Here is a 54319-nt window from a genome sequence, read left to right as displayed (position 1 = left end):
CGGTTTCGGTCTTGTAGCGCGCCGCCAGCAGGTAGGCGTTGATCCCCACCGGCATGGCGGCGAACAGGGTCGCGACGCCCGCATAGGCGGCCGGCATCGCGAAGACGTGGAAGGCCAGGATCCAGACCGCCAGCGGGTGCAGGAGGTTCTTCAGGAGGGCGATGACCAGGGCGCCCTTGAGGTCGAACAGCACCCGGTAGCGCTTCAGGCCGGCTCCGAGCGCCACCAGCGCACAGGTGGAGGCGGTGCCCGCGAAGGCGTCGATGAGCGATCGGGCGGTGCCGACAGGCGCGAGACCGAGCCCCTTCATCGCCATGCCGATCAGGAGCGCCACGAAGATCGGGTTGCGCAGCAGCACCAGGGCGAGCCCCCGGATCCGCGCCAGGACCGGCAGGCCGGAATCGGATTCGATCAGGAAGGTGGCGCTGCCCATCATCAGCGGCAGGTGGACGGCGAGCAGCATGAACAGCGGGAAGGCGCCCTCCTCGCCATAGGCCTGGAGGATCATCGGCACGCCGACGAACACCGTGTTCGACTGGCTCGCCGCGAAGCCGTGCAGGATGGCGCCCCGCCGCTCGATCCCGGCGCGCCGCCGGGCGATCAGCGTGCCGACGAACCACGAGATCGCGGCGCCGCCGAAATACGCGACCCAGTAGGACCATGTGACGGTCCCGCTCATGCCGGGCTTGGTCAGCGTGGCGATGATCAGGGCCGGGACGGCGACGGCGAAGACGTATTCCGACAGACCGTCGCTCACCTTGTCGGAGAGAAGGCCCGCGAGGGCTGCCGCCCAGCCGATCAGGACGATCCCGAAGATCGGGGCGATGATGGCGAGGGCGTTCACGGATCCGGGCGGCGTGCGGGAAGGCGGGGATGACCGCCCTTAGCACGCCGCCTCGGTCCTATGCCTCGGCGCCGGGAGAATGGCTCGTCGGCGCCCGCCGCGGCCGGGACGGTCTCCGACGCGCGGGCCTATTTGTTCTCCAGCACCTTCATGGGATCCGTGCGCTGGCTCGCGGGCGGCTCCTTGGTGAGGCTGGCGGCGCCTTCGCGCTGCACCTTCACGTCCCGCGGCGAGCCCGGACCGCCCACCGCGCGGCCGCCCACGTCGCTCTGCGTCGGCACGGTGCCGGAGGCGAGTTCCAGGCAGGTCACCATCTCGACGTAGGACGGATAGCCGCCTGCCTTGAACTGATCCTCGCACTGGCGCTTGGCGGCGGGGGTATAGCTGCTCCAGTGCCGCTCGGCCTCCTTCCGCGCTTCGCGCTCGGAGCGGAGGCAGCCATCGTAATTCGCCTTGTCGCTGATGGACGTGTTGGTGACCTGCGCCGACTGGCAGGTCCGCTCGACATCGAGATTCGGGACGGCGTCGGCGCGCGCCGGGAGCGGGGCGAGCGCCAGGGTGAGCAGCGCGAGGGTGCCGGGGACCATCGCGCGGAAACGGGTCGTCATGTCGTCGGACTCGCGATCTGTGGCGGCGTGCGCCGTCGGAACTGCCGGCACAACGCGCCAGGAACCCGTTCGGCACCAACCACCCTCGACAATCAGCCCTCGTGGGCGCTGCGCAGAGCCTGGTCGAGATCGCCGTACAGGTCCTCCGTGTCCTCGATGCCCGTGGACAGGCGCAGGAGATCCGGCGGGCAGGGGCTGCCCGGGCCCTCCACCGAGGCGCGGTGTTCGATGAGGCTCTCGACGCCGCCGAGGGAGGTCGCCCGCTTCCAGAGCCGCACCCGCGCCGCCGTGGCGATGGCGCCGGCCTCGCCGCCGGCCACCCGGATCGACAGCATGAAGCCGAACCCGTCCCGCATCTGACGACGGGCGATCGCGTGCCCGGGATCGTCCGGCAGTCCCGGATAGAGGACGTGGGTCACGAGTGGGTGCCCGCTCAGGCGCTCGGCGAGCCGCAGGGCACCCGCCGATTGTGCCGCGGCCCGCAGGTGCAGGGTCCGGAGCGAGCGCATCAGCAGGTAGGCCTCGAAGGGCCCGAGGATACCGCCGCTGCCGGCCCGGATCCCTCGGATCCGATCCCAGAACGCGTCGGCCCGCGCGCCCGCCAGCACGCCCGCCACGACGTCCGAATGGCCGTTCAGGATCTTCGTGGCCGAGTGCATCACGATGTCGGCACCGCGTTCCAGGGGACGCGTGTGCACCGGCGAGGCGGCCGTGGAATCGACGGCGAGCCGTGCCCCCGCCGCGTGGGCGATCTCGGCGGCGGCGGCGATGTCGGTGACCGTCCAGAGCGGGTTGCCGGGGGTCTCGATCCAGACGAGCCGGGTCCGGCCGGGCGCGACCGCGGCGCGCAGGGCATCCAGATCGGCCGTGTCCACGAAGGTAAGCGTCAGGCCGCGCCGGGGCGCCTCCTCGCGCAGCCAGCGCTTCAGCGCCCAGTACATGACCGTGCCGGCGACCACGTGGTCGCCGGGCTCCAGGGCGCCGAACACCGCGGTCGCCGCCGCCATTCCGGAGCCGAACAGCAGCGCGCCGGCCTCCGCACCCTCCAGCATCGCCAGGACGGATTCGGCCTCGCGCACCGTGGCGTTGTCGGGCCGCGCGTAGCTGTAGCCGGAGCTGTAGCCGTTGTCGGGATCGCGGATGAAGGTGGTCGAGACGTGCAGCGGCATGACCACCGCCCGCGTCCCGGGCTCGATCCGGCCCATGGCCTGGGCCGCGAGGGTTCGGGGCGTGAATCCCGGCGCAGCGTCGCTGCGGCTATCCGATGGACCCTGCGGCGCGTTAGGCAGTGACATCTGGCGATTCTCGGCGGATGGAGACGGCCGCGTGCCACGGCGCGTGGGCCCCGGCAAGCCACGCCCGCAACCCGCGCCCGCACCCGCGCCTGCAAGCCACGCCCGCAAGCCCTGCCCGGTGGAGACGAACGATCATGACGGCCGCCATACACGTCCCCCAGGGGGCGCCTCTGTCGCGCTGGCCACGGCTCGCCGCCGCGATCCTGCCGGTGGCGGCCACCGCGGTGGTCGGCTCGATAGCGACCCAGGCCGAGATCCCGGGATGGTATGCCGGCCTGAACAAGCCGGTCTTCAACCCGCCGAATTGGGTGTTCCCGGTCGCGTGGACGATCCTCTACACGATGATCGCGATCGCACTCTGGCGGCTGCTCGGCACCATGCCGCGCACCGGACCGAGCCGCACGGGCTGGTGGCTCGCCCTGGCGGCCTTCCTGGTGCAACTGGTGCTCAACGCCGCCTGGACGCCCGTCTTCTTCACCGCCCACGCGATCGGCGCGGGGCTCATTGTCGTCGCGATGCTGCTCGTGATGGTGCTCTGGACCATCCGGCTGTCCTGGCGGTTCGACCGGATCGCCGCGTGGCTCCTCGTGCCCTACGCCGCCTGGGTGGGCTTCGCGACGCTCCTCAACGCGGCGATCCTGCGGATGAACTGAGCGCGCATGCGGCCTTCGCTCCGTCATCGCGGGCGGAGCGAAGCGACCCGGAGCGGGTGAGCCGCGTCAGGATTCGCCGGCGGGCTTCTCCTCGCCGGCCGGCCGCCCGTCGTCGCGGGCGCGGTGGAGCAGGAAGATCGCGAAGACCATCGTGAGGATCAGCCCCGCCAGCACGCCGAGTTCGATCATCGATGCCTGGAACAGCGCCTGCTTCTCGGGCGACCAGTCCTTGGCGTGCATGATCTCGGAGGATTGCAGCGTGATCACCAGGACGCGCCGGATCGAGGCGATCAGCCCGACGATCAGGAACGGCTCGCAGGTCAGGGTGCCCGACCGCATCGAGACCCGCACCGTGTGCAGGATCTCGATCAGCATGAGCAGGAACAGCAGCCGGTCGATCACCTCCAGGATCTGCTGGGCGCCGCCGAGCGCCCGCATGGCCTCCCAGGTGAGCCCCGCGGCATCGACCAGCGCGACAATGGCGGTGAGGGCGAGCAGGAGACCGAGCGCCGCGTAGATCGCGTGCTCGGTGTGCAGGAAGATCGCGCTGGCGAGCCGCGTCAGGCGGCCCTGGTCTTCCGAATGAGCTGACATCATTCCCCCCTGGAATGTGCCGAAACGATCAGCTTCCGGCGCGCGCGTCCAGCCCATGGACGGGCGCGGCCGATCAATCGGACGCGAGGGTGGCGTTACGCCGCTGACTCGCGGGGCGATTCCTCAGTGGAAGAACGGCAGGGCATGCGGCGCGAGATAGCCGAAGCCGAGGAGTGCGGCTCCGGCGAGACCCAGGAAACCGCCGGCGAAGACCAAGAGGGTGATGCCGGTGATGACCTCGGCCGATGCCAGCACGATGCCGATCTGGAAGGCCGCCGAGGCCAATTCGTAATGGTGGTAACGCAGCAGCGCGAGGTCGCGCCGGCCTTCCGAAGCGCGGGCCTTGGCGGTCAGCTCCTTGCGCCCCTCGCCGGTGGCGGGCTCTGATTCCCAGCGCGTCAGGGTCTTGGCCCACTCGGCACGCTTGGCGGCGATCGCGTCCTGGTTCGGTCCCGGCGGAAGCAGGGCCAGGGCCTCGTCGGCGGTCTTCAGCACCGTGGAGCGGATGGTGCGGGCCTGAAAATAGGCCCATTGGTTTGCGGCCTCGACATTGGCCCCGATCGACTCCGTCTGGGACGCCTTGCCCAGGGTCTCGCTGAAGGCGAGAAACAGCGCCAGCACCGAGATCAGCAGCGCCACGCGCTTGTTCGACCCTTCGATCGCCCCGTGACCACCCGACATCGTTTAGCGCGTCTCCATTGATTCGATGGGGGGAGTCACAGCCCATCGCGGCGCGGGACGCAATGCACCGCGCCGCGGGGGGCCTATTCCGCGGCGATCCGCGGCGGCAGCGGATGCCCGTCGTTGGCCGGATGGGCCGGGTCGAAGGTCGTGGCATCCTCCGGGTCGTCGCGCTCGCCCACGAAGCGGCCGAACAGGCGCTTCAGCAGGCGCGACAGGTCGTCCATCAGGACGAAGATCGCCGGCACGAAGACCAGGGACAGCACCGTCGAGACGATCAGGCCGCCGATCACCGCCACCGCCATGGGCGAGCGGAACTCGCCGCCGATCCCGTAGGCCATCGCCGACGGCACCATGCCGGCCGCCATGGCGATGGTGGTCATCACGATCGGTCGGGCGCGTTTGCGGCCCGCATCCACGATGGCGACGTTCCGGTCGACGCCGGCGCGGATCTGCTCCACGGCGAAATCCACCAGCATGATGGCGTTCTTGGTCACGACGCCCATCAGCATCAGGATGCCGATCACCACCGGCATCGAGATCGGCATGTGGCAGATCAGCAGGGCCAGGATCGCGCCGCCGATGGAGAGCGGCAGCGAGAACAGGATGGTCAGCGGCTGCAGGAAGTTGCCGAACAGCAGGATCAGCACGCCGAAGACCATCATCAGGCCGGCGCCCATGGCGAGCGCGAAGCCCTCGAACACCTCGCCCATGACTTCTGCGTCGCCAGTCTGGCTGATCGTCACCCCCGGCGGCAGGTTCTTGGCCGTCGGCAGGTTCATCACCTGGGTGATCAGCTCGGCGAGCGCATCGGTGCCCTGCATGTCGCCCTCGAGGGCGACGCGCACGGCGCGGTCGTAGCGGTCGATGCCGGTCGGGCCCTGGCCGAGGCTGATATCGGCGACGGTGGCGAGCGGCACGGCGGCCCCGCCCTTGACCGGCACCTTCAGGGTCTCGAGATCGGAGAGCCGGCCGCGCAGGCGCTCGGGCAGCTGCACGCGGATCGGCACCTGCCGGTCGGTGGCGTTGAACTTGGCGAGGTTCATGCCGATGTCGCCGATCGTGCCGACCCGCACCGTCTCGGCGATGGTGTCCGTGCTGACGCCGAGGTCGGCCGCCACCGCGGGCTTCGGCCGGATCCGCACCTCGGTCCGGTCGAGCGGCGCCGTCGACATGACGTTGACGAGGTGGGGGACCCGCTGGGCCTCGCGCTGGAGCTTGGCGGCGACCTCCGCCACCACGGCCTTGTCGGGGCCGGCGATGATCAGCGCGAGATCGCGCTGGCCGCCCTCGCGCAGGGCCCAGAACCGCAGGTCGGGCTCCTCCCGCAGGATCGCCGCGACCTCGGCGTCGACCTGCTTCTGGGTCTTGTGGCGGGCGTTCTTCGGGGTGAGGTTGATGGTCAGGCTCGCGAGCCGCACCTCCTTCTTGGCCGGCAGCTGGCGGCCGCCGTCCACGAACACGCTCTTCACCTCGGGCAGCGCGCGGATCTTCTCCTCGATGCGGTCGGTGACTCGGACCGTGTCCGGGAGCCGGGCGCCCGGCGGCAGCTCGACCACGAACAGGGTGCGGGCCTGGTCCTCCGCCGGCAGGAAGCCCGCGGGCAGCAGGCCCGTGGAGGCGATCGAGGCGGCGAAGCACGCGATGCCGAGCACCAGCGTGATGAACTTGTGCCGGACCGACCAGGCGACGAGGCGGGTGTAGCCGCGCATCACGAAGCCGTCCCGCTCGTGGTCCGGCCCGTGGTCGCGCAGGAAGTAGGCGGCGAGCAGCGGCGTGATCAGCCGCGCCACGAGCAGCGACATGAACACCGCCGCCGCGATGGTCAGGCCGAACTGCTTGAAATACTGGCCGGCGATGCCGCCCATGAAGGAAACCGGCGAGAAGATCGCGATGATCGTCGCCGTGATGGCGATGACCGCGAGCCCGATCTCGTCGGCGGCCTCGAGGGACGCGCGGTAGGGCGACTTCCCCATCCGCATGTGCCGGACGATGTTCTCGATCTCCACGATCGCGTCGTCCACCAGGATGCCGGTGACCAGGGTGATCGCCAGCAGGCTCACGGCGTTGAGCGAGAAGCCGAGTGCGCTCATCACCCAGAAGGTCGGCAGCACCGAGAGCGGCAGCGCCACGGCGGCGATCAGCGTCGCCCGCCAGTCCCGCAGGAACAGCAGCACCACCACGACCGCGAGGGCTGCGCCCTCGATCAGGCCCATCATGGCCGAGTGGTAGTTGCCGATCGTGTTGACGACGCTGGTGTCGATCAGGTCGAACCGCACGTTCGGGTTCGCCGCATGGAGCGCCGCGATCTTCTTGGCGACGCCCACCGAGACGTCGGCGTCGCTGGCGCCGCTCGCCCGGGAGATCGCGAAGGCGACCACCGGCTCGCCGTTGAAGCGCGCGAAGGTGCGGGGTTCCTCGGCGGTGTCGGACAGGGTCGCCAGCTCGTCGAGGCGGACCTTGCGGTTGCCCGGCACGACGATGGAGGTCTTGGCCAGCGTCTCGAGGCTCGCCGAGGCGGCGAGCGCCCGGATCGACTGCTCCTGGCCGCCGACCTCGGCCCGGCCGCCGGCCATGTCGGCCGAGGTCAGGCGCAGCTGCCGGTTCACGTCCGCGGCGGTGATGCCCAGCGCCAGCAGCCGGTCGGGCTTGAGGGTGACGCGGATCTCGCGTGCGACGCCGCCGAGCCGCTCGACGCCGCCGACGCCCTTCACGCTCTGCAGGCCGCGGGCGACCACGTCGTCCACGAACCACGACAGGTCCTCGGGGGTCATGGCGGGCGCGGAGGCGCCGTAGACCATGATCGGCAGGCCGGCGATCTCCACGCGGGAGACGATCGGTTCGTCGATGGTGCGCGGCAGGTTCTGCCGGATCTTGGCGATGGCGTCCTTGACGTCGTTGGTCGCCCGATCCTGGTTTACCTCAAGGCGGAACTCGATCGTGGTGGTGGAGGTGCCCTCGGTGATCGTCGAGAGGATGTGCTTGACGCCCTTCACGCCGGCGACCGAATCCTCGACCCACTTGGTCACCTGGGTCTGCAATTCGGACGGGGCCGCCCCCGATTGGGTGATCGTCACCGAGACGATCGGGATGTCGATGTTGGGAAAGCGGGTGATCGGCAGCGAGCGGAAGCTCACCAGCCCGAGGATCATCAGGACCAGGAACAGGACCACCGAGGGCAGGGGCTTGCGGATCGCCCAGGCGGAGACGTTGAGGCGCATGGCCGGATCCTTCGACTCGTCCTACCGCGGGGCCGCGTCGGCGATCGGCGTGCTGCTGGCGGCAGCCGGCACGGGGCGTACCCGGTCGCCGTCGCGCAGGAAGCTGCCGGCGCGGGCCACGACGCTCTCGCCGGCGGCGACGCCCGCGCGGATCTCCGTGAAGCCCTCGGCGGAGAGGCCCGTGGTCACGGGCCGCGCCTCGACGCGCCCGTCCTTCACCACGAGGACGCTGGCGCGGCCGTCGGCGGCGTAGAGCAGGCTGGAGACCGGCACGGCGATGCCCGTACGGCGCGCGATCTCCACGTTGCCGCGGGCGAAGGCGCCGATGCGCAGGGCCGGATCGTCGCCGAGGCGGATGCGCACCTTGCCGAGCCGCGTCGCCCGGTCGACCTCCGGATAGACCCGGCGCACCGTGCCGGCGAGGCGGCGGCCGTCGTCGAGGTCGAGGCTCGCCGGATTGCCGACCTGGAGGCGCGCCAGGGACGTCTCGGGCACCTCGCCCTCCAGCTCGATCTCGCCCCGGGCGATCAGCCGGAACAGCGGCTCGGCCGCCGCGGTGGCGGTGGCCCCGATCCGGGCGGTGCGGCGGTTGATGATCCCGGCCTCGGGGGCGCGGATATCGGTGCGGGCCCGCCGCAGGGCGATCTCGGAGCCCGCGGCGCGGGCGGTGGCGAGGTCGGCCTGGGCGGATTGCAGACCGCCCTTGGCGGCGGCGAGGCGCCCTTCCGCCCCCTGGGCCGCCGAGACGCGCTGCTCCAGCACGGCCGCGGTGGCGTTGCCGGTCTTGGCCAGCGCCTGGGCGCGTTCCAGGGACTGACGCGCCTCGACGTTGGCGGCCTCCGCCTGGACGATCTGGCTCCGGGCCTGGACGATGGCCGCTTCGGCCCGGGCGATCGCCGCGGCGTTGGAGGCCTCCTGCGTGGCGATCATCTCCAGCGACAGCTTGGCGAGAACCTGCCCCTTGGTGACGCGGTCGCCCTCCTCGACGAGCAGGTCGGTGATGCGCAGGCCCTCGACTTCGGGGGATACGAGGATCTCGTCCCGGGGGACCAGCGTGCCGGTGACGACGGCCCGCTCGACGATCTCGCGGCTCTCGGCCGGCACGACGGTCACCGCCGGGGCGATGGCGGCCACGTCGGGAACGGCGGCAGTCTCGACGGCCCGGGCCGGCGCCGCGGCGAGGATCGCGAGCCCGCACAGGAGACTGAGGCGGGACGCGCGCCAACGGACATACTTCACGACGGGGGCCTCACAATCGGCGCTCGATTGATCTTGTCTCTCCCTCGCCGGGCAGGTCGGCGTTTTCATGGCGAGTCATCCTGGATGCGGACGAGAATAGCGCCATTGCGCGATGCCGTCGCCGGGCCTCGCGCCGCAGGGGATTGGCGCCGACGAACCGCGGCTGTTGTGTTCGGTCCCCCTGCAACCGGCGACGAACGGCGACGTTAATACCGTGAAGGTCTTTTCGCGACCGGGGAGGGATCGATGAGCATTTTCCAGATTAGGCAGACAAAGAGCGGCGCCGTGCTCTGGACCGGGGCGGCCGATGACGAGCAGACGGCCCTCGACGCGATGGCGCGCGAGGCGGGATATCGTGACTTCTCTTCGCTGCCGGACGCGATCCGCGCCGACGGGATCGAGGCCGCGAAGCTCGATCTGATCTCCTGAGCCCAACCTGAAACACGTCCGCCGGAGCGAGCTTCGCTTCGGCGGCGTTTAGAGACGGAGTTCGCTCTCCCGCCTCGCTGCGTCCGCAAGGACGCCCGCCCCGGACCGTCGCGGGCCGATCATTCAGAGGTGCCGGACCAACGCCTCGATCGCCGCTGCGCAGCCCCGGACCGCATCCGGATCGTGCAGGGCGCCGATCACCGCCGGGTCGAGGGCGAGGCCGTCCCGGATCAGGCCCGGCCAGGCCGAGGCCGGGGGCCAGCCCGGATGGACGATCGCGGCGCCGAGCCGCGCCAGCGCCTCCGCCTTCTCGGTCTGCTCGCCGTAGGCCCGCTCCTCCGGCAGGCAGAGGAAGCGCTTCGCCTGCGCGGCGGCGAGCGCGACCACACCGTCGCCGCCGCCGCCAACCAGCAGCGCCGCCTGCGCCACCCGCGCCTCGACGTCGGGGACCCAGCCGTGCAGGTGCAGGTTGTCCGGCATCTCGCCGCTGCCCGAGACCGGCCCGAGGACGTGCCAGGGCCGGTCGGGCACCGCCCGCGCCGCCGCGGCGAGATCCGCGAGGCTGCCCCCCGTGCCGCCGCGGCCGAACACCACCACGATGTCCCGGCTCCCCTCGGTGAGCCCTTGGGCCGGAGCGCCGAGGAAGCCCGCATACAGCGTCTTGGCCCGGACCCAGTCCGGGACGGACGACCCGTCGAGCGCGGCGGGGAAGGGCGCCAGCAGTCGCGTGGCGCTGCGGAAGGCTTCGAGGTGCGGCCGGTCGGTCCGCGTTCCGGCAAGCCGCACCACCAGGGTCGGCACCGACAGCAGGCGCGCCAGGAGCGCGACCTCCACCGAGACGTCGACCACGAGCAGGGCCGGGTCCGTTCGCTCCGCCCAGGCGGCGATGCGTGCCGTCCGGGCGCGGATGCCGGGATGGTTCAGAGGGGCGTAGTGGAGCGACTCCGGCCGCTCGGCCTCGCCGTCCCGGCCGTCGAAGGCCGCGGTGCCGAGGGGGCGATCATCGGGCAGGTCGACGACGTCGAGGCCGGCGGTGTCGAAACCGGCGAGCGTACCGAGGATCGTGCAGGGTCGAGGCAGGGCCCCCGCGACGGCCCGGGCGCGCTGGAGATGGCCGGCGCCCTGGTGGTGGACGTACCAGCCGATGCCGCGGGTCACGCGGCGGCCTTCAGGGAAAGGGCGAGGGCGTCGAGATCCGCGACCGCTTGCTCCAGGGCACATTCCCGCGCCGGCGCGCTGCGGGATTCGAGGATGCGGTCGGCCCGCTCCACGAAGGCGATGTCGTTGGGGCAGGCGCCGACGGTGGCGAGATCCTCCGGGGCGAGCCCGAGCCGCCCGCAGGCTGCGGTGCGGGCCTCGGGGTCCAGATGGAAGGCCCGGCGCAGCGCCGCCCGGCGCAGGATCAGCGCCTGCCAATGGGCGGCCTCCGGCAGCAGGTAAGCCTCTCCGTGAAGGACACGGGCGCGGCGCAGCATCTCGGTGGCCATGCCCCCCGAGACCCGCCCCTGATGGCGGGACGAGACCAGCACATGCACCTCCGGGCAGTGGCGCAGGCGCGCCCCGTTGGCGCGCAGGAGCCCGACGAGGGCATTGTCCTCGCCGCAGGGCAGCGCCGGCAGCCCCCCGACCGACCGGTACAGGACGGCCGGAACGGCGAGGCTCGCCCCGGTATGGTCGCCGTGGCGGGGGGCGGGATCGTGCGGCGGCGGGTCCAGGAGATCCTCCAGGCGGCGGACACCGGACCAGTAGCGCTCGATGCGTGCGTGCAGGGCCACGAGGTCGGGATCCGCGGTGCCGTCCTCGTCGATCACGAGCCGGCCGCCGACGACGTCCGCGGCCTCCAGCGCGCGCAGGTTCGCCGTCACCCAGTCGGCGGGCAGGCGGGCATCCGCGTCGGTGGTGAGGAGGATTCCGTCCGGCTGTCCGTCAGCCTCCAGCCAGTCGGCCCCGGCCTCCAGCGCCATGCGCCGGGCCGTGCCGACATGGGCCTCAGCGCCGGCCAGCTCGACGTCGGTCAGGCGGAGGGCGAGGGTTGCGAGAATGCCCGAGGCTTCGACATCCCGCACCGCCTGGACGGTCCCGTCCGTGCAGTTGTTGGTGAGAACCACAACCCTGAGGGGCGCCCGTGCCGAGACGCCCTCCTGCGCGGCCAGGGAGGCGAGCAGGCGGGGCAGGCGCTCGGCCTCGTTCCGGGCGGGAATGCAGACGACGCAGGGCAGGGGGGCCGGATGGTCGGCGTCCGTAGTCATGTCAGGTCTCCCGTGGCACCGTCATGCGCCGCGGAGGTCGGGGGCGGGACGTCGAGCCGCCGGGCTCCGGGCTCGGGTGCGGAAATGCGGCACGGCGCGCGTATCTGCGCCGGTCAGCCGCGTCCTCCGGCGACGCGCAGGGCGGGCCGCGCCCGCTCGGCGCAGCGCGCGATCACCGCATCGTACGCTTCCAGGTAGCGTCCTGTCATGGCGGTGGCGTCGTAGAGCGCCTCGGCCCGGTCGCGGCAGGCCCGGCGCGACAGGCCGGCGGCCTCCCGGATGGCCACTGCGAGATCCTGCGGATCGTCCGGACGGGCGAGGCGGCCGCAGGACGCGTCCAGGATGTCAGGCATGGCACCGCGGCGGAAGGCGGCCACGGGGGTGCCGCAGGCGAGCGCCTCCGCCACGACGAGGCCGAAGGGCTCTTCCCAGCGGGGCGAGACGATCGCGACCCGCGCCCGGCCGAGATGATGGGCCAGATCCCGGTGCGCGAGATGGCCGAGATGCGTCAGGTCCGGCCCCATGCGTGGGGCGATCTCGGCGGCCCAGTAGCCGGGATTGAGCTTCGGGCCGGCGAAGGTCAGCGGCAGCCCGGCGGCGCGGGCGGCGTCGATGGCGAGGTGCAGACCCTTCTCGGGCACGATTCGGCCCGACCAGAAGGCGAAGGCCGGAACGTCGGCTTCTTCCGAGAACACGAAGGTCGACAGATCGACGCCGTTGTCGACCACCTGCGCGTTCGGGACGAGATGCGCCCATTCCTGCGCCAGCGACGGCGAGACCGCGAGGAAGGCCATGTCGGGATCGGCATCGACGATGCCGGCGACCAGGGACTCGAAGGGCGGCGTGTGCAGCACTGTCACCCAAGGGAGGCCGATCCGGGTGCTCTCGCACAGCGGCAGCGCGTGCAGGGAATTGTTGTGGACCAGATCGAAGCCCCCGGCCGCAACCATCTCCATCATGCGCCGGTAGGCCTCGTGCTCCGCCCGGTCGATCGCCTCCTCGCGGTCCGGGTCCAGGAGGGCGTCCCCGGTAGGATCGCAGAGCATCACGGGATCGAGCGCCGGGTCCGAGCCCCGGCTGGCGAACAGCGTGACGTCGTGCCCGTGCCGCTTCAGCGCGACGGTGAGGAGATGCGTGTGCATCTCCAAGCCGCCGGCATAGGGCTGGCCGATCGGGTATTTCAGATGTGCGAGGACAGCGATCTTCACGCGCGCACCGGATCCGGTTGGGTGGGGATTTCTGCCGCCCGCAGCGGCGCGAAAGGACTTCTTTCCGCGGCGAGGGTGGCGGGGATCATGCCGAATGTTTCTTCAACAAGCGTTGCGTTGGAGGGTCTGGAGCGACGACGAACGCGACGCTTGCCGACTTCCTAAGCGCCGCGGCCTGAACCAAAGATGATCGAAATGAATGGGGGCCCGTTCACGCCGGGCCGCGGCGGCCCCGTTTCTCGGCTGTCCGGGACCGCGGTCGCGAGGCGCGCATCGGCCTGCTAGGCTGCGTCTCGCGCGCCGGACGCGCGGCCGGGACGGAGAGGGTGTCGATGGGGCTGCCGTTCGGGCTGAGCGTCTTCGCGGTGGGCGTGGCGGCGCTGGCGGTCATCACCCTGGCCGCGGGCGTGAAGATCGTCCCCCAGGGCTACGTCTACACGGTGGAGCGTTTCGGCCGCTACGCCCGCAGCCTCGATGCCGGCCTCGGACTGATCACCCCCTTCGTCGAGCGGATCGGCCGGCGGGTGAACGTCATGGAGCAGGTGATCGACGTGCCGAGCCAGCAGGCCTTCACCCGCGACAATGCCGGCGTCACCATCGACGCGGTGGTGTTCTACCAAGTGCTCGACGCGGCGCGCGCCTCCTACGAGGTCTCGAACCTCGACCTCGCCGCCACCACCCTGACGATGACCAACATTCGCACCGTGGTCGGCGCGATGGATCTCGACCAGCTCCTCGCTCACCGTGACGAGATCAACGAACGCCTGCTCCGGGTGATGGATGCGGCGGCCTCGCCCTGGGGCGTCAAGATCAACCGGATCGAGATCAAGGATATCGTGCTTCCGGCCGATCTCGCCGGGGCCATGGCCCGCCAGATGAAGGCCGAGCGCGAGAAGCGCGCCTCGATCCTGGAGGCGGAGGGGCAGCGCGCCGCCGAGATCCTCCGGGCCGAGGGACGCAAGCAATCGGCGATCCTGGAGGCGGAGGGCCGGCGCGAGGCCGCCTTCCGCGACGCGGAGGCCCGTGAGCGCTCCGCCGAGGCCGAGGCGGCGGCGACCGGCATGGTCAGCCGGGCGATCGCGGAGGGCGACATCGCGGCGGCGAATTTCCTCGTGGCCGAGAAATACGTCGAGGCCGTACGGGCAATCGCCACCGCGCCGAACCAGCGGGTGGTCGTGGTGCCGATCGAGGCGGCGGCTCTCGCCGGCACCCTAGGCGGGATCGGTGAACTCACCCGCACCGTGTTCGGCGATGGTCCCTCGGCGCCCAGGCGCGCGGGAACGCCGCCCAACGTCGCCCCGCCGCGGACCTGACGCCGGCGATGCCCGCCTCCGTCGCCGACGCCGTCGCGGCTCTCGGGCCCGCCTGGAGCTGGGTGATCGCCGGGCTGGCCCTGGCGGGGGCCGAGATCCTGCTACCCGGCGTCTTCCTGATCTGGCTCGGCCTCGCCGCCGTCGCGACGGGCGTGGCCGCCGCCGCGCTGCCCCTGCCCTGGCAGGGTCAGACCCTGCTGTTCGCGGTGCTGGCCGTCGGCTTGGTCGCCGTCGCGGCGCGCCTGCAGCGGCGGGGTGCCGGACCGCCGGCTCCCGCGCTGAACCGCGCCGACAGGGGCCTCATCGGGCGCGCCGGCGTGCTCGACGAGCCGATCGTGCAGGGGGCTGGCCGCATCCGCTTCGACGATACGCTCTGGCGGGTCGAGGGACCCGATCTACCGGCCGGGGCACGGGTTCGGGTGACAGCCATTCGCGGGACGATCCTGCAGGTGGAGGCCGCGTGAGCGCGTCTCCGCGGATCCCCGCCTCAGGCTGAGGCCCGGGGCCGTTCGAATCGCCGGGCGAGGTGCTGCAGCCGGGGCCTGACCCTCAGGAACACGCCGTAGAGCCGCTCAAGGACCTGCAGGACGCGGCCCGACCGCGCGAGGAGCCCGAGCGGGCGCAGAACCGGGATCGCGCGCCACATCGCCGCGAAGGCCGCGGCGCCGGTGAGGACGGACTCGCCCTCGCGGGCATGGAAGCGCGCCAGCATGTCCGCCCGCGAGGCCGGGCAGGTGTCCGCATCCTCTGTCACGTCGACGAAGGTGATCGCGCCGCGCCGGTCCAGCCGGCGCATCAGCGCGATCTCGCGCCGGCAGAGGGGGCAGCCTCCATCGAACCAGACGACGACCTGTTCCATGGTCGACGATATAGGCCGGCGCCGAGGTCGGGCCAGATTGCGCGTCCGGCCTCGGCCTGCGGGACGGCGTCGCGGTCATCCGAACGCGCCGACCTCGTGCTGGATCATCCCGGAGATCTCGCGGACCTGGTCGAACATCCGGCGGATCGGCTGGAACAGGTTGGCGTGCTCCGCCTCGTAGGTGCCGACGTCCCGCGGGCCGGCCGGCTCGCCGAAGTTCAGGCCGAGCGTCGGATCCGGCGTGATCGGGAAGATCGCGTCGAGGAGCTTCAGGCAGCCGTCGATGTCCAGCCGCAGGAAGCGCTCCAGCAGCTGCTCGCGTGAGATGCCCGCCTGGGGCCGGAAACCCGGGATGTGCACCGCCAGGAACCAGATCCGGTGGATCAGCGCGAGCCGCAGGGCGTGGAGCAGGGTCAGCCGCGCCGACATGGCGGGAAGGTCCGGGGCGGCCGCGCGCAGGGCGAGCCAGTCGCGGGTCAGGCGTCCGAACAGGTTCCGGAGCGCGGGGGCGAGATCGAGGCGCTCCAGGGCCCCGGAGATCACGACCAGCTCGTCCCTGCGGAAATCCTTCTGCGTGCGCCGCGCCCGCTCCAGCCACACGGCCGGATCGAGGGTGTCGATATAGGCGCGCAGCACGTCGAGGTCGCCCACCGAGGCGGCGTGCTGCACCAGCCGGAAGGCCCGGGAGAAGCGCACCGAATCGCGGCGCATGTCGCGGAACAGGTCCGGGCCGCGCTGGGCGGCCCGGCCGATCCCGTGCAGGGAATTCGCCAGGAAGCCGAGCTGGTGCAGGATCGCGTTGTTGGGGATCGCCCGCATCTGGCGCGGATGGGTGATCCGCGCCGGGCCGCCATTGTCGGTCTGGCGTGCTACCGGACGTGAGCCGGTCCGGTCGATCAGGCTCGGGCCGAAGGTGCCGAGCAGGGCGGCGTAGCCCGGATCGTCGACCAGCGCCTCCATGTCCTGGCGGGCCGCGGTGAAGAATTCGAGGGCGAAATCCGGCTCGGCGTAGATCGGATCGACCTTGGCGTCGGCCGCCTTGGGATGGTCGTTCAGGGCGTAGTCCGAGAACGAATCCTCCTCCGTCACGTCGAGCGCGTAGACGTGCTCGGCGATGCGGGCGACGCTGGCGCGGGCCAGCGCCTCGGTGCCGTACAGCAGGTAGCCGTCGGTGCCCTGGAAGCTCGATTCGAGCCGGACCCGGATGCCGGCCTTGCGGGCCCGGTCCCGCGCATCCTCGGGGGCGAGGTAGGCGAGGCGGTCGCGCAGGGAGGTCGGATGGGCGCCGCGCCCGATCGATTCGCCGTGCGTGTCGAAGATCGCGAGCTCGACGTCGGACAGGCCGTTCTGGACCAGCATCTCGGTGATGCGCAGCCGCAGTCGCTCGATCCAGAAGGTCGCCGCAAGCTGGCCGACATAGCGGCCCGAATCGGAATAGCCGAACTGCACGGTCAGCCGGCCGATGCGCTTCAGATACTGGCGCCAGTGGGGGTTGCGCAGGGCGTCGTCGAGCACCCGAATGCCCTGTTCGAGGGCGCTTGCCGTCTCGAACAGCGGCGTGATCTCCAGCTTGTCGGCGATGCCGTAGTGCCGCGCCAGCCAGAGGGCGGCCAGCAGGGTGTAGCCGGTCTCGGTCTCGGCGATGAGGAAGCGCACCGGATGGGTGCCGTCGACGTGCTTGAGGATCTGGGCGATCGTCATCATCAGCCGGGCGGCCGAGGCCCGCTCGGCCGCGAGCGCCCCGAAATCGACGGCGACCGGCCGGACATCGTTCAGCAGGGTGTGGATCGTCGCGAGGTGCGACCGGCGCCGGGCCGCGTCGGTGGGCTCGCCTTCGAGGTCGATCACCCGGCGTACCGCATTGTGGATCTGGCTGGCGTTCAGCCGGAAATGCGGCAGGGCGTTCGACAGGCCGTGCGTCGCGACGCCCGCGCGCAGGACCGCGATCCGCCGTCTGTCGGCCCCGTCGTCGGCAGCCTCGAGGGCCTTGGTCAGCGCGGCGACGAGGGCGCCCGCGTCGGTCTGGGCGCGCTCGCGCTCGATGATGAGGGCCAGGGCGAAGCGGTGCACCGCCTCGAGGGACGGCTGGTCGCCGAGGCGCGGCGCCACGGTGAGCTGGCGGTTCACCGCTGCCAGCGCGTTCTCGGCGAGGGCACGGACCTCCCGGCACGCGGGACTCGCGGGCAGATCGCGCATCACCCGGTCGAACTGCATCCGCTTCGAGATCAGCCGGTAGCGGAGGGTGTCCCACCATCCGATGTCGGTCCGCCCGTCCGTGTCGCAGCCGACCCAGCTGGCGATGGCGAAGGGGCGGGGCGTCAGTTCGGTCCAGCGGTCGGGCCAGCGGGCGCGGGCGGCGTCGAGCAGGGCGCCGTTGAAAGCGTCGAGGGCGAGCCGCCCGTTATTGGCCGCCGCGCAGGCCTGCTCGAACTCGACGTCGAGGGTGATCGGCGCGTCCGGCCGCGTGGACAAAGTCGCCGCCCGTTCGATCAGCCCGGCGCGGGCCGCAGCGTCGGGCAGGCTCGCGGCCTCGGCGAGGAGGCCGGCGACGGCCCGGGGCATGCCGAAGGTGGGATGGGCGGTGAACACCACCGCGAAGGCGGTGCGGTGGATGAGGGCCGCGAAGGCCTCGACGCTGTCCGACCGGTCGGGGATTGCCGCCACGAGACGGGCGGGAATCCCCGCCTGCGGATCCTCGGGGCTGGCATCGAGCCCGACATAGGCCCGCAGCCGCTCCGCCCGGGCTGCCAGGGCTTCGGCGCGCAGGCGCACGAACAGGCCGTCCAGGTCGCCTGCCGAGATCTCGTTCCTGTCGAACCGCCGGGTGATCGCCAGGGTCACCGCCAGGACGGGATTGCGGAACGGGTCCTCCCGGGCCTGTTCCCGGGCAGCCTCAATCAGTCCGAGGAGGTGCGCCTCCAGTTCCTCGGGCTCGCGGCTCGGCTCGTGCTGCATCGGTCGGTCCCGGCTCCGGTCTGCCCGCATCTACCCGGTCCGGCGGCGCACGCAAGGAGCGTTCCGCACGCGATCGGGGACGCGATCGGACACGCGACGGGGTGGCGGCGGCCTGAACCGCAGGTTAGAGCTTGCCGCCTTATGGAGCGCCTGTTCATCATCCTGGCCATCCTGGTTTTCGCCATCGCCGTCGTCGCCGTCGCCGCGATGGTGGCTCGCGGCCGGCGCGAGCCCCTGCGCATGGGCTCCGACCTCGATCTTGAGGACGAGGATCTGCTCATCGGCTCGGTCGGTCCCCGCAGGAGCCCGATCGACCGCAGCGCACAGGTGCTCGATCCGCGAGTGCTCGATCTGGAAGCGATGGAATTGGAACCGATCCGCGCCCTCGACAGGACGCAGCGCAGCGAGGCGCTTCACCGCGATCCGCCCGGAGGCAGCCGATGACGGTGAGCCTGCGCGGGGCGGCCGGTCTGCTGCTGGCCGGCCCCCTCTACCTGACGATGGCGCAGTCCGTTTCGGCCGCGCCGGCCGGAAAGCCGCCTGCGCCGGACGTTCCGGCACAGACCGCGCCCGCTGCGCCGGCTCCCGCCCCGGAGCCGAGTGCCCCTCAGGCGACGAGCCCGACGCCGGCGGCCGGCCCGGCCCTCGAGCAGCCCTGTGGGACCCAGGCGGCCCGCTTCGAGAGCGGCAAGGGCTTCAAGATGGTGATCACGCGGTCCGGGCAGATCCGCACGACGAACCCGCTCAGGCCGCTGACGCCCGAACTGAACGAGGTGCTCCAGGTCGTGATTGCCGGGAAGGTCGCCACCGCCTACGGGCCTGACTTCACGACGCTGCGGCGCGGCGGCGCCCCGGCGGGAATCGAGGCGATGCTCGGCGGCCCGATTCGCTGGCAGCCGACGCTGCCGACCTTCCCCGATCCGATCGCGATCGTCACCGAGGAGGGCACGCCGCTGGCGCAGCTCACCTTCCGCGCCTGCGAGACGCCGCCCGCCGTCAAGGCGCCGAAGGAGCCGAAGGCCGAGGCACGCAAGAAGGCGCCCCGGCACGCGGCGCCGAAGGCCGCCGCGGCCCCGAAGACGCCCCCCGGCTTCTCCATGCCTCAGGGGGCGATCGCCGAGTAGCGGCTACTTTTGCTTGGCGATGACCTTGTCCTTGATGCCGTCGTAGACGGTCTTCGGGATGATCTTCTTGGAGACGAGATCGTCCTTCCCGCGATACGGCCGCCCCTTGATGATCGCGGCCGCGCGCGCCGCGCCGATACCCGGCAGGGCGTCGAGTTCCTCGGTGCTGGCGCTGTTGAGGTCGATGAGCGCGCCCTTTGCGGCGTTGGGCGATCCGGCCACCGGTGCGCTCGGTGCCATGGGCTTCGCGGGGGCCGTCGGCGCTGCGGTCGTCGGCGCCTGGGGCGCCTGCGCCAGCGCGGGGGCCGCCACGAGGCTCGACAGGAGGGCGAGAAGGGCGAGGGTCTTGGTGGAGGAAGCCATGGCGTTCTCCCGAAGGACGCGGCCCGCTGCGCGGTGCCGTCGTGGCAGATCTGCGACGGCCTGCTTGAACCCGCGCTTAACGGTTGTGGTCCGGCACCCCTAGCCACGGGCCGGCGCCGGAGTTATAAGCCCGCCCTCATCCGTATCCCGCGGTGTGCGTGGCGATCCTCGATTGAGGAGCCGCCCGCGCGCCGCTTTGTCCGCGGCGTCACGAAGGATCCTGCCATGGCCGTTCCGAAGCGAAAGACTTCCCCCTCCCGCCGCGGCATGCGCCGCTCGGCCGACGCCCTGAAGGCGCCGACCTATGTCGAGGACAAGGATTCGGGCGAGCTGCGCCGTCCGCACCACATCGACCTGAAGACCGGCATGTATCGCGGCCGTCAGGTTCTCAAGGTGAAGTCCGCCGAGGCCTGAGCCTCGCGAAGGCGGCGCCTCAGGCGAGGCGCCGCGCGGCCTCCGCGTAGCGCGCGGCGGCCATCTGGGTCCGTGTCAGGCGTGACGGCAGCAGCGTCGGATCGTCGGCCGTGAGCAGCTGGGCGACAAAGCCGGCGCGGGGTCTCCCTCGGCCCGCGCGATCCGCCGGCCGACCCTCCGGTTCCCCCTCGGACCGCCCTCCGTCGATCACCACAAGTGCCTGGGCTGCGGTCTCGGCCGGCTCCGGAGACGCGTCCGGCTCCGACACCGGCTTGCGCCGGGTGGAGCGGACCTGTGTCGGGCCGAGACGGCTGACTGTTCCGATACGCACCATGCGCACACCTTTCGCACGTTTCCGTGCCGATGTCGCAAAGGTGGGGCCGGTGTTTACTAATCGTCAACCCTTTGTTCGGTCGCGCCGACGGGAATTTACTTTTTCGCCAGCGCTTCGAGCCGCTGCTGCATCTCCAGCATCTGGCGCTTGAGATCGTCCAATTCGCCCCCGGCATAGGGCGTGGGCTGGGTCGGCGCCGGCGGCTGCGTCCCGGGGGCGGGCGGCCCGAAGCCCGTGAACATCTTCATGGCGTCGCCGAAGAAGTTCATGTTGGTGCGCACCTGCTGCTCGATCGCGTTCTGGAACGCCGACGGACCGAAGCTCTGAGCGAATTTCTCGCGGAGCCCGTCCTGATCCTTGGCAAAATTCGCCATGGAGAATTCGAGGAAGCTCGGCACCATTGTGCGCATGCTGTCGCCGTAGAAGCGGATCAGCTGGCGCAGAAAGGCCACCGGGAGCAGGTTCTCGGCGCCGGCCTTGTTCTCCTGCTCGAAGATGATCTGCGTGAGGACCGAGCGGGTGATGTCGTCGCCGGTGCGCGCGTCGTACACGACGAAATCCTCGCCGTTCTGGACCATCGTGGCGAGGTCCTCCAGCGTCACGTAGGTCGAGGTACCTGTGTGATAGAGGCGCCGGTTGGCGTACTTCTTGATGACGGTCTGGGTGGCCTTGACGGTATCCGCCATCGGGAACGGCCTTTCTGGACTCGGGACCGGGGGGCGTTGCAGACGCGCGGTGCAGTCTGGCGGGGCTGTCTTCGCGCCCGCAGCACGATCCTTAAAGCCTTCCCCGGGCGCAGAAAACAGCAAACTGCACCTCTTCAACGCAGAATAATGCAGAGGGTGTGGGGCCGGAGCGCCATTTCAGTTTCGCGGACGCGTCATCGGCACGTTTTGGCGCTTTGATAGACAACCTTGACTTCGCCCATCTCAAGCCCTTCATCCCAGGGCCGGCACAGAGCGCGCCCCAAAACGTGGAAGGCGCGCCGGCTCGCGAGAGGAGAACGTTCACATGGCAGGCAGCGAAGAGATCGTCATCGTCGGGGCCGCGCGCACGCCGGTCGGCTCGTTCGGCGGCGCCTTCGGGGCGGTGCCGGCCCATGAGCTCGGTGCGACCGCCATCAAGGCCGCCCTGGAGCGGGCCAAGGTCTCGCCCGACGATGTGGACGAGGTGATCTTTGGCCAGGTCCTCACTGCGGGCGCCGGCCAGAATCCCGCCCGTCAGGCGGCCATCAAGGCCGGCATTCCCGAGAAGGCCACCGCCTGGGGCCTCAACCAGGTCTGCGGCTCGGGCCTGCGCACGGTCGCGATCGGCATGCAGCAGATCGCCAACGGCGACGCCAAGGTCATCGTCGCCGGCGGCCAGGAATCGATGTCGCTCTCGCCCCACGCGCAGTACCTGCGCGGCGGCCAGAAGATGGGCGACGTCAAGCTCGTCGACACGATGATCAAGGACGGGCTCTGGGACGCCTTCAACGGCTACCACATGGGTCAGACCGCCGAGAACGTCGCCCAGGCCTTCCAGCTCACCCGCGAGCAGCAGGACCAGTTCGCGACCCGCTCGCAGAACAAGGCCGAGGCCGCCCGCAAGGAGGGCCGCTTCAAGGACGAGATCGTCCCCGTCACCGTGCCGGGCAAGAAGGGCGACACCGTCGTCGACACCGACGAGTATATCCGCGACGGCGCCACCCTGGAGGCCATGGCCAAGCTGAAGCCGGCCTTCGCCAAGGACGGCACCGTGACGGCCGCCAACGCCTCGGGCCTCAACGACGGCGCCGCCGCCCTCGTGCTGATGTCGGCCTCGGAGGCCGAGCGCCGCGGCCTGACCCCGCTCGCCAAGATCAAGTCCTGGGCGACCGCGGGCGTCGATCCCAAGGTGATGGGCACCGGCCCGATCCCGGCTTCCCGCAAGGCCCTGGAGAAGGCCGGCTGGAAGCCCTCCGACCTCGACCTGATCGAGGCCAACGAGGCCTTCGCGGCCCAGGCGCTGGCGGTGAACAAGGACATGGGCTGGGACGACGCGAAGGTGAACGTCAACGGCGGCGCCATCGCCATCGGCCACCCGATCGGCGCGTCCGGCGCCCGAGTCCTCGTCACGCTGCTGCACGAGATGAAGCGCCGCGACGCCAAGAAGGGCCTCGCCACCCTCTGCATCGGCGGCGGCATGGGCGTCGCGATGTGCATCGAGCGGACCTGATCGCAGCGGGGCGTCAGCCCCGCTGGACAACTTAGACTTAAGGCCGAGATCACAAAAATTCGCGTGCGGACGCCATCCGCACGCGGCATCACGGGATGCGAACAGGAGGAAACAATGGCTCAAGGACGCGTCGCCCTGGTCACGGGCGGCACTCGCGGTATCGGCGCGGCGATCTCGAAGCGGCTCAAGGACAAGGGCTATCGGGTCGCGGCCAATTACGGCGGCAACGACGAGGCGGCCAACGCCTTCAAGGCCGAGACCGGCATCCCGGTCTTCAAGTTCGACGTGGGCGATCTCGCGAGCTGCGAGGCCGGCATCAAGGCCGTCGAGGCCGAGCTGGGGCCGATCGAGGTGCTGGTGAACAACGCCGGCATCACCCGGGACGGCGCCTTCCACAAGATGACCTTCGACAAGTGGCAGGCGGTCATCAAGACCAACCTCGATTCGATGTTCACCTGCACGCGTCCGCTGATCGAGGGCATGCGCAGCCGCAACTTCGGCCGCATCATCATCATCTCGTCGATCAACGGCCAGAAGGGCCAGGCCGGCCAGACCAACTACTCGGCCGCCAAGGCCGGCGTGATCGGCTTCGCCAAGGCCCTGGCGCAGGAGAGCGCGTCCAAGGGCATCACGGTGAACGTGATCGCGCCGGGCTACATCGCCACCGAGATGGTGATGGCGGTGCCGGAGGAGATCCGCAACAAGATCATCTCCACGATTCCCACGGGTCGCCTGGGTGAAGCCAGCGAGATCGCGCACGCGGTCGAGTACCTCGCCAGCGACGAGGCCGGCTTCGTGAACGGTTCGACGCTGACCATCAACGGCGGCCAGCACTTCGTCTGATCGCCAGCGGGCGCGCCGGATCGATCCGGCGCGCCCGACGCAGGGCCGAGGCCCCCGCGGCCGGTCCCTCTCGCGCCCGATCGCTTCGATGACGGCCGCCTCGGGCTGCGCCTCATCGCGTGCGCCGCGCAGCCGGCGCGCCGCCCGTTCCCCATCGGGGCGCGCTTCGCCCGTGCAGACCGTCGCCGCGGCCAGAGTCCGGCGGCGCCCGCTGATCGCCCGAGTGCCAGACGCCGCGCGGATCCCGCAGATCGGCGACGCGGACGATCCGACCCGGCAAGCCTGACGAAAGTCCTACCTGGCCTGCGCGGTCTCCGCGCGGCTTCGGGATAACGGGCATTGCGGGCAGCGATCGGCCCCGGCGCCCGCGTGTTCTGCGACACGAACAATTCGACCTGCCTCGTATAGACCTTCTTTCATCGGCTCGCGGATGGTCCTGCCGACAGAAATCGAGGTCCCGGGCGTCATGAACAACTGGTTTCACGGTAAATTCGGCGTTCATTTTATCGGTGGCGGCCAGGACAGTTCTTTGCGCGATACGGCTTCGCGTGCCGGCCAGAGCGAGGGCAGCCTCAACCGCACGCTGCCCACCGTCGCGAAGCTCGGTCTCGCCGCGGCCTGCGCCCTGGGCTTGGCCGCCTGCGTCACGCCGCAGGAGCGCCACGCGATGGATCAGAACCAGTGCTACGCCTTCGGCTTCGAGCCCGACACCGACGGCTTTGCCGAGTGCATGATGGGCCTCCATCAGCAGCGCGCCGTCGCCCAGGCCAACAGCAACCTGTATTGGCAGGCGCAGCTCGCCGAGCAGAACCGCCGCCGCGAGGCCCGGCAGGATCTCTACAAGATCGCCAGCCTGCAGCGGAGCGGCGACCCCCGCTTCCCCATCTGCGGCGCCTCGTCCGATGGCGGCATGGATCGCCGGACCATGACTTGGTACGGCCCGAACTGCCGCGCCCGCTGACCGCTATCAGGGAGATCGACGATGTCGGACGTCATCACGCCGCGGCCGGGGAACGCCAGCACGTTCGTCTTCGCCACGACGGCGATGTTCGCGGCCACGATCGGGATGGTCACGCAGGACTGGGGATGGTTCGTCTTGGCGATGCTCGGAAGTGCCGGGGTGCAGTGCGTGATCTACATGCCGCTTCAACGATGGTTCGGCTGGAAGCCGCTCGATTTCGGCCATCTGGGTCATCTCGTCCTGCTGCTCTCCCCGCTCTGAGACGCCCATCCCCGGCAGCGCCCCGAGGGGCTGCTGCCGGTTCTCCGGATCGCTCACCCCGAGACAACGCTCATGACGCTCGCCCTGATCATCACCGGCTTCCTCATCGTCAACTTCATGATGGCCGGCGTCTTCTCCCTCGTGGCCCTGTGGGCCGACTGAGCCGCACCCCTTAGGGCGCGCCGACGCAGTTGGCGTAGAAGGTCGTGGTCGCAGGCCAGTCGGAGAAGACGCCCAGCACGCCCACCTGCCCGTGCAGGACATCGAGCAGCCGCAGGATGTCGCCGTCGCCGGTCACCACCGGCTTGATCGACTGATAATAGTACCCGCCGCCGCCCTTCAGGGGGCCCGAGCGCTCCAGGGACCACGCGATCAGGCCCAGGCCGGCTTTCTTCGCCTCCCGGGCGTAGGTCGAGGGCTCGATCGTCCCGTCAGGCCCCGGCCGCACCAGCATCCAGAGCGGCGGCGCCAGGATCTTCACGCCCTTCTGCGCGAGTTCGGCCATGCCGGGCTGCCACGTGGCGGGCTTCTCCGGGTCGAAGCCCTTCGCGGTCTCGTCGCGGTCGTCGAGGAAGATCGCCTGGCGGCCGAAATCCGGATCCTTCTCCAGCCAGTACAGGATGTCCCGCAGCTGGAAGCTCTGCGGATAGACGTCGGAGGCCGGGATGCCGGCCTGCCGGTACTCGTCGATCAGCTGCTGGGCGTACATGTCCTGGGTGTAGGTGCCGTCGAACGGCATCGGCACCTGGGGGGCCTTCAATTCGGGGGTGAACTTCCGCCCCAGCCCCTTCACCAGCGCGATGTACTCCTTGTGGGACATCAGCGTGCCGGTGCCCGCGTAGAGATCGGTACGCCAGCGCGGGGTCGCGTTCATGTAGGCCGTCACGCTGGTGGCGTCCGGATCGGCGGCGTCCATCTTCCCGTTCAGCGACTTGAACTCGTCCAGCGTCAGGTCGCTGGTGCAGCACTTGGCCGAGGCCTTGCGGCCGGTGGCCGGATCGGCCGGCGTGAAGCCCTGCGTGCATTTCGCCGCGAGCTCGGGCCGGGCCAGGATGTCGGTGGTCGTGTGCAGATCGCACTGGCTGTGACGGCAGACGAGCTGGCGGTCCTTGGTGAAGGCCACGTCGCACTCGATGATCCCGGCGCCCATCCGGTCGGCGGCGAGCACCCCCTCCCGTGTATGCTCCGGAAACATCAGCGGTGCGCCGCGATGCGAGATCGAGAAGGCCCTGGGCGTGTAGGTCCGGTCGATTCCGCAGGCGGCGAGCGTGTCCTTGAGCGGGCCGGGCTTCAGCTGGTCGACGAGGTAGAAGGGCCGCGGCCCGAGCTGGGCGGCCTCGCCGGCGAGGCCGGGTCCCGGCCCCAGGAGCAGCCCCAGCCCGATCATGAACGCACGCATCGCGAACCTCCCGTTTCAGGTCGCCGGTAGAGGGCCACGGTGACAGCGGCGTGACCCCGGTCTCGCCGACTCGGAAGCGGCGTGATAGCGGCACGCCATGACCGCGCCTGCATCGATCTCGACCCTGCGCACGCAGAGCGCAACCGCCACTGTCGCGGGCTTCGGTGCGATCCTGCTGTGGTCGCTGCTCGCCCTGTTCACGGCCGCCTCCGGGACGGTGCCGCCGTTCCAGCTCGCCGCCATGACCTTCCTGATCGGCGGCCTGTGCGGCTGCGCAACCTGGATCGTCCGGCCGAGCCGCGCCCGCGCCCTGATCCAGCCCTGGCCGGTCTGGCTGCTCGGGGTCGGAGGCCTGTTCGGCTACCACGCCCTTTACTTCAGCGCCCTGCGCCTCGCGCCGCCGGCCGAGGCCGGGCTGATCAACTATCTCTGGCCGCTGCTGATCGTCCTGTTCTCGGCCCGCCTGCCGGGCTCGGGCGGGTTGCGCCCAGGCCATCTCATCGGGGCGGTCCTCGGTCTCGCCGGCGTCGCGGCCCTGTTCGCCGGACGGGCCGATCTCACCTTCGCTGCGGGCGCGCTGCCGGGCTACGCGGCCTCCCTGGCGGCGGCCTTCGTCTGGGCCGGATACTCGGTGCTCTCGGCCCGGGTCGGGCAGGTGCCGACCGACGCGGTCGCAGGGTTCTGCCTCGCCACGGCGGCGCTCAGCCTCGCGTGCCATCTGGCCTTCGAGGCGACGGTCTGGCCGGCCGATGCGGTGCAATGGGGCGCCGTACTCCTGCTGGGTCTCGGGCCCGTGGGGGCGGCCTTCTATCTCTGGGATATCGGCTGCAAGCGCGGCGACGTCCGGCTCCTCGGAGTCACGGCCTACGCGGCGCCGGTCCTCTCGACGCTGATCCTGGTGGCGGCGGGCTATGCCAGCCCGAGCCCCGCCCTGGCGGTCGCCTGCCTGCTCATCGTGGCGGGGGCGCTCACGGCGGTGCGGACGTCGCGGACGGCGCCGAAGCGAGGCTAGCGCCGCGGCGTCGGCCGCCAGTCCGGCGGCGCCATCTCGAAGCCGGCGAAGTCGAAGCCCGGCGAGACCGTGCAACCGACGAGCGTCCAGGCGCCCAGGCTGGTGGCGGTCTGCCAGTGGCCGGTCGGCACGACGCATTGCGGGCGCTGCCCCGCGGCGAGATCCGGGCCGAGATGCTGGGCCGTGGCGTCGTGCCCGTTGGGGCTCGTGGTGATCACGAGCGGCGCGCCGGCATGCCAGTGCCAGATCTCGGTGGCGTCGACCCGGTGCCACGCCGAGACCTCGCCGAGATCCAGCAGAAAGTAGATTGCCGTGCCGACCGAGCGCCCCTCCACCGTGCGGGGATCGCGAAAGGTCTCGCGGTAATGGCCGCCCTCGGGATGGGGTTTCAGCCCCAGCGTCGCGATCACCTCGGCTGCCGTCATGATCCGCCTCTCCATCCGCCGGGCCGGCGTCCGGCCGGCCGCTTGCCGGCACTGGACGCCGATGCTACCGGCCGAAAAACCCGTAAGGTCCGAAAAAGATGCCGAGCCCCACCGTACGTCTCCACCGCGGCGACCTGCCCGCCGATTACGATGCGGGCCGGGCGGTGGCCATCGACACAGAGACGCTCGGGCTCAACCCGCATCGGGATCGTCTCTGCGTGGTGCAGCTCTCCACCGGCGACGGGACGGCCGACGTGGTCCAGATCCCGCAAGACGGTCCGGAGCCGGTGATGCTCAAGCGCGTCCTGGCCGATCCGGAAATCCTCAAGATCTTCCACTTCGCGCGGTTCGACGTGGCGGTCCTGTATCGGGCGCTCGGGGTGATGCCAACGCCGGTCTACTGCACCAAGATCGCCTCGAAGCTCGCCCGGACCTATACGGATCGCCACGGCCTGAAGGACGTGGTCCGCGAACTCGTCGGCGTCGACCTGTCGAAGCAGCAGCAATCCTCGGATTGGGGCGCCGAGAATCTGTCGCAGGCCCAGCTCGATTACGCGGCGTCGGACGTGCTCCACCTTCACGCGGCCCGCGACCGGCTCGACGCGATGCTGGCCCGGGAAGGGCGCAGCGATCTCGCGGCCGCCTGTTTCGCTTTCCTGCCGACCCGGGCCCGCCTCGATCTCGACGGCTGGCCCGAGACCGACATCTTCGCGCATACTTGAGGAGGCGGAGGATTCTGCACACTTCCTGTGCGGAGTGAGACTTTCCTGTCACCGCACCGCGATGTGTCGCTGGTAAGTTGTGGTTGCCAGGGCTTCCGGGTCCCGGCCAGTCCCTCCTCGCCGGTCACCCACCCGATCAGGCCGGCGAGGAGGGTCCGTCGTGCTCAGGTCAGCGTCCGCGGGCCGGACGGCGTCGTGATCCGGGCGGTCCAGCGCGGGCCGGGGCCCGCCACGACCCGCGGCGGATCGGCGAGGCCGAGCGCGGCGTGCAGCTCCGTGACGGCGTCGGGATCCGGATGCGTCAGGATGAGCGCCTCCAGACCAGCGCCGAGATCCGGCATCCGCCCCGCCGGATTCCCGCTTTGCCCCCAATCCATGACGCACGGCGCTGCCCCGTCCGCCGGCCACACCCCGCCCGGGGGCACCGCGAAGCGCCAGGACAGGTCGCCGCGGGTCATCGTCGCCGCGGCGCCGAGGAGCGCGCCATGGGCGGCGAGAACGCCGTCGAGATCGTCCGTGCGGGCGACGAAGCCGCGCAGCCGCCGGCCCGAATCCCAGTCGGCCCGCACCCGTGCGGCATCGCCGAGGCCGAACCAGCGCGCCCGCGGCGGGACCGGCGCCTCGGGATCGACAGCGATCACCTCCAGGAACGTGGCGTCGCCGAGACGCATCAGATGGTTGCGGGTGCCCATCTCGCGGTGGCGCCCGCCTTCCGGCATCGTCAGGCCGAGGCAATCCCGGACATGCGCCACGCCTTCCGCGAGATCGGGCGCGACGACGACGAGGTGGTCGAGGGTAAGCATCGGGCGGGCTCCGTGTGACCGCTAGCGCCTGGGCGGCCGGCCGCCTGGGCATTCCCGGGGCCGCGCGGGTCCCGACCCGGCCTTCGTGCTGACGGCGCCGCAACATCAGGAGGGGATGGGTAACGCCGGAACGTCCCCAAGAAAAAGGCCGGGGCCCCGCGAGAGGCCCCGGCCTGGGAGAGATCCGGGCCGGGCATCGTGCCCGGCCCGCAATCCCCTTACAGCGAGTAGTACTGCACGAACTCGATCGGGTGCGGGGTCATCTCGTAGCGCAGCACCTCGGTCATCTTCAGCTCGATGAACGAGTCGATCTGGTCGTCCGAGAACACGCCGCCCTCCTTGAGGAAGGCCCGGTCCTTGTCGAGGTTGGCGAGCGCCTCGCGGAGCGAGCCGCACACGGTCGGGATCTTCTTCAGCTCCCGCGGCGGCAGCTCGTAGAGATCCTTGTCCATGGCCGGACCCGGGTCGATCTTGTTGCGGATGCCGTCGAGGCCGGCCATCAGCAGCGCCGAGAAGGCGAGGTAGGGGTTCGCCATCGGGTCGGGGAAGCGGACCTCCACGCGCTTGGCCTTCGGGCTCTTGGTCCACGGGATGCGGCAGGAGGCCGAGCGGTTGCGCGCCGAGTAGGCGAGCAGCACCGGCGCCTCGTAGCCCGGCACCAGGCGCTTGTACGAGTTGGTCGACGGGTTGGTGAAGGCGTTCAGCGCCTTGGCGTGCTTGATGATGCCGCCGATGTACCAGAGGCACTCCTGGGAGAGGCCGGCATACTTGTCGCCGGCGAAGACCGGCTTGCCGTCCTTCCAGATCGACTGGTGGACGTGCATGCCCGAGCCGTTGTCGCCGTAGACGGGCTTGGGCATGAACGTCGCCGACTTGCCGTAGCTCTGCGCGACGTTGTGGATGCAGTACTTGTAGATCTGCATGTGGTCGGCGAGCAGGGTCAGCGTGTCGAACTTCATGCCGAGCTCGTGCTGGGCCGAGGCCACCTCGTGGTGGTGCTTCTCGACCTTCACGCCCATGGACTGCATGGCCGCGAGCATCTCGCCGCGCATGTCCTGCGCCGAATCCTGCGGCGGGACGGGGAAGTAGCCGCCCTTGGTCTGCACCCGGTGGCCGAGGTTGCCGCCCTCGTAATCGGTGAAGCCGTTGGTCGGTAGCTCGGTGGAGTCGAGCTCGAAGCCGGTGCGGTAGGGGTCGGCGCCGAACTTCACGTCGTCGAACACGAAGAACTCGGCCTCGGGGCCGACATAGATCGTGTCGCCGATGCCGGTCTGCTGCAGGTAGGCCTCGGCGCGCTTGGCGGTGCCGCGCGGGTCGCGGCCGTAGGGCTCGCCGGTGGCCGGCTCCAGCACGTCGCACACGATCGACATGGTCGCGGCCGAGAAGAACGGGTCCAGGGTGGCGGTCACCGGATCCGGCATCAGCAGCATGTCGGACTCGTTGATCGCCTTCCAGCCGGCGATCGAGGAGCCGTCGAACATGGTGCCCTCGTCGAAGATCTCCTCGTCGATGAGCGACACGTCGAACGTGACGTGCTGCCACTTGCCGCGCGGGTCGGTGAACCGGAAGTCCACGTAGCGCACGTCGTTGTCCCGGATCGTCTTCAGCACCTCGGCCGCAGTGGTCATCGTGGGCATCCTCCAGGGATCTCTGAATCGTCTCTCGGGGCGCACCCGCACGCGGTCGCGTGCGCCGGCAAGCGGGGCTTGATATCCGGCGCGGGCGTGCCTTGCCACCCGCCGGGCCCCGGAATCGGCGGCCGGATAGAACGATCGGTCCGCGATTGCGTCCGATCTCGAAACCGTGATCGCGCCATACCGTTTCTAGGGCACCGTTGTGCTCCGGCAATGGCCCTGCTGGCACGATCCATGCAAAGGCGGCCGCAGCCGTCGACGAGGCGGCAAGCCGTTCGCGTCTTCCCGGGTTGCCCAGGTCGCGCATCGATACGGACGAGAGAACCGGAATGACCAAATATAAGCTCGAGTACATATGGCTCGACGGGTACACGCCGACCCCGAACCTCCGCGGTAAGACGCAGATCAAGGAATTCGACAGCTTCCCGACCCTCGAGCAGCTCCCGATGTGGGGCTTCGACGGCTCGTCCACCAAGCAGGCCGAGGGCGGTAGCTCCGACTGCATGCTGAAGCCCGTGCGCCACTTCCCCGACCCGGCCCGCAAGAACGGCGTGCTGGTGATGTGCGAAGTGATGATGCCGGACGGCGTGACCCCGCACGAATCCAACAAGCGCGCCACCATCCTGGACGATGCCGGCGCCTGGTTCGGCTTCGAGCAGGAGTACTTCCTGTACAAGGACGGCCGCCCGCTCGGCTTCCCGGCCTCCGGCTACCCGGCGCCGCAGGGCCCGTACTACACCGGCGTCGGCTACTCGAACGTCGGCGACGTCGCCCGCAAGATCGTCGAGGAGCACCTCGACCTCTGCCTCGATGCCGGCATCAACCACGAGGGCATCAACGCCGAGGTGGCCAAGGGCCAGTGGGAATTCCAGATCTTCGGCAAGGGCTCCAAGAAGGCCGCCGACGAGATGTGGATGGCCCGCTACCTCCTGCAGCGCCTCTGCGAGAAGTACGGCATCGACGTCGAGTACCATTGCAAGCCGCTCGGCGACACCGACTGGAACGGGTCGGGCATGCACTGCAACTTCTCGACCGCGTTCATGCGCGAGCACGGCGGCAAGGCGTATTTCGAGAAGCTCATGGAGGCGTTCAAGAACGCCCGCGAGGAGCACATCGCCGTCTACGGTCCGGACAACCACATGCGCCTGACCGGCAAGCACGAGACCGCCTCGATCCACGAGTTCTCGTACGGCGTGGCCGATCGCGGCGCCTCGATCCGCGTGCCGCATTCCTTCGTGAACAACGGCTACAAGGGCTACCTCGAGGATCGCCGTCCGAACTCCCAGGGCGACCCCTACCAGATCGCCTCGCAGGTGCTGAAGACGATCGCTTCCGTGCCGGCCGAGGCCGCTGCAGCCGCGTAAGACGCGTCGGAAGCGTCAGCTTCCCACAGAACGAACGAAGCCGGGCCCTCGGGTCCGGCTTCGCCGTTTCCGGATCGGGTGGGCCGGTCCGTGACCCGTGCCGGTGCTCCAGGATAGCGAGCTCCGCTCGGCGGCCCTGTAACGTATGGGTATCGCGGGGTGCGTGGACGGGCGGAACGCCCGAGTTTCGGGTCTCAGGATCGGCGCGGGCGCTCGTCGTCGCGGATCGCCGCCTCGTGGTACCACGCGCCGCCGCCGAGGCTCGGCACGGGTGCGGGTTTCGCGTCCGGAGCGGCCCGCGCGGTCAGGCGCGAGCGCCGGAACGCGGACAGATCGTAGATCTTGGCGCTCTCGCGCGGGTCCGTCGCGGCCATCGCACATCCTCCTGCATCGGGTTCAAGCGGCCGATCAGGCCAGCCGTTCCCGATGATGTGGGGTGTGGAAGGCGGCGCTCCAGTGCGGAGCGCGCCGATGCCGGACATTCGCGCAGTGCGAAATCTTAGGCAGAGAAGCGTTGCGGGAGCGGGACGGCCCGCGTCAGATCGCGTCCGTTCCGGTCTCGCCGGTGCGGATGCGGATCGCTTCCTCGATGGTCGAGACGAAGATCTTGCCGTCGCCGATGCGGCCGGTCTGGGCCGACTTGCGGATCGCCTCGACGGCGCCCTCCACAAGGGCGTCGGACAGAACGATCTCCAGCTTCACCTTGGGCAGGAAGTCGACCACGTATTCGGCGCCCCGGTAGAGCTCCGTATGGCCCTTCTGACGGCCGAAACCCTTCGCCTCGATGACGGTGATGCCCTGGAGACCGACCTCCTGGAGCGCCTCCTTCACTTCGTCGAGCTTGAAAGGCTTGATGATCGCTTCGATCTTCTTCATGCCGCTCGGGCCTGCGCTGCGGTGCCGGGCATTTCTAACATCCTCGTGACGCCTCCGCCATGCCGTTTTCGCGGCGTGCCCAACCATAGTGCCTATTTCATGTGCGATCCACGCACATCCTTCAGGCGCTTCTCCGGTTTTTGGCGCGTTTTTAGTCAGGGCTGATCGGTGCACGGGCAGAGGGGAGGGCGGACATGCGGTTGTTGACGGTCGCGGCGATGAGGCGGGTCGATGCGGCAGCCATCGACGGCGGCGTGCCGGGCCTCCGGCTGATGGAGGCTGCCGGCGCCGCGGTCGCCGCCCGCGCCCGGGCTCGCCTGCCGGCGGGCGGAAAGACGGTCGTCCTGTGCGGACCCGGCAACAACGGAGGCGACGGCTTCGTGGCCGCGCGCCTGCTGGCGGAGGCCGGCTACGGCGTCGACCTCGTCCTTCTCGGTGAGCGTGCGGCGCTGAAAGGGGACGCCGCCCTGGCCGCCCAGGCCTGGACGGGACCGGTGCGTCAGGTCGACGGCAGCCCGCTGCCGTCCTGCGACCTCGTGATCGACGCCCTGTTCGGGGCCGGTCTGTCGCGCGATCTCGACGGCGCCGCCCGCGCGCTCGTCGAGGCGGTGAACGCCGCCGGGGTCCCGGTGCTCGCGGTCGACGTGCCGACCGGGATCGACGGCAATACCGGTGCGGTGCGAGGTGTCGCGATCCGGGCGGTGGAGACCGTGACCTTCGTGGCGTTCAAGCCCGGACACCTGCTCCAACCCGGACGCAGCCTCTGCGGGCAACTCAGCCTCGCGGATATCGGGACCGGACCGGAGGCGCTCGCGGTCGGTCTGGCCGTCGGCCCGCCGCTCCATCGGAACGGGCCCGACCTGTGGGCCGGAGCCTTCCCGCGGCTCAGCGGATTGAGCCACAAATACACCCGCGGCCACGCCCTCGTGCTGTCCGGGCCGGCCACGAAGACCGGGGCCGCCCGGCTGGCCGCCCGCGGTGCCCTGCGGGTCGGCGCCGGGCTCGTGACCGTCGCGTCGCCGCCCGCGGCGCTCGCTGAGAACGCCGCGCATCTCACGGCGATCATGCTGCGGCCTTGCGAGAGTGCCGATGACCTCGACGACCTGCTCACCGACGAGCGGCTGAATGTGGTTCTGGCCGGTCCGGGACTCGGGACCGGCGAGCCCACCCGGGAACGCGTCGCCGTGGCGGCGGCGGCCGGGCGCGGCCTCGTTCTCGATGCCGACGCGCTGACGAGCTTCGCCGGGCAGGCGCGCCTTCTCGCCGCCCATTTGGCGGATGGCGATGCCCGGGCCGTCCTGACCCCCCATGCCGGCGAGTTCGCGCGGCTCTTCGACGGTACGGCGGCGGCAGGCGCCGCCGACAAGGTCGCGCGGACCCGCGCGGCGGCGGAACTCACCGGCGCCGTCGTGGTCCTCAAGGGCGCCGATACCGTCGTCGCCGCCCCGGACGGCCGCGCGGCGATCAACGACCACGGCAGCCCCTATCTCGGCACTGCGGGCTCCGGGGATGTGCTGGGTGGCCTGATCGCCGGCCTGATGGCCCAGGGCATGGACCCCTTCGAGGCCGCCGCCGCCGGGGTGTGGCTCCACGGCGATGCCGGCCTGCGCCACGGTCCCGGCCTGATCGCCGAGGACATCCCGGAGCTGATGCCGGCGGTGCTCCGGGACCTCGTCGAATCCGCGCTCAGGTGACTTCGAAGACGGTCCACAGGCCGGTGTCGAACCGCTCCAGCACCGTGGCGCTGATCAGCCAGCGCCCCGGATTGTCGGCCAGGAAGCCGATCCGTGCGGTCCTGCCCTCCAGGAGCTGGAACGTGTCCAGCCAGTAGGGCTCCCAGCCATCGTCGAGGGGGTGGAGCAGCCGGAAGCAATGGCCGTGCAGGTGCAGGGCCTGGGGAAAGGCGGTATCGTTGCGCAGGGCCAGCACCACGACCTGGCCGCGCTTCACCGAGAAGATCGGCTGGAGGCCCGTGGTGCCGCTCACACCGTTCACCGACCAGATCTTCTGCGGATCGCCCGTATAGACGGCGTCGGGCGCCGGACCGTCCTTGGCGCCTCCCTTGTCCTTCGGCACGAAGGCGCCGCCGGTGATCACGACGTCGCGGCGCAGGGCGTTCTGGAGCTTGACCTCGGCCGGCAGGCGCTTGTTCTCGCCGATCGGCCCGATCGGCGGCCGCTTCTCGGTGATCTTGGCGCCCTTCGTGGTGACGCTGGCCAGGATGAGGCCCTTGCCGATCAGCGCGTGGATCGCGCAGGTGGCGCCTTCCTCCTCCGGCAGGTCGACGAGCAGGTCGTAGCGGGTTCCCGGCGGGAAGGGCAGGGTGGCCCGGAGCGGCTCGAACGTGTCGGTGGGCTGCCCGTCGACCGCCGCCACATAGACCTTGACGCCTTCGAACTTGATGCGCGTCGCCCGGGCGTTGCAGGCATTGCCGAGGCGCAGGCGGACCCGGGCCCCGGGGCGGGCCTCGAAGATGCCCGGCACCGGCTTGCCGTTGACCGTGACGAGGTTGCCGAGGCGCCCGTGTGCGGCGGCGAGCGGAACCTGCCCGAAGGGCATGAGCGTACCGTCATCCTCGAGCCGCCAATCCTGCAGGACGACGCTGACATCGGCATCCACGGCGGGCGGATTTACCTCCTCGACGACCAGCATGCCCGCGAGCCCGCGCCCCGACGGTTCGCTCGACCCCCCGACGACCAACGGCCGGATCAGGTAGGAGCCGGCATCCGGCGGCGTGAACGCGTAGAGGAAGTCGCCGCCCGGCGGGATCGGCGCCTGGGTCACCCCGCCGACGCCGTCCATGGCGTTGACGTTGCGCACTCCGTGCCAGTGCAACGCGAGCGGCTTGTCGGTCCCGTTCTCGACCTTCAGCCGCACCGGCTGGCCGAGCTTGACCCGGACGACGGGCGGCAGGGCCTTGCCGTCGAAGCACCAGACCGGCGTTTCGGGCGCGGGCTCCGGCCGGAACCGAGCCCGGCTGGGGGCCGCCGGCAGGGCGGCCGGTTCCGGTTGCACCGGAGACGCCGCCCCGTTGCCGGGGGGCAGGCTCGGCGCCTGGGCCCGCGCCGCGTCCGGCACCAGCCCGAAGGCGGCGGCGGTGGCGAGGAGGCTCCGGCGCGACGGCGAGCCGGCGCGCGAATCGGTCGGCGGCACGGGGCGGGATGGCGGCATGGGATCTCGGCTGCGGCTCGCGACGGGTTCGCTCCATAGCGGCGTGTCGGCTCCCGCGCCACAGGGGTAAGTTTTTTGCTGCGGGCCGGCCGGCCCATGCTATAGGGCGCGCTTCCGGCGGCCGGCGATGCGCCGGATGTCGGCGCGCGCGGGCGTGGCGGAACTGGTAGACGCGCTGGATTTAGGTTCCAGTGTCGCAAGACGTGGGGGTTCGAGCCCCTCCGCCCGCACCAGGACGTCTGCTGCGGTAGCGGTCCCCTCGGGACCCTCCGTCCCGTACCCGACATCTCGGCATCCCGGTCCGCGCGAGCACGACGCCGGCCCGCCCGGCGAACCCAGGTTTCTTTGAAGAGCGACGACGACGATGCAGGTGACCGAGATCAACGCCCAGGGGCTGAAGCGCGAGTTTCAGGTTCTGCTGGCCGCCCAGGAACTCGAGGAGCGCCTGACCAACGAGCTGTCCGGCATGAAGGACAAGGTGCAGCTCAAGGGCTTCCGCCCCGGCAAGGTGCCGGTCGCGCATCTGCGCAAGGTCTACGGCCGCTCCGTGATGGCCGAGGTGGTGCAGAACGCCGTCAACGAGGCCAATCGCCAGATCGTCGCCGACAACGGCCTCAAGCTCGCCCTGGAGCCGCAGGTCGAGTTCCCGAGCGATCAGGCCGAGGTCGAGAAGGCGCTGGACGCCAAGGGTGACCTCGCCTTCAAGGTCGCCCTCGAGGTGATGCCGAGCTTCGAACTCGCCGACCTCTCCGACGTCAGCCTGACCAAGCGCGTCGCCAAGCCTTCCGACGCGGAGGTGGACGAGGCCCTGGAGCGCATGGCCGGCCAGGGCCGCCCGTTCGCCGAGCGCGACGAGGGCGCGGAGGCCCAGAGCGGCGACCGCGTCACCATCGACTTCGTCGGCCGCATCGACGGCGAGGAGTTCCAGGGCGGCAAGGGCGAGGGCATCGATCTGGAGCTCGGCTCCGGCTCGTTCATCCCGGGCTTCGAGGACCAGCTCGTCGGCGCCAAGGTCGGCGACAAGCCGCTCGTGAAGGTCACCTTCCCCGAATCCTACGGGGCCGAGCACCTCGCCGGCAAGGACGCCGAGTTCGACGTGACGGTCACGAAGATCCAGGCGCCGGGCGAGGCCAAGGTGGACGACGAGTTCGCCAAGTCCATGGGCATGGAGTCGCTGGAGAAGCTCCGCGAGGCCGTGTCGGAGGCGATCGGCCGCGACTTCGAAGCCGCCACGCGCCGCCGCCTCAAGAAGGACCTCCTCGACGCCCTGGACGGCAAGTACGCCTTCGAGCTGCCTCCGTCCCTGGTGGCGCAGGAATTCGCCGCGGTGTGGGCCCAGGTCGAGCAGGACCTCAAGACGCGCGGCAAGACCTTCGAGGATGAGGACACCACCGAGGAGAAGGCCCAGGCCGAGTACCGGAAGATCGCGGAACGGCGCGTCCGTCTCGGTCTCGTGCTTGCGCAGGTCGGCGAGAGCGCCGATATCAAGGTCTCGGATGAGGAGGTGAACCAGGCCCTCATCGCCCGGGTCCGGCAGTTCCCGGGCCAGGAGCAGCAGGTCTGGGACTTCTACCGGAAGAATGCGCAGGCGCTCGCGGAACTCCGCGCGCCCCTGTTCGAGGAGAAGGTCGTTGACCACGTCCTCGGGCAGGTCAAACTCGTCGAGGAGCCTGTCTCGAAAGAGGCGCTTTTCGCAGACGAAGATGACGACGACACGACCGGCGAGAAGCCGGCAGACAAGGCCGAGGCCAAGACCGAGGCAAAGGCCGACTGAGTCCCGCCCTGTCCGAGCGACGGCGGGCAAGGGTTAGGCGATGGTTAAGCATCGCCGGTGTTCGCTGACATGCCCGGGGCTGCCCTGATTCGCGGCAGCCCCGGGCCTCACTCCTGGGCAGGACGAGATGAGAGATCCGATCGACGTCTACAACAATGCGCTCGTGCCGATGGTCGTCGAGCAATCGAGCCGCGGCGAGCGCGCCTTCGACATCTACTCCCGCCTGCTGCGCGAGCGCATCATCTTCCTCACCGGCCCCGTGGAGGATTACGGCGCGTCGCTGATCGTGGCGCAGCTGCTGTTCCTCGAGGCGGAGAACCCGAAGAAGGAAATTTCCTTCTACATCAACTCCCCCGGCGGCGTGGTCACCTCGGGCCTGTCGATCTACGACACGATGCAGTTCATCCGCTGCCCGGTGACGACGCTGTGCGTCGGCCAGGCCGCCTCCATGGGATCGCTGCTGCTCACCGCCGGCGAGCCCGGCCATCGCTTCGCGCTGCCGAACGCCCGGATCATGGTCCACCAGCCGTCGGGCGGCTTCCAGGGCCAGGCGACCGACATCCTGATCCATGCCCGCGAGATCGAGGCGCTGAAGCGGCGCCTGAACGAGATCTACGTGAAGCACACGGGTCGCGACTACGATACGATCCACACCGCCCTTGAGCGCGACAATTTCATGACCGCGGACGCGGCCAAGGAGTTCGGGCTCATCGACGAGGTGATTGAGAAGCGCCCCGAGCCGGCAGCCGCCTGATCGGATCCGCGACGCCTGACCGCCGCGGCGCGGCCTTGATCCCGCCGCGGCAGCGTGTTTGCATCCGAGATCGGGCCCTTCGGTCAAAGGCGCGCAGCACACTGTTTCTTTAAACGGGCCCCCTACATTCAAACGATGCGCGTCCGCCCCCTTGCCGGCTGCGGACGCGAGGAATCGGAGACCGATATGAGCAAGACTGGCGGCAACGACTCGAAGAGCACGCTGTATTGCTCGTTCTGCGGCAAGAGCCAGCACGAGGTCCGCAAGCTGATCGCTGGCCCGACCGTGTTCATCTGCGACGAGTGCGTCGAGCTGTGCATGGACATCATCCGCGAGGAGTCGAAATCCTCGCTGGTGAAGAGCCGCGACGGGGTGCCGACCCCGAAGGAGATCCGCCGCGTCCTCGACGACTACGTCATCGGCCAGGACTTCGCCAAGAAGGTCCTCTCGGTCGCCGTGCACAACCACTACAAGCGGCTCGCGCACGCGACGAAGCACAACGACGTCGAGCTGGCCAAGTCCAACATCATGCTGATCGGGCCGACGGGCTCGGGCAAGACCCTGCTCGCGCAGACGCTCGCCCGCATCCTCGACGTGCCGTTCACCATGGCGGATGCCACGACCCTCACCGAGGCCGGCTACGTCGGTGAGGACGTCGAGAACATCATCCTCAAGCTGCTCCAGGCCTCGGACTACAACGTCGAGCGGGCGCAGCGCGGCATCGTCTACATCGACGAGATCGACAAGATCTCCCGCAAGTCCGACAACCCGTCGATCACCCGCGACGTGTCGGGCGAGGGCGTGCAGCAGGCGCTCCTGAAGATCATGGAGGGCACGGTCGCCTCCGTTCCGCCCCAGGGCGGCCGGAAGCACCCGCAGCAGGAATTCCTGCAGGTCGACACGACCAACATCCTGTTCATCTGCGGCGGCGCCTTCGCGGGGCTGGAGCGGATCATCTCCCAGCGCGGCAAGGGCACCTCGATCGGCTTCGGCGCGACCGTGCAGGCCCCGGACGACCGCCGCACCGGCGAGATCTTCCGCTCGGTCGAGCCGGAGGACCTCCTGAAGTTCGGCCTCATCCCCGAGTTCGTCGGCCGCCTGCCGGTCCTGGCGACGCTGGAGGATCTCGACGAGGCCGCGCTGAAGAAGATCCTGCAGGAGCCGAAGAACGCCCTGGTCAAGCAGTACCAGCGGCTGTTCGAGATGGAGAACGTCGATCTGACGTTCCAGGACGACGCGCTGTCGCTCGTCGCCCGCAAGGCGATCGAGCGCAAGACCGGCGCCCGCGGCCTGCGCTCCATCCTGGAGACGATCCTGCTCGACACGATGTACGACCTGCCGGGCCTCGAGTCCGTGGAGCAGGTTGTGATCGGTCCGGAGGTGGTCGAGGGCAAGTCGCGTCCCCTCTACATCCACGGCGACCGCAACAAGGAAGCGCCCGCCAGCGTCAGCGCGTAAGCGATTGGTAGGGTTGCGTTAAGCGCCCGGCTCCGGCCGGGCGCGCTGCGGGGAACATCTTGAAAACGCTGCGCCCCGCAGCCACCTCAGGCTCAGCGCGGTGGCCGCACGCTCCTTCGAGGTCCGGTCCGCGTCACCAGCCGCAAAGTTTTCGAAATTCCGACCCTCGCGGCCCGGTCGGCCCCTGGCTGTAGGCGCGCTCCATGCTTGGAGGTGCCGAACCCGGGCGTCCCTGAGAGGAAGTCAGCATGTCACAGTCGAAATCGCGCCAGCCGGTGGTCCCGGGCACGACGGGCACCTACGCCGTCCTCCCCCTGCGCGACATCGTCGTCTTCCCGCACATGATCGTGCCCCTGTTCGTGGGGCGCGAGAAGTCGATCCGCGCCCTTGAGGAAGCGGTCCGCACCGACCGCCACATCCTGCTCGCCACCCAGATCAACGCGGGCGACGACGATCCGGCCACCGATGCGATCTACAAGATCGGCACCCTTGCCTCCGTCCTCCAGCTCCTGAAGCTGCCCGACGGCACCGTGAAGGTGCTGGTGGAAGGCGTCGGCCGCGCCAAGGTCACGGGCTTCACCCGCTCGGACGAGTACTACGAGGCCACCGCCGAGGCCCTGCACGACGAGCTCGGCGACCGCGTCGAGGCCGAGGCGCTCGCGCGCTCGGTGCTCTCGGAGTTCGAGAACTACGTCAAGCTGAACAAGAAGATCTCGCCCGAGGTCGTCTCCGCCGTGACCCAGATCGACGAGCCGTCCAAGCTCGCCGACACGATCGGCTCGCATCTGCTCGTCAAGATTTCCGACAAGCAGGGCATCCTGGAGACCCCCACGGTGGCGCAGCGCCTCGAGCGCGTGCTGTCGCTCATGGAGAGCGAGATCTCCGTGCTGCAGGTGGAGAAGCGCATCCGGACCCGCGTCAAGCGGCAGATGGAGAAGACCCAGCGCGAGTACTACCTGAACGAGCAGATGAAGGCGATCCAGAAGGAGCTGGGCGACTCCGAGGATGGCCGCGACGAGCTGGCCGAGCTGGAAGAGAAGATCGAGAAGACCAAGCTCTCCAAGGAGGCCCGCGACAAGGCGACGGCGGAGCTGAAGAAGCTGCGCCAGATGTCGCCGATGTCGGCCGAGGCGACCGTCGTGCGCAACTACCTCGACTGGATGCTCGGCATCCCGTGGGGCAAGCGCTCGAAGATCAAGAAGGATCTGCTCGGCGCCCAGGCGCTGCTCGACGAGGACCATTTCGGCCTCGACAAGGTCAAGGAGCGGATCGTCGAGTACCTCGCCGTGCAGCAGCGGGCGAACAAGCTTACCGGTCCGATCCTGTGCCTCGTCGGTCCCCCCGGCGTCGGCAAGACCTCACTAGGCAAGTCCATCGCCAAGGCGACGGGTCGCGAGTTCGTGCGCATGTCGCTCGGCGGCGTCCGTGACGAGGCCGAGATCCGCGGTCACCGCCGGACCTATATCGGCTCGATGCCCGGCAAGATCGTGCAGTCGATGCGCAAGGCCAAGACCTCGAACCCGCTCATCCTGCTCGACGAGATCGACAAGATGGGCATGGACTTCCGCGGCGATCCGTCGGCGGCGCTCCTCGAGGTGCTCGACCCTGAGCAGAACAGCACCTTCAACGACCACTACCTGGAGGTGGATTACGACCTCTCGAACGTGATGTTCGTGACCACGGCCAACACCCTCAACATCCCGGGCCCGCTCATGGACCGGATGGAGGTGATCCGCATTGCCGGATACACCGAGGAGGAGAAGGTCGAGATCGCGCGCAAGCACCTGATCCCGAACGCCCTGAAGAAGCACGGGCTGGGGACGCACGAGTGGTCGATCGACGATGACGGGCTGATGATGCTGGTCCGCCGCTACACGCGGGAGGCCGGCGTCCGGAACCTGGAGCGCGAGCTGTCTAACCTGATCCGCAAGGCGGTGAAGGAGATCCTGATCACCAAGACCAAGTCGGTCGCGGTGACGACGGAGACCCTTCCGGTCTTCCTCGGCCCGCCGAAGTTCCGCTACGGCGAGATCGACGCGGACGATCAGGTGGGTGTGGTCACGGGTCTGGCCTGGACCGAGGTCGGCGGCGAGTTGCTGACGATCGAGGGCGTCATGATGCCCGGCAAGGGCAAGATGACGGTCACCGGCAATCTGAAGGACGTGATGAAGGAGTCGATCTCGGCGGCGGCGAGCTACGTCCGCTCCCGGGCGATCGACTTCGGGATCGAGCCGCCGCTCTTTGAGCGTCGCGACATCCACGTCCACGTTCCGGAGGGGGCGACCCCGAAGGACGGTCCGTCGGCCGGCATCGCCATGGCCACCGCGATCATCTCGACGCTGACCGGGATCCCGGTCCGCCGTGACGTCGCGATGACCGGCGAGGTGACGCTCCGCGGTCGGGTCCTGCCGATCGGCGGCTTGAAGGAGAAGCTGCTCGCCGCGCTGCGCGGCGGCATCAAGACGGTGCTGATCCCCGAGGAGAACGCCAAGGACATCGCCGAGGTGCCCGACAGCGTGAAGAACGGGCTGGAGATCGTCCCGGTCTCGCGGATGGATCAGGTTCTGGAGAAGGCGCTGGTCCGTCAGCCCGAGGCGATCGAGTGGGAAGAGCCGCTGCCGGTGGCCAAGCCTGCCCGGACCGAGGAAGACGGCGCCGCCTTCGTGGCCCACTGACGAAGACGTCCGAATGAGACGAGCCCCCGGAGCTTCGCGCCCCGGGGGCTTTTTCATGCGCGGAGGCTTGGATGCGCGTCCTGCTGATCAACCCGAACACCAGCGCGCATGTCACCGACCTCGTCGCCGCCCATGTCCGTGCGCAACTCGGTGACCAAGCGGAACTGCGCGCCGTTACAGGCCGCTTCGGGGCGCGTTACATCGCGAGCCGGCCTGCCGCATCCATCGCCGGCCATGCGGCGCTCGACGCCCTCGCGGAGCATGGGGCTGAGTGCGACGCGGTGTATCTGGCCTGCTTCGGCGATCCGGGTCTCCTCGCCCTACGGGAGCTGTCGCGCGTGCCGGTCATCGGCATGGCGGAAGCCGCCTGTCGCGAGGCCGCTGCGGCGGGCCGTTTCGGCATCGTCACCGGGGGCGCGGCCTGGGAGCCGATGCTGCGGGAATTCGTGGCGGCCCTCGGCCTGTCCGATGCTCTGGCGGCGCTCCACACGGTGGCTCCGAGCGGTGGCGCCATCGCCCGTGATCCGGACGCCGCCCTGGCGACCCTGGCCGAGGCCTGCCGCGCCTGCGCGGCGTCCGGCGCCGAGCGCGTCATTCTCGGGGGTGCCGGCCTCGCGGGACTGGCGCGGCGGATCGCGGCGCAGGTTCCCGTTCCGCTGATCTGCTCGGTCGAGGCGGGAACCCGTGCGGTTCTGGCAGTGGGTTCGACCGGGACGGTCCGGTTCAGGCCAGAGCCCGTGGAGAGCGTTGGCTTGGCGCCGGCACTGGCGGCGCGGCTCGTCGATCCCTGACGCCGATCCGAAACGGAGCCCCTTGCACCGCACCGGCGCCATGCCGTAACGGTCGCCGGCCGGGCGGTTAGCTCAGTTGGTAGAGCGTCTCCTTTACACGGAGAGGGTCGGCGGTTCGAGCCCGTCACCGCCCACCATTGTTCGCAATGACTTAGCGCGATTTGTTGGCGACCTGGCGGTTCAGGTCTCCGGTTATCCTCCAAAAACCCCGGATTTTGCGCTGCACAATGGCTAAGGAACCGCCGACCGTCTCCGAGCTACGCAAGGCCGCTGAGGTTACCGATCAGGAGATCGACGCTGCGGTCGACGCTGTGCTCGCGGACTTGTCGACCGAGGCCTACCCGCTCGCAAAGGGTTGGACCCTCGACCTCGTCGCGACGCTCCGGACGAACACCCGCGCGGCCGAGGCGCTGACTACCGACAAGCCGGCCTGGAAGCGCAACATGGTCCGGACCGCGATCCTGCTGGCGCACCCGGTAAAGGGATGAGCGGTGACACCGATCACAACCGCGCGGCGACCGTCGATCGCCTGATGGAGCGGCTCAGCGGCTTCGTGCAGGGAATCGGGATGAGCGGCGCGGACGCGCGCGACATCATCGACCGCGTGATCGCGTCCGAGCCTTTAGCCGGGGATGGCGACCTGATGGCCAAGGCCCGCACGTGGATGCTGATCGCGCTGGGGTAGCGGCATGAGCGACGAGGCCGACCCGAGTCCATCAAATGTATGATGGCCTGGCCTCCCGCTCGCGCTACCCGGCTATCATGACCGACGACGCCGACCCGGTTCTCGAAGCCGTTGCCGCGCTGCGCGCTGCTGGCGTCGCGGTCGCGCCGATCGGCGACGAGCTCGAGCGCTGGCAGATCGGCGATCTGATCTTCTCCGACGCGGACCTGTGGCGCCTCGCCGCGAGCCGTGGACTCGTCGAGGATGGCGACTCGCGGTAGCCCAGCGCCGTCATGCCTTCCGAACCGAAAGCCCCGATTCGCGGCCGCCACCTCGATGCCCTGCGCGCTGTCGCCGAGAACCCCGGCGGCCTGAGGCACGATGCCTACCCGACCGTCATGCCGATCCTGCAGGAGCTTGGGTACGTCGAGGAACGCCCGACCCGCGGGCGGACCAGTCGGCGCGCATGGCACCTGACCCCGGGCGGACGCGAGCTGCTGCTTGCGCTCGGGATCCGCGAGAGCGCCGAGCCGTGACCTTCACTTGGGCGCGCACCTTCCCGGACACACACCACGACTTCGTTGCCGAGGAGGCTGGTCAGCACGTCGGTCGCATCAAGCGGATGGAGGGCGGCCCGCAGAACGGCACGTGGACCTGGAGCTGCACAGGCTGCCAGCGTGGCCACGAGGCCGAGGGCGTCCGGCCGCTCAACGGCGAGGCACCGACCCGCGACGAGGCGATCGAAGCGCTGGCCGCCGCGTGGGGCCGGGCGAAAGCGTGGAGCGCGCGGACCGGGAGGCCTCTCGCGCACCCCTGAAACGCGAAAAGGGCGCCCCGGCTGAAGCCAGGGCGCCCGGGTTGTTGACGGATGTCAACGGCCAGTCAGTCGGGTCGTCGCATGAAGGCCTTCAGCATTGCCTCGCGCGTCTCCTTCATCTCGTCCCGCACCGAGACCACCATGTCGTCGATGCGCCGCTCGAGCCGGGTGATCACGTCGCCGGTCACGTAGGTCCGCGCCACCTCGATCTTGAAGGCGTTCAGCTTCTCCTCGAGCGACCGGATCTCGATCTTGGCCGCGGCCATGTCGATCGTGAGCGGCGAGACCGCTTCCTTCGTGCCGGTGCGCAGCTTCCCGATGATCCAGTCCGCGCCCTTGCCGAGCGCGATCAGGAACAGCGCGAGCGCGATGAGCTGCGCCCAGGTGATCGGCCCGGGCGACAGGAAGGACGTGTCCATGGCGGCGGTCTTTCGCGGCCCTCTTCCGTGCGGGAGAGAGGCTTGTGTTAAGCGAACCGGCCTCTCGTGAGAGGCAAGCCGCGTTGCGTTGAGCGGATGAGAAGCTACTTGCCGAAAATCCGGCGGGCGGTCGGGGCGATGCCGGCGACGCCAATCACGGCCATCACGATCGACCACTCCATCTTGTCGTAGGGCGGCGGCAGCTTCGCCACCTGCCAATGGAAGATGAAGGTGCTGTCGAGGACGATGGCGCCGAAGTGGATCATGCAGAGCCCGAATGCCGTCGGGATCATCCAGGCCGTCCACTTCGACTCGGCGAGCTTCGCCCTCTCCGCCGCGACGACCTTCCGCTCCTCGACGTAGGCGGTGAGCTGCGCCTGAGCGACCGTGACATCGCCGGCCACGTTCTGGCCGTTCGTCAGCACCCCGTTGTCGGAGCGCTTGTTGAGGTAGGCCAGCACCGCCTGGACGATGCCGGAGCCGAACAGCTTCACGAGGAGGCTGCCGGCCATGGCGAGCATGGCACCCATCAGCGCGGCCCTCCGGCGGGCGGGGGCCCGATCATGGCGAGGCGCCGGATCACGATGCCCAGCACGACGCGCAGGATCGCCAGGACGGAGGCCGACTTCGCCCCCCAGCCCGGCGGCAGCAGGACAGTGAAGTCGACGCCAGCCAGCGCATCCAGGATGTCCGGCACAGCCAGCACGAGGGCGAGCGCGTAGATCCGGTACCCACGCGCGGCGGCGTACCACCGCAAGATGCCGAGACGGACCCGGCGGAAGCGAGCGCGGTGCATGTCAGGCCACCTTGGTCTTGCGGGAGAGGAGGGCGTGCAGGCGCGCCCAGAAGCTGGGCTCGACGACCGGAGCCGGAGCCACAGAGGCCGCGGTGGCATAGGAGGTCGACGTGGCGGGCTGGGTGGCGACCGACGCCGGCTTGCCGAGGGCTTCGGGCATCCGCGCGCCGAGGAGCGGCATGCCGGCGGCAACCAGCGCGGCCTCGGCCTTCCTCGCGTAGCCGGCGATCAGCTCGGCCTTGTCGGTACCGTTCACGGTCCGGCGGGCGCCGACGTAATCGCAGACGTCGCCGGCGATGTAGTCCTCAAGCGCCTTGCCGGTGAAGTCGCCCTTCTTTGACACGCCGCGGGTCACCCCCTCGACGAGGATCCGCTTCGAGATCGTCGGGTCGAGCGCGAGGTCGGGCTTCTCCGCCAGCGGCACTCCGAGCAGCACGCCCATCCGGCGATAGTTGTCCTCGAAGGTGAGCTGCACGTCGCCGCGGCCGTAAAAGCTGAGGTCCCGGGCGTTCGGCAGCGCGTAGTTCCGGCTGATGGCGCCGCGGGCGAACAGCTTCGCCACCGCCGCGCGCGCGCCGGCGTCCGTGCTCGCGAAGCCCTCGCGGACCGGCTGCATCCGCCGGCCGGTCTCGTGGAACGAGGTCGCGATGATGTAGGCGAGCAGGCGCCGGTCCAGGACGAGCGCGTAGGCCAGGAACACGTCGAGGAGGTGATTGAGGCCGTCGACCTGCGCCTGCGTGTACGAGCCGAACATCGGCTTCAGCGCGGCGAAAAACTTGGTGCGGTCCAGGCGCGCGAAGGCGCCTCCGTCGGTGGACGTGGCCATGGCGTGCTCCGGATCAGCCGAGGATGGCGAGGTGGACGCGGCCGACACCCGACAGGCCAATGGCCCGGGCCGCGCCGCGCGAGAGGTCGATCGCCCGGCCGGCGATGAACGGGCCGCGGTCTGTGATCCGCACGACGACCGAGCGGCCGGTGGCGGTGCAGGTCACCCGCACCCGGGTCCCGAACGGCAGGGTCTTGTGCGCGGCGGTGAGGGCGTCCTGGTCGAAGAGGGAGCCGTCCGCTGCGCGCCGGCCATGGAAGCCCGGGCCGTACCAGGAGGCGGTCTCGGCATAGGCACACGGGACCGATCCCGCGAGCGCGAGGCACGCGAGGGCGGCCCGCGCCGGGAAGCGCAGGAGCATCAGGACCTCTTGAGAGGAGAGCTTAGGAGGGGACCTTAAAGGCCGGTACCACTCGCCGCTGGCAGGGGGCGAGCATCGGCGTCAGCTCTCGAGTGACGCGGGAGGACCGTCGCGGCTCAGTAGTTCGACGTCGGCAGGGATCTACCGACCATGCCGGCTCTGTAGGTCAACGACACGGTGGCATTGGCCAGTGCGGCGCCAGACGCATCGGAGCAGCGCACGCCCAGCGTCGTGGCGTCGGCGTAGTACAGCCGCGCGTCGGGACAGGACGGCGATGGCGAGAGTAGCACGTCGTTGGGGGTCTGGCCGACGTTATGGGGAAAGGCGAACTGCCCGGTCGCGCTAGTGGTCGAACTCAGAAAGCCCACGTCGAACGTCGCGAACACGCCCGTCCCGCCCGCACGCGGCGCCCCGCCGTTGGGGGCCGACCAGCCCGTTACGCCCGCCAGTGCCCCGGCGCCGTAGATCGTCTGCGCTGCATTGGCTCGCAGGTACTGGCCGATGCGGACCTGAGCACCGTTGACGGCTACGAACGCGGGCGCGCCTGTGCCGGCCCGATTGAACTGTCCCTCGTGGAACGTGCCGATCGAGAGCAGCGCGCCGGCGCCGGTCATGTAGGCGGCACCGCCCCGCAGGTTGTTGGCCTTCCAGTCGTCGATCGCAACCGAGACGTTCGGCGCGCCGTTATTCTCGATGCCGTAGTGCGCTCCTGTGCTGTAGGGGTCCTGGTACATCGTCCCCCAGCCGATATGCAGGTTCGCGTACTGCGCGCCCGCATCGAAGGTCAGGAACGTCCGGGCATTGTCGGCATAGACAGCCTTCCAGCTGTGCTCGGACGCGACCCCTGTCCCCGCGCCGGTGGCGACCAGCTGACTGTACCGCAGGGCCGACTTCGCGAAGATCGTGAACAGGTAGCCGCCGTCCAGGCCATCGACCCGCTGCATGATGACGGTGTCGAGATTGTTGGCGGTGTAGCTGTTAACGAAATCTGTGTTCTGCCAGTAGGGCCACGCATCGACATAGTCGATCTTGTTCTTGTCGTTAGCGCGCTCAATCAGAAGCGCGTTCTGCATGAACTGGCCGCGCAGGCGCTTGACCCAAGTCCGCATCCCGACGTTGCCGGTGACCTTCAGCCCCTTCGTGGCGTTCAGCATCGTCATGTCGACGACGCTCTCGGCCGCACTCAGCACCACGTCGTAATCGGCGGCCAGAGGCGCCCAGCCGGCGGCCGGCGCGGGTTGATCGCGGTACGTGCCGATGCCGACGAGCTCGTTTGCGCCTGCGTACCCAGTGTTCTGGAACAGGAAGCCTACGCCCGCGTGGGCGAGGTGGAACCACGAGCCGACGCCGCGTGAGCCTTGAAGATTGCCGGGGTCGATTCCGCTTCCGCGAACCCGCAAGGGCGCTCCGGAAACCGTAACGGTCGAGGTGAGCTTGAACCCCTTGCCGGCGGCGACGGTCGGCACCGAAATCTCGGCTCCGAGCGCGGCGGCGGCACTGAAGGCGGCTTGAACCCGCGCCGTATCGTCGGTCGTGTCGTCACCCTTAGCTCCACACTGGCGCAGATCGATCGAGACCTTCCAGTCGAGCTTCCATCGCGCACCGTCCGCACCGACCAGAACCGTGCAGCCGTTGTCGGCTGAGGTTTTGTCGGTCGGGTCGAAGCGGTAGCTCGCGCCCCCGCCATCGCCGGCGGCATAGAAGCCAAGGGTCGACACAGCGCGGAAGTAGGCGCCGCGCGGGCTGCCGCGTAGATCTGCGACCGTGCTCACACCCGACAGCCACGCGACGACCCGGGCCAGGGTTCCGTCGAGCGCGCCGAGGCTGGGCACGACGCTGGTTCCGGAGACGTTCCCGCGCGAGCTGTCTCCGCGCAGGATCACGCCGTCCAGGTTTGGCCGGTACAGGTCGGGTGAGTTATAGCGGGGCGCCTGTGCCGGATCATAAGCCGCCGCCTGGAGCGGCAGCATGATGGCGAGTGCGCCAGCTACGATACGAAGAAGCATAGAGTCGGCCCGGATATTGGAGGGATCGCGCGGCGCGGATGAGGGCTCACTGGCTCTCGTAGAAGCCGGAGATGTAGAAGACCGCCCCGTCCTGGCCGGCGTAGGCATTGTTGCTCGCCAGGGTCACGGACGCGAAGGCGGCTCCGGCTGGCGTGTAGGCCTGAAGCGCCGCTCCGGTCTTCGCGTTCTCGCGCCCGAAGGCAGTGTAGGGGCGCGCCGAGGAAACCGGCAGGCCGGGCGGCAGCCCCACGTTGAGCGCGGTCGCGCAGGTGCCGTTGGTCGTGATCGTGACCGTGGCCTGCCAGAACACGACTTTGCCGACGACTTGGTAGCCGCCGGTCGCGGTCGCGGCGGTGAGAGAGCCGCTCGGGCAGGAGAAGCTTGGGGTGTACGCCGTGAATGGCCCTTGCGGGACCGGCGGCGGCATGAAGGCGGCGCGCGCCGGCAGGACGAGCGCGGCACATAGGGCGAGGATGAGCGGCAGGCGGCGCATGCTCAGTGCTCCCGGGCGGTGATCGCGAGGCCGGCCGCCGAGCCGATCGCCGACATGGCGCCGGTCTCCACGAACCCGGGTTCGCTGGAGAGGTACGAGCCGGCGGGCACCTTGATGTTGCCGCCGCCGGGCGCCGCGGTCGCGGTCGCGTCGAAGTTGATCCAGATGTCCCCGGCCGAGTCGTTCTTGATCTTCCAGCCCTGCCGGCTCGTGTTGGCCGCCATCAGGGTCGTGGCGGTCGTGCCGACGGCCGTGGACCGGTTCGTGCCGGCGCCGCGGACGGTGGTCGGGATGGGCACGCCGGCCGCGGTACCCTGCACGCTCAGCGCGGTGCCTGCAGTGGTGCCCGCGGCGTTGGCGATGCCGGGCAGATAGGTCGGGACGGCATTGGCGCCTGTGACGGCAGCACCGGCCACCCGCAGATCGGCCGAGAGCGCGCCGCTGTTGACCACGACGCCGTTCGTGGTGCCCGGCGTGGTCTGGTCGATGCCGAACCGCCCGACGATGGCGGTCCCGGCCTGAAGGGTCGTCTTCAGCGTGCCGCCGAGCTGTCCGGCGATGGTCGCGAGCCAGCCGCGGATGCCGGTGCCGGCGTTGGCGACCGCCGGCGATGCCGGGTCCGCCCCATCCTTCGCCGCGCCGGTGAGCTTACCGTCGATCGAGGACAGGCTGGTGTTGCCGGCCTGGGCCGTCGCGTCGAGGGCGAAGGTGTTGCCGATGGTGCCGATCTGCGCCGCGCCGGCACCGAGGCTGACGGTCCCGGAGACCGGTTGCGTCGCGGGGAAGTTGCCGACCGTGACCGGCTGCACGACGCCGGATCCGTCGACCGAGAGCCGGCCGCCGACCAGAGCTGCCGGTAGGCGATCTCGGATCGCGGCGAGGACCGTGGCGATGCCCGACTGCGTTCCGAGCAGGCGGGTCAGCTTGGCGATCAGCGAGCCGGCGGCGGCATCCGAACCGGTGGCCACATCGGACGGCGTGCCGAGCGCCGTGGACAGGTTCGAGAGCGTGGCGCTGGCCGTCGCGAGTAGCGCCCGGCACGCCTCGAGGCGCTCGTCCGTGGCGATCAGCGCACCATCGTCCACGAAGCCGGTCAGTGATCCGGCGGCGAGGTCCGAGACGTCCGCCGCCAGCGTCATCACCGAGCCGACGATCGCCGTGTAGCCGAGCCCCTGCCGGCCCTTGGCGAAGACGAACCGGTTGCTCGGTTCGTGCAGCACACCCAGCACCGTGCGCGGGTCGAAGCCGACGCCGAGCGCGGAGAAGTCGAGCGTGCCGGCGACGGGGTCGAGGACGATGCCCGTGAGGATGGGGGGCAGCTTCATGTCAGATCCCGCCGAAGATGAGGGCCGTGCTGATCGCGATGTCCTCGGCATCGGCGCGGGCGAGGGCGCCGAAATCCGTGGTCCAGGTCGAGCCGTTCGCGACCGCGAGGTAGTAGGCGCCGGCCCTGATCCGGCCGGCGGGCGGCGCGGTACCGTCGAGGTCGCGCCAGGGCCGAGCGCCGAGGCTGTCGACGTTCAGCGTCGGGGTGCCGGTGTTGTCGCGATCGGCCTGGACGAGGAGCGCCACGCCGGGCCGCATCGCACTCAGCCCGGACGCGGTGCGCGCGAGGTAGGCGTTGGCGAGGCCCCCGGTGCGGATGGCGCCGCCCTGGTCGGCCAGCAGCGCGGCGTGTGCCGCCATCAGGCTCCGGATCAGGCCGGGCAGATCCCGCGCCGAGGTGCCATCGCGGGCCGGGACGTCGGGATCCGCGGTCGCGTTCCCGGCTGGCTTCTGCGACCAGTCGAAAGCGCCCATGTCAGTCCTCCGTCGTCACGGCGAACTGGCCGTTGTTGAACCAGAGATTTCCCTTCCCGGGCGGCGGCGCGGTCGGCAGGATCGCCCGGAGCGCGGCCATCAATGTGCCGAGGTTCAGCACGCCAAGATCGGTCGGGGCCGGATTGACCTTGCGCCATGCCGGCGCGCCGGAGGCGATCGCCTCGTCCCAGACGACGAGCTGGAACTCGCCCTTGCGCATGGCGCCCGGTGCGAGTTCGCCTCCATCTGCCGCCACAAGCCGAGCGGGTCCGAAGCCATCTACCGCCAGTGCCGGCTCGGCCACGCTATCGCGATGGGCCCAGAAGCCGATCATCACGCCGGGCGCAGGCTTCAGGCCTGATGTCGTCTGCACCTCGAAGACGTCGGTCAGGCCCTCGGAGACCAGGGCGCCGCCCTGGTCTGCGACGAGCATCGCGACGCCCGCCATGATCCCGCGAGCCGCATCGGGCAGAAGCCGGGCCGAGGTGCCCGGGAGCGCGGGCACGGCGGCATCGACCTGCCCGTTCTGGGTCGGGTCCGTCTTCCACTTGAAGGCGCTCATCCGGTCCTCAGGTCTTGATGGCCCAGGTCACCACGGCGCCCGGCGGTACGTTCGGGTGCGGGTCGCCCGAGCCGGCGGCGTCGATCACCAGCGTGTGGGTGTGGTTCGGGGTCTGATCGATCGTGTGGGTGTGATCGCCGCCGATCGGGATGCCGTGACCGTGCGCGCCGCCCGGATCCGTCGAGAAGCTGTGCCCGTGGTTGCCGGCGGCGGCCGTCGTGAACGTGTGCACGTGCGGCCCGCTCTGGGTGGTCTGGCCGTTCCCCTGCGAGCCGAGGTTGATGCCGGTGACGACCTGCGCGTTGTTCGGCGTGGCGGTGCTCACCAGCCCGTAGCCGTACTGGACGACGTGCGCATGGTCGCCGCTGATGTCGCTCGTGCCGGTGTGGACGTGATTGCCGCCGACCGACGTCGATCCGGTGTGGCCATGGTCGCCGTCGATCTTCGTGCCGCCGTGATCGTGCGCCCCTGCGTTCTGGATCTTCGGCGCGAAGGCCCCCGCGGGCGACATGGTCGAGGTGTGGATGTGGCTTGGCATCTGCGTCGCCAGCATCCGCACCACCTCTGACCCGCCGAGCGAGCCAAGAGAGCCGACGAGACCACCGGCCGCGGTGAGCAGGTTCAGCCCGCGGTTCGCGCCGAACAGCGAACGCCCGCGCAGGTCCGGCAGGTTGAAGGTCTGGAAGCCGTCGCCGACGCCCCACAGGCTGCTGATCGCGCCGAACAGCGCAGCATAGGAGGCCCGCGAAACCGGTCGCCCGTCGCAGATCTCCCAGCCCGAAGGCACGTTGGGGCCGCCGAAGGCCTGGATCATCCCCGCCGGCAGCGTGGTCGGCGACAGGGTGCGGTAGACCTGAGCGTCGGGGTCGTACACGACCGACCAGACCGTCGGGTAGATGTCGCCCGGGCCGAACTGGCTCCCGTCCGAGCGCAGCCACGGCTTTGGTGTGTTGCCGTCCGCCTGCAGCGTGCACGGGTTGAGGTTGGTCGTCGTGGTCCGGAACTTGAGCGTGTGCGCCTGGGCCGCAACCTTCGCCGACAAGGTCTGTCGGGTGATGACCGTATAGGCGTCGGAGCCGTAGGCCTGGTTCACGCCCGCGTTGTCGAGCATCCAGAGCTTCACCGAGGCCATCAGCGCGCGCATGGCGTCGTTGATGGTCTTGGCCGGCTGGCCCTCGTTGAAGATGATCGGCGGATCCGAGACGTCGTTGCCCGAGGGCGCGACGTCCCAGTTGGCTGCACCGGGCATAGAGCCGTCCTCGGGTTAGCGGGTCGTGGTCGCGCCGGGCAGCAGCGCGAAGAAGCGCTGCGCGTCGAAGGCGGGGGCCTGCCGGCGAGCCGGATGCATCTGCACCGGGGCCGGGGCGGGCGCTGCGGCAGCCTGCGCCACCGGGGAGGCGGCCGGCGCATCGGCGGCGGTGAGCGTCCGGAGCAGCGAGGCGACCTGGAGGGTGCGGTCCGCCTCGGGCGACTGCATGGTGGCGCCGCCGGAGGGCGTCACCGAGTTGGGCGTCCCGGACACAGTCGGCCCAGCGAGCCCGAACGCACCGTTGGGCGAGGCCGAGCCGGGCGAGAACGCTCCGCCGAGGAAGGCCGCTGCCTTCGCCCGGTGCCCGGCCATCTGAGTGTTGACCTTGTCGGCTACGGTGCCCGGCGTGCCTCCGTTCGCCGTGTCGCTCCGGTCGTAGAGCCCGGGCCGGCCGGCATTCACCGTCGAATAGAGGTCGAGCATCCCCATGCCGGGCTTGAAGCCGCGGTCGGTCAGGTAGCGCTCGACGGCGGGAAGCTGGTCGGCGAAGCTCTGGTCCTGGCTCGCGCCGTATTGCTGCTGCTCGGTCGGCCCGAACTGGATTAGGCCGATGTGCCGATTACCCGAGCCGCCCCGGATCGAAGGGCTGAACCCGCTCTCGAACGACATCACGGTCGCCAGGTCGAGCGGGTCCGCGCCGATGCGCTGCGCGCTGGCGATCAGCGCGTCGCGGTCTGCGGCAGTCGGCATGGGGGCGGTCCTGAAACGACAAAAGCCGCCCTTGCGGAGCGGCTTTCAGGGTCCGGCGCGCAGCGCTGCGGACG

The 54319-nt window shown here is 70.0% G+C and carries 59 protein-coding genes and 2 tRNA genes (1 of these 61 cut by a window edge); 27 read left to right on the top strand and 34 right to left on the bottom strand.

From position 1 onward, the window contains the following. From BM396_RS24960 to BM396_RS24950, 3 genes are all read right to left on the bottom strand, one after another. A protein-coding gene (locus BM396_RS24960) for an AEC family transporter (RefSeq protein WP_043350509.1) crosses the window boundary here: on the bottom strand, positions 1–844 show its 5' portion. The gene continues 86 nt to the left of window position 1, outside the view; 844 of the gene's 930 nt are visible here — the first part of the coding sequence; the start codon lies at positions 842–844; its stop codon lies beyond the left edge, outside the window. A gap of 128 nt (positions 845–972) precedes the next feature. After that, positions 973–1452 carry a hypothetical protein gene (locus BM396_RS24955; protein WP_078947130.1) on the bottom strand — a complete coding sequence of 160 codons (480 nt, stop codon included), beginning with the start codon at positions 1450–1452 and terminating at the stop codon, positions 973–975. Between the two features lie 92 nt (positions 1453–1544). Next, positions 1545–2747, bottom strand: a complete 1203-nt coding sequence (locus BM396_RS24950; RefSeq protein WP_043385580.1) for a trans-sulfuration enzyme family protein — start codon at positions 2745–2747, stop codon at positions 1545–1547. 134 nt (positions 2748–2881) lie between these two features. Between BM396_RS24950 and BM396_RS24945 the strand changes: the two genes are divergently transcribed. Further along, positions 2882–3400, top strand: a complete 519-nt coding sequence (locus tag BM396_RS24945; RefSeq protein WP_043385579.1) for a TspO/MBR family protein — start codon at positions 2882–2884, stop codon at positions 3398–3400. 66 nt (positions 3401–3466) lie between these two features. Here BM396_RS24945 and BM396_RS24940 read toward each other — a convergent pair whose 3' ends face one another. The 4 genes from BM396_RS24940 to BM396_RS24925 form a co-directional block, all read right to left on the bottom strand. Further along, a complete protein-coding gene (locus BM396_RS24940) occupies positions 3467–3994 on the bottom strand; it encodes a phosphate-starvation-inducible PsiE family protein (protein ID WP_043353367.1) in 528 nt (175 codons plus the stop codon). A gap of 123 nt (positions 3995–4117) precedes the next feature. Next, positions 4118–4675 (bottom strand): DUF4337 domain-containing protein, encoded by a 558-nt coding sequence (locus BM396_RS24935; RefSeq protein ID WP_043385577.1) that lies wholly within the window; start codon positions 4673–4675, stop codon positions 4118–4120. A gap of 83 nt (positions 4676–4758) precedes the next feature. Continuing rightward, positions 4759–7896 carry an efflux RND transporter permease subunit gene (locus tag BM396_RS24930; RefSeq protein WP_043385575.1) on the bottom strand — a complete coding sequence of 1046 codons (3138 nt, stop codon included), beginning with the start codon at positions 7894–7896 and terminating at the stop codon, positions 4759–4761. A 21-nt stretch (positions 7897–7917) separates the two neighbouring features. Further along, entirely contained in the window at positions 7918–9204 is a 1287-nt protein-coding gene (locus BM396_RS24925; RefSeq protein WP_043385574.1) for an efflux RND transporter periplasmic adaptor subunit, read from the bottom strand. 177 nt (positions 9205–9381) lie between these two features. Here BM396_RS24925 and BM396_RS24920 point away from each other — a divergent pair, with 177 nt between their 5' ends. Further along, the gene (locus BM396_RS24920) at positions 9382–9564 is read left to right on the top strand and encodes a hypothetical protein (RefSeq protein WP_043353351.1); all 183 of its coding nucleotides are present in this window, start codon (positions 9382–9384) and stop codon (positions 9562–9564) included. A gap of 123 nt (positions 9565–9687) precedes the next feature. Here the strand turns inward: BM396_RS24920 and BM396_RS24915 are convergent, their stop codons facing one another. From BM396_RS24915 to BM396_RS24905, 3 genes are all read right to left on the bottom strand, one after another. Then, on the bottom strand, positions 9688–10722 hold the full coding sequence (locus tag BM396_RS24915) for a glycosyl transferase (protein WP_043385571.1): 1035 nt from the start codon (positions 10720–10722) through the stop codon (positions 9688–9690). Next, positions 10719–11813, bottom strand: coding sequence for a glycosyltransferase family 2 protein (locus BM396_RS24910; RefSeq protein ID WP_043385567.1), 1095 nt, complete (start codon positions 11811–11813; stop codon positions 10719–10721). Before BM396_RS24910 ends, BM396_RS24915 begins: the two co-directional genes overlap by 4 nt. 113 nt (positions 11814–11926) lie before the next feature. After that, a complete protein-coding gene (locus BM396_RS24905) occupies positions 11927–13021 on the bottom strand; it encodes a glycosyltransferase family 4 protein (RefSeq protein ID WP_043353349.1) in 1095 nt (364 codons plus the stop codon). Between the two features lie 332 nt (positions 13022–13353). Here BM396_RS24905 and BM396_RS24900 point away from each other — a divergent pair, with 332 nt between their 5' ends. Beyond that, on the top strand, positions 13354–14334 hold the full coding sequence (locus tag BM396_RS24900) for an SPFH domain-containing protein (protein ID WP_043385564.1): 981 nt from the start codon (positions 13354–13356) through the stop codon (positions 14332–14334). A gap of 8 nt (positions 14335–14342) precedes the next feature. After that, positions 14343–14798, top strand: coding sequence for an NfeD family protein (locus BM396_RS24895; RefSeq protein WP_043385561.1), 456 nt, complete (start codon positions 14343–14345; stop codon positions 14796–14798). Between the two features lie 23 nt (positions 14799–14821). Here BM396_RS24895 and BM396_RS24890 read toward each other — a convergent pair whose 3' ends face one another. Beyond that, positions 14822–15193: a thiol-disulfide oxidoreductase DCC family protein gene (locus tag BM396_RS24890; RefSeq protein WP_043385558.1), complete on the bottom strand. Its 372-nt coding sequence runs from the start codon at positions 15191–15193 to the stop codon at positions 14822–14824. Between the two features lie 75 nt (positions 15194–15268). Further along, a complete protein-coding gene (locus BM396_RS24885; protein WP_043357361.1) occupies positions 15269–18148 on the bottom strand; it encodes a phosphoenolpyruvate carboxylase in 2880 nt (959 codons plus the stop codon). 141 nt (positions 18149–18289) lie between these two features. On the opposite strand from BM396_RS24885, the gene BM396_RS24880 reads away from it, so the two are divergent. Both BM396_RS24880 and BM396_RS24875 read left to right on the top strand, forming a co-directional pair. After that, a complete protein-coding gene (locus BM396_RS24880) occupies positions 18290–18592 on the top strand; it encodes a hypothetical protein (protein WP_043385555.1) in 303 nt (100 codons plus the stop codon). Further along, the gene (locus BM396_RS24875) at positions 18589–19272 is read left to right on the top strand and encodes a hypothetical protein (RefSeq protein WP_043385552.1); all 684 of its coding nucleotides are present in this window, start codon (positions 18589–18591) and stop codon (positions 19270–19272) included. The genes BM396_RS24880 and BM396_RS24875 overlap by 4 nt, the downstream gene beginning before the upstream one ends. A 3-nt stretch (positions 19273–19275) precedes the next feature. Here BM396_RS24875 and BM396_RS24870 read toward each other — a convergent pair whose 3' ends face one another. After that, positions 19276–19635: a helix-hairpin-helix domain-containing protein gene (locus BM396_RS24870; protein WP_043385549.1), complete on the bottom strand. Its 360-nt coding sequence runs from the start codon at positions 19633–19635 to the stop codon at positions 19276–19278. Between the two features lie 225 nt (positions 19636–19860). Here BM396_RS24870 and rpmF point away from each other — a divergent pair, with 225 nt between their 5' ends. Beyond that, on the top strand, positions 19861–20049 hold the full coding sequence (gene rpmF, locus BM396_RS24865; protein WP_003601373.1) for a 50S ribosomal protein L32: 189 nt from the start codon (positions 19861–19863) through the stop codon (positions 20047–20049). Between the two features lie 19 nt (positions 20050–20068). Here rpmF and BM396_RS24860 read toward each other — a convergent pair whose 3' ends face one another. Both BM396_RS24860 and phaR read right to left on the bottom strand, forming a co-directional pair. Further along, positions 20069–20383 (bottom strand): hypothetical protein, encoded by a 315-nt coding sequence (locus BM396_RS24860; protein ID WP_043385547.1) that lies wholly within the window; start codon positions 20381–20383, stop codon positions 20069–20071. A 95-nt stretch (positions 20384–20478) separates the two neighbouring features. After that, a complete protein-coding gene (gene phaR, locus BM396_RS24855; RefSeq protein WP_043385545.1) occupies positions 20479–21069 on the bottom strand; it encodes a polyhydroxyalkanoate synthesis repressor PhaR in 591 nt (196 codons plus the stop codon). A gap of 325 nt (positions 21070–21394) precedes the next feature. Between phaR and BM396_RS24850 the strand changes: the two genes are divergently transcribed. From BM396_RS24850 to BM396_RS24835, 4 genes are all read left to right on the top strand, one after another. Continuing rightward, positions 21395–22579 carry an acetyl-CoA C-acetyltransferase gene (locus tag BM396_RS24850; protein WP_043385543.1) on the top strand — a complete coding sequence of 395 codons (1185 nt, stop codon included), beginning with the start codon at positions 21395–21397 and terminating at the stop codon, positions 22577–22579. Between the two features lie 114 nt (positions 22580–22693). Beyond that, positions 22694–23422 (top strand): acetoacetyl-CoA reductase, encoded by a 729-nt coding sequence (phbB, locus tag BM396_RS24845; RefSeq protein ID WP_043347469.1) that lies wholly within the window; start codon positions 22694–22696, stop codon positions 23420–23422. Between the two features lie 529 nt (positions 23423–23951). Further along, positions 23952–24383: a hypothetical protein gene (locus BM396_RS24840; RefSeq protein ID WP_081948722.1), complete on the top strand. Its 432-nt coding sequence runs from the start codon at positions 23952–23954 to the stop codon at positions 24381–24383. Between the two features lie 21 nt (positions 24384–24404). Beyond that, a complete protein-coding gene (locus tag BM396_RS24835; protein ID WP_043385541.1) occupies positions 24405–24644 on the top strand; it encodes a hypothetical protein in 240 nt (79 codons plus the stop codon). A 172-nt stretch (positions 24645–24816) separates the two neighbouring features. On the opposite strand, the gene BM396_RS24830 is transcribed toward BM396_RS24835, so the two are convergent. After that, positions 24817–26043: a glycerophosphodiester phosphodiesterase family protein gene (locus BM396_RS24830; protein WP_043385537.1), complete on the bottom strand. Its 1227-nt coding sequence runs from the start codon at positions 26041–26043 to the stop codon at positions 24817–24819. Positions 26044–26140: 97 nt separating this feature from the next. On the opposite strand from BM396_RS24830, the gene BM396_RS24825 reads away from it, so the two are divergent. Then, positions 26141–27055, top strand: a complete 915-nt coding sequence (locus BM396_RS24825) for an aromatic amino acid exporter YddG (RefSeq protein WP_051976168.1) — start codon at positions 26141–26143, stop codon at positions 27053–27055. Here the strand turns inward: BM396_RS24825 and BM396_RS24820 are convergent. Then, entirely contained in the window at positions 27052–27480 is a 429-nt protein-coding gene (locus tag BM396_RS24820) for a cupin domain-containing protein (protein WP_078947133.1), read from the bottom strand. The two genes, BM396_RS24825 and BM396_RS24820, sit on opposite strands and share 4 nt — an antisense overlap. 98 nt (positions 27481–27578) lie before the next feature. On the opposite strand from BM396_RS24820, the gene BM396_RS24815 reads away from it, so the two are divergent. Beyond that, a complete protein-coding gene (locus BM396_RS24815; protein WP_043347481.1) occupies positions 27579–28202 on the top strand; it encodes a ribonuclease D in 624 nt (207 codons plus the stop codon). 164 nt (positions 28203–28366) lie between these two features. Here the strand turns inward: BM396_RS24815 and BM396_RS24810 are convergent, their stop codons facing one another. Then, positions 28367–29005, bottom strand: a complete 639-nt coding sequence (locus tag BM396_RS24810) for a VOC family protein (protein WP_043385532.1) — start codon at positions 29003–29005, stop codon at positions 28367–28369. Between the two features lie 218 nt (positions 29006–29223). Next, the gene (gene glnA, locus BM396_RS24805) at positions 29224–30633 is read right to left on the bottom strand and encodes a type I glutamate--ammonia ligase (RefSeq protein WP_043385529.1); all 1410 of its coding nucleotides are present in this window, start codon (positions 30631–30633) and stop codon (positions 29224–29226) included. 335 nt (positions 30634–30968) lie between these two features. On the opposite strand from glnA, the gene BM396_RS24800 reads away from it, so the two are divergent. Beyond that, entirely contained in the window at positions 30969–32003 is a 1035-nt protein-coding gene (locus BM396_RS24800; RefSeq protein ID WP_043347488.1) for a glutamine synthetase beta-grasp domain-containing protein, read from the top strand. A gap of 194 nt (positions 32004–32197) precedes the next feature. Here the strand turns inward: BM396_RS24800 and BM396_RS24795 are convergent, their stop codons facing one another. Next, positions 32198–32377 carry a DUF2735 domain-containing protein gene (locus BM396_RS24795; protein ID WP_043347490.1) on the bottom strand — a complete coding sequence of 60 codons (180 nt, stop codon included), beginning with the start codon at positions 32375–32377 and terminating at the stop codon, positions 32198–32200. Between the two features lie 163 nt (positions 32378–32540). Continuing rightward, complete coding sequence (locus BM396_RS24790) at positions 32541–32879, bottom strand: P-II family nitrogen regulator (RefSeq protein ID WP_003600526.1); 339 nt, start codon at positions 32877–32879, stop codon at positions 32541–32543. 194 nt (positions 32880–33073) lie between these two features. Between BM396_RS24790 and BM396_RS24785 the strand changes: the two genes are divergently transcribed. After that, entirely contained in the window at positions 33074–34573 is a 1500-nt protein-coding gene (locus BM396_RS24785) for a bifunctional ADP-dependent NAD(P)H-hydrate dehydratase/NAD(P)H-hydrate epimerase (protein WP_043385526.1), read from the top strand. Here the strand turns inward: BM396_RS24785 and BM396_RS24780 are convergent. Continuing rightward, the gene (locus BM396_RS24780) at positions 34566–36050 is read right to left on the bottom strand and encodes a multicopper oxidase family protein (protein ID WP_043385523.1); all 1485 of its coding nucleotides are present in this window, start codon (positions 36048–36050) and stop codon (positions 34566–34568) included. The two genes, BM396_RS24785 and BM396_RS24780, sit on opposite strands and share 8 nt — an antisense overlap. A gap of 148 nt (positions 36051–36198) precedes the next feature. Between BM396_RS24780 and BM396_RS24775 the strand changes: the two genes are divergently transcribed. From BM396_RS24775 to BM396_RS24720, 12 genes are all read left to right on the top strand, one after another. Beyond that, positions 36199–36283, top strand: a tRNA-Leu gene (locus BM396_RS24775). A 131-nt stretch (positions 36284–36414) separates the two neighbouring features. Continuing rightward, complete coding sequence (gene tig, locus BM396_RS24770) at positions 36415–37824, top strand: trigger factor (RefSeq protein ID WP_043347496.1); 1410 nt, start codon at positions 36415–36417, stop codon at positions 37822–37824. A 127-nt stretch (positions 37825–37951) separates the two neighbouring features. After that, positions 37952–38578, top strand: coding sequence for an ATP-dependent Clp protease proteolytic subunit (locus BM396_RS24765; RefSeq protein WP_012322036.1), 627 nt, complete (start codon positions 37952–37954; stop codon positions 38576–38578). Positions 38579–38764: 186 nt separating this feature from the next. Next, a complete protein-coding gene (gene clpX / locus BM396_RS24760) occupies positions 38765–40036 on the top strand; it encodes an ATP-dependent Clp protease ATP-binding subunit ClpX (RefSeq protein WP_043385521.1) in 1272 nt (423 codons plus the stop codon). Between the two features lie 248 nt (positions 40037–40284). Continuing rightward, positions 40285–42711 carry an endopeptidase La gene (lon, locus tag BM396_RS24755; protein WP_043357208.1) on the top strand — a complete coding sequence of 809 codons (2427 nt, stop codon included), beginning with the start codon at positions 40285–40287 and terminating at the stop codon, positions 42709–42711. Between the two features lie 71 nt (positions 42712–42782). Then, on the top strand, positions 42783–43502 hold the full coding sequence (locus tag BM396_RS24750; RefSeq protein WP_043385518.1) for an aspartate/glutamate racemase family protein: 720 nt from the start codon (positions 42783–42785) through the stop codon (positions 43500–43502). Between the two features lie 61 nt (positions 43503–43563). Further along, positions 43564–43639: transfer RNA gene (locus BM396_RS24745), tRNA-Val, on the top strand. A 90-nt stretch (positions 43640–43729) separates the two neighbouring features. Beyond that, positions 43730–43990, top strand: a complete 261-nt coding sequence (locus BM396_RS24740) for a hypothetical protein (RefSeq protein WP_043388413.1) — start codon at positions 43730–43732, stop codon at positions 43988–43990. Further along, on the top strand, positions 43987–44187 hold the full coding sequence (locus BM396_RS24735; protein ID WP_043388412.1) for a hypothetical protein: 201 nt from the start codon (positions 43987–43989) through the stop codon (positions 44185–44187). Before BM396_RS24740 ends, BM396_RS24735 begins: the two co-directional genes overlap by 4 nt. A 35-nt stretch (positions 44188–44222) precedes the next feature. After that, entirely contained in the window at positions 44223–44447 is a 225-nt protein-coding gene (locus BM396_RS24730) for a hypothetical protein (RefSeq protein WP_244538947.1), read from the top strand. Positions 44448–44459: 12 nt separating this feature from the next. Continuing rightward, complete coding sequence (locus BM396_RS24725; RefSeq protein ID WP_043388410.1) at positions 44460–44702, top strand: hypothetical protein; 243 nt, start codon at positions 44460–44462, stop codon at positions 44700–44702. Then, complete coding sequence (locus tag BM396_RS24720) at positions 44699–44983, top strand: hypothetical protein (RefSeq protein WP_043388408.1); 285 nt, start codon at positions 44699–44701, stop codon at positions 44981–44983. The genes BM396_RS24725 and BM396_RS24720 overlap by 4 nt, the downstream gene beginning before the upstream one ends. Before the next feature lie 65 nt (positions 44984–45048). On the opposite strand, the gene BM396_RS24715 is transcribed toward BM396_RS24720, so the two are convergent. From BM396_RS24715 to BM396_RS24660, 12 genes are all read right to left on the bottom strand, one after another. Further along, positions 45049–45402, bottom strand: a complete 354-nt coding sequence (locus BM396_RS24715; protein ID WP_043388405.1) for a hypothetical protein — start codon at positions 45400–45402, stop codon at positions 45049–45051. Between the two features lie 104 nt (positions 45403–45506). Further along, on the bottom strand, positions 45507–45932 hold the full coding sequence (locus BM396_RS24710; protein ID WP_043388403.1) for a hypothetical protein: 426 nt from the start codon (positions 45930–45932) through the stop codon (positions 45507–45509). Next, positions 45932–46198 (bottom strand): hypothetical protein, encoded by a 267-nt coding sequence (locus BM396_RS24705; protein WP_043388401.1) that lies wholly within the window; start codon positions 46196–46198, stop codon positions 45932–45934. The genes BM396_RS24710 and BM396_RS24705 overlap by 1 nt, the downstream gene beginning before the upstream one ends. 1 nt (position 46199) lies before the next feature. Then, a complete protein-coding gene (locus BM396_RS24700; RefSeq protein ID WP_051976339.1) occupies positions 46200–47024 on the bottom strand; it encodes a glycoside hydrolase family 19 protein in 825 nt (274 codons plus the stop codon). Positions 47025–47037: 13 nt separating this feature from the next. Then, on the bottom strand, positions 47038–47385 hold the full coding sequence (locus tag BM396_RS24695) for a septal ring lytic transglycosylase RlpA family protein (RefSeq protein ID WP_043388399.1): 348 nt from the start codon (positions 47383–47385) through the stop codon (positions 47038–47040). 116 nt (positions 47386–47501) lie between these two features. Next, a complete protein-coding gene (locus BM396_RS24690; protein WP_139239539.1) occupies positions 47502–49355 on the bottom strand; it encodes a hypothetical protein in 1854 nt (617 codons plus the stop codon). A gap of 82 nt (positions 49356–49437) precedes the next feature. Then, positions 49438–49884, bottom strand: coding sequence for a hypothetical protein (locus tag BM396_RS24685; RefSeq protein ID WP_091994996.1), 447 nt, complete (start codon positions 49882–49884; stop codon positions 49438–49440). A gap of 2 nt (positions 49885–49886) precedes the next feature. Beyond that, positions 49887–51209 carry a hypothetical protein gene (locus tag BM396_RS24680; protein WP_091994994.1) on the bottom strand — a complete coding sequence of 441 codons (1323 nt, stop codon included), beginning with the start codon at positions 51207–51209 and terminating at the stop codon, positions 49887–49889. Between the two features lies 1 nt (position 51210). Further along, positions 51211–51684 (bottom strand): hypothetical protein, encoded by a 474-nt coding sequence (locus tag BM396_RS24675; RefSeq protein ID WP_043388590.1) that lies wholly within the window; start codon positions 51682–51684, stop codon positions 51211–51213. 1 nt (position 51685) lies between these two features. Further along, positions 51686–52246, bottom strand: a complete 561-nt coding sequence (locus BM396_RS24670; RefSeq protein WP_043388587.1) for a hypothetical protein — start codon at positions 52244–52246, stop codon at positions 51686–51688. Between the two features lie 7 nt (positions 52247–52253). Then, positions 52254–53495 (bottom strand): phage tail protein, encoded by a 1242-nt coding sequence (locus BM396_RS24665; RefSeq protein ID WP_091994991.1) that lies wholly within the window; start codon positions 53493–53495, stop codon positions 52254–52256. Between the two features lie 15 nt (positions 53496–53510). Further along, positions 53511–54245, bottom strand: coding sequence for a hypothetical protein (locus tag BM396_RS24660; RefSeq protein ID WP_043388579.1), 735 nt, complete (start codon positions 54243–54245; stop codon positions 53511–53513). Positions 54246–54319 lie beyond the last annotated feature (74 nt).

The sequence above is a fragment of the Methylobacterium sp. UNCCL125 genome (genome assembly GCF_900116795.1).
GTDB lineage: Bacteria > Pseudomonadota > Alphaproteobacteria > Rhizobiales > Beijerinckiaceae > Methylobacterium > Methylobacterium fujisawaense.
Note: the sequence above shows the minus strand (reverse complement) of the source record. Positions and strands in the feature narration are given on the sequence as shown.

Bases quoted from the DNA above. Each gene is read 5' to 3' on its own strand.
- BM396_RS24955 (WP_078947130.1), bottom strand. From the start codon at position 1,452: ATGACGACCCGTTTCCGCGCGATGGTCCCCGGCACCCTCGCGCTGCTC.
- BM396_RS24950 (WP_043385580.1), bottom strand. From the start codon at position 2,747: ATGTCACTGCCTAACGCGCCGCAGGGTCCATCGGATAGCCGCAGCGAC.
- BM396_RS24945 (WP_043385579.1), top strand. From the start codon at position 2,882: ATGACGGCCGCCATACACGTCCCCCAGGGGGCGCCTCTGTCGCGCTGG.
- BM396_RS24940 (WP_043353367.1), bottom strand. From the start codon at position 3,994: ATGTCAGCTCATTCGGAAGACCAGGGCCGCCTGACGCGGCTCGCCAGC.
- BM396_RS24935 (WP_043385577.1), bottom strand. From the start codon at position 4,675: ATGTCGGGTGGTCACGGGGCGATCGAAGGGTCGAACAAGCGCGTGGCG.
- BM396_RS24930 (WP_043385575.1), bottom strand. From the start codon at position 7,896: ATGCGCCTCAACGTCTCCGCCTGGGCGATCCGCAAGCCCCTGCCCTCG.
- BM396_RS24925 (WP_043385574.1), bottom strand. From the start codon at position 9,204: ATGAAAACGCCGACCTGCCCGGCGAGGGAGAGACAAGATCAATCGAGC.
- BM396_RS24920 (WP_043353351.1), top strand. From the start codon at position 9,382: ATGAGCATTTTCCAGATTAGGCAGACAAAGAGCGGCGCCGTGCTCTGG.
- BM396_RS24910 (WP_043385567.1), bottom strand. From the start codon at position 11,813: ATGACTACGGACGCCGACCATCCGGCCCCCCTGCCCTGCGTCGTCTGC.
- BM396_RS24900 (WP_043385564.1), top strand. From the start codon at position 13,354: ATGGGGCTGCCGTTCGGGCTGAGCGTCTTCGCGGTGGGCGTGGCGGCG.
- BM396_RS24895 (WP_043385561.1), top strand. From the start codon at position 14,343: ATGCCCGCCTCCGTCGCCGACGCCGTCGCGGCTCTCGGGCCCGCCTGG.
- BM396_RS24890 (WP_043385558.1), bottom strand. From the start codon at position 15,193: ATGGAACAGGTCGTCGTCTGGTTCGATGGAGGCTGCCCCCTCTGCCGG.
- BM396_RS24885 (WP_043357361.1), bottom strand. From the start codon at position 18,148: ATGCAGCACGAGCCGAGCCGCGAGCCCGAGGAACTGGAGGCGCACCTC.
- BM396_RS24880 (WP_043385555.1), top strand. From the start codon at position 18,290: ATGGAGCGCCTGTTCATCATCCTGGCCATCCTGGTTTTCGCCATCGCC.
- BM396_RS24875 (WP_043385552.1), top strand. From the start codon at position 18,589: ATGACGGTGAGCCTGCGCGGGGCGGCCGGTCTGCTGCTGGCCGGCCCC.
- BM396_RS24870 (WP_043385549.1), bottom strand. From the start codon at position 19,635: ATGGCTTCCTCCACCAAGACCCTCGCCCTTCTCGCCCTCCTGTCGAGC.
- rpmF (WP_003601373.1), top strand. From the start codon at position 19,861: ATGGCCGTTCCGAAGCGAAAGACTTCCCCCTCCCGCCGCGGCATGCGC.
- BM396_RS24860 (WP_043385547.1), bottom strand. From the start codon at position 20,383: ATGGTGCGTATCGGAACAGTCAGCCGTCTCGGCCCGACACAGGTCCGC.
- phaR (WP_043385545.1), bottom strand. From the start codon at position 21,069: ATGGCGGATACCGTCAAGGCCACCCAGACCGTCATCAAGAAGTACGCC.
- BM396_RS24850 (WP_043385543.1), top strand. From the start codon at position 21,395: ATGGCAGGCAGCGAAGAGATCGTCATCGTCGGGGCCGCGCGCACGCCG.
- phbB (WP_043347469.1), top strand. From the start codon at position 22,694: ATGGCTCAAGGACGCGTCGCCCTGGTCACGGGCGGCACTCGCGGTATC.
- BM396_RS24835 (WP_043385541.1), top strand. From the start codon at position 24,405: ATGTCGGACGTCATCACGCCGCGGCCGGGGAACGCCAGCACGTTCGTC.
- BM396_RS24830 (WP_043385537.1), bottom strand. From the start codon at position 26,043: ATGCGTGCGTTCATGATCGGGCTGGGGCTGCTCCTGGGGCCGGGACCC.
- BM396_RS24825 (WP_051976168.1), top strand. From the start codon at position 26,141: ATGACCGCGCCTGCATCGATCTCGACCCTGCGCACGCAGAGCGCAACC.
- BM396_RS24820 (WP_078947133.1), bottom strand. From the start codon at position 27,480: ATGACGGCAGCCGAGGTGATCGCGACGCTGGGGCTGAAACCCCATCCC.
- BM396_RS24815 (WP_043347481.1), top strand. From the start codon at position 27,579: ATGCCGAGCCCCACCGTACGTCTCCACCGCGGCGACCTGCCCGCCGAT.
- BM396_RS24810 (WP_043385532.1), bottom strand. From the start codon at position 29,005: ATGCTTACCCTCGACCACCTCGTCGTCGTCGCGCCCGATCTCGCGGAA.
- glnA (WP_043385529.1), bottom strand. From the start codon at position 30,633: ATGACCACTGCGGCCGAGGTGCTGAAGACGATCCGGGACAACGACGTG.
- BM396_RS24800 (WP_043347488.1), top strand. From the start codon at position 30,969: ATGACCAAATATAAGCTCGAGTACATATGGCTCGACGGGTACACGCCG.
- BM396_RS24795 (WP_043347490.1), bottom strand. From the start codon at position 32,377: ATGGCCGCGACGGACCCGCGCGAGAGCGCCAAGATCTACGATCTGTCC.
- BM396_RS24790 (WP_003600526.1), bottom strand. From the start codon at position 32,879: ATGAAGAAGATCGAAGCGATCATCAAGCCTTTCAAGCTCGACGAAGTG.
- BM396_RS24785 (WP_043385526.1), top strand. From the start codon at position 33,074: ATGCGGTTGTTGACGGTCGCGGCGATGAGGCGGGTCGATGCGGCAGCC.
- BM396_RS24780 (WP_043385523.1), bottom strand. From the start codon at position 36,050: ATGCCGCCATCCCGCCCCGTGCCGCCGACCGATTCGCGCGCCGGCTCG.
- tig (WP_043347496.1), top strand. From the start codon at position 36,415: ATGCAGGTGACCGAGATCAACGCCCAGGGGCTGAAGCGCGAGTTTCAG.
- BM396_RS24765 (WP_012322036.1), top strand. From the start codon at position 37,952: ATGAGAGATCCGATCGACGTCTACAACAATGCGCTCGTGCCGATGGTC.
- clpX (WP_043385521.1), top strand. From the start codon at position 38,765: ATGAGCAAGACTGGCGGCAACGACTCGAAGAGCACGCTGTATTGCTCG.
- lon (WP_043357208.1), top strand. From the start codon at position 40,285: ATGTCACAGTCGAAATCGCGCCAGCCGGTGGTCCCGGGCACGACGGGC.
- BM396_RS24750 (WP_043385518.1), top strand. From the start codon at position 42,783: ATGCGCGTCCTGCTGATCAACCCGAACACCAGCGCGCATGTCACCGAC.
- BM396_RS24740 (WP_043388413.1), top strand. From the start codon at position 43,730: ATGGCTAAGGAACCGCCGACCGTCTCCGAGCTACGCAAGGCCGCTGAG.
- BM396_RS24735 (WP_043388412.1), top strand. From the start codon at position 43,987: ATGAGCGGTGACACCGATCACAACCGCGCGGCGACCGTCGATCGCCTG.
- BM396_RS24730 (WP_244538947.1), top strand. From the start codon at position 44,223: ATGTATGATGGCCTGGCCTCCCGCTCGCGCTACCCGGCTATCATGACC.
- BM396_RS24725 (WP_043388410.1), top strand. From the start codon at position 44,460: ATGCCTTCCGAACCGAAAGCCCCGATTCGCGGCCGCCACCTCGATGCC.
- BM396_RS24715 (WP_043388405.1), bottom strand. From the start codon at position 45,402: ATGGACACGTCCTTCCTGTCGCCCGGGCCGATCACCTGGGCGCAGCTC.
- BM396_RS24710 (WP_043388403.1), bottom strand. From the start codon at position 45,932: ATGGGTGCCATGCTCGCCATGGCCGGCAGCCTCCTCGTGAAGCTGTTC.
- BM396_RS24705 (WP_043388401.1), bottom strand. From the start codon at position 46,198: ATGCACCGCGCTCGCTTCCGCCGGGTCCGTCTCGGCATCTTGCGGTGG.
- BM396_RS24700 (WP_051976339.1), bottom strand. From the start codon at position 47,024: ATGGCCACGTCCACCGACGGAGGCGCCTTCGCGCGCCTGGACCGCACC.
- BM396_RS24695 (WP_043388399.1), bottom strand. From the start codon at position 47,385: ATGCTCCTGCGCTTCCCGGCGCGGGCCGCCCTCGCGTGCCTCGCGCTC.
- BM396_RS24690 (WP_139239539.1), bottom strand. From the start codon at position 49,355: ATGCTGCCGCTCCAGGCGGCGGCTTATGATCCGGCACAGGCGCCCCGC.
- BM396_RS24685 (WP_091994996.1), bottom strand. From the start codon at position 49,884: ATGCGCCGCCTGCCGCTCATCCTCGCCCTATGTGCCGCGCTCGTCCTG.
- BM396_RS24680 (WP_091994994.1), bottom strand. From the start codon at position 51,209: ATGAAGCTGCCCCCCATCCTCACGGGCATCGTCCTCGACCCCGTCGCC.
- BM396_RS24675 (WP_043388590.1), bottom strand. From the start codon at position 51,684: ATGGGCGCTTTCGACTGGTCGCAGAAGCCAGCCGGGAACGCGACCGCG.
- BM396_RS24670 (WP_043388587.1), bottom strand. From the start codon at position 52,246: ATGAGCGCCTTCAAGTGGAAGACGGACCCGACCCAGAACGGGCAGGTC.
- BM396_RS24665 (WP_091994991.1), bottom strand. From the start codon at position 53,495: ATGCCCGGTGCAGCCAACTGGGACGTCGCGCCCTCGGGCAACGACGTC.
- BM396_RS24660 (WP_043388579.1), bottom strand. From the start codon at position 54,245: ATGCCGACTGCCGCAGACCGCGACGCGCTGATCGCCAGCGCGCAGCGC.